Genomic DNA, 56,224 nt, shown 5'->3' with positions numbered 1-56,224 from the left:
TCGCCTCAAGCTTGCCGACGCCCTTGTTCATCTCCTCGATCGCGAAGTCGATCAGCAGGATCGAGTTCTTGGACACGATCCCGAGCAGCAGCAGGATGCCGATATAGACCGGCATTGATTGCGGCTGGCCGAGCAACCAGATCAGCAGCACGCCGCCAAGCGGAGCAAGCAACAGCGAGGTCATGTTGACCAGCGGGCTCATCAACCGCTTGTAGAGCAGCACCAGCACCGCGAACACCAGCAGGAACCCGGCGACGATCGCGATCATCAGGTTGACCTGCAGTTCGGCCTGCCACTCTTCCTCACCCACCACATCGCGGATCACGCCGGTGGGCAGGTTCTGCAGCACCGGCAGCGCGTCGATCTGGGCCTGCGCCTCGCCCTTGAGCACGCCCGCGGCAAGATCGGCGCCCACCAGCACGCGGCGGTTCTGGTTGTAGCGCTGGATTGCAGTCGGCCCCGAACCGAAGCTGATCTCCGCCACCCGGCTCAGCGGCACCGAACCGCCACTGGCGGTTTGCACCGGCAGGTTTTCGATGGTGCGGAAATCGGCGCGGGCTTCCTCCGACAGGCGCACCACGATCGGGATCTGGCGGTCGGACAGCGAGAAGCGTGCAGCGTTCTGCTCGATCTCGCCCAGCGTCGCGATGCGGATCGTCTGCGACAGGGCGGCGGTGGTCACGCCCAGTTCGGCGGCGATCTGGTCGCGCGGGGTGATGATGATTTCCGGGCGGTTGAGATCGGCGCTAATGCGCGGGGCGATCAGCGTTCGCAGGCCCTTCATCTGTTCCACCAGAGTGGTTGCGGTCTGATCGAGAATCTCGGGATCGGATCCCGCCAGCATCACCGTCATGTCGCGGCCCGATCCGAAGCCTGCGCTTTGCGACTGGAACCGCACGCGCGCATCGGGGAATTGCGCCAGCACCGGCGCAAGTTCGCGTTCGAATTGGATCGAACTGCGCGCGCGGTCCTCCTTCAGCTTGATGAAGATCGACGAGGTCTCGCCCAGCCGGATACGTTCGAGCAGACGCTCGACCTCGGGCTCAGCGCGTATCTGGTCGGCGACATCGTTCACGATCCGCTTCGTCTGCGCCAGCGTTGTGCCGGGCACGGTCTCGATTTCGATGCGGCTATTCTCGTCATCGATGGTCGGTTGGAACTGCGCCGGAGACTGGCCGAACAGCAGGATCGTGACCAGAAGCGAAAACCAGCCGATGCCCAGCATCCACACACGGTGATCGTAAAAGCGCGCGGTCATCCAGCGAATGCCATTCGCCAACCGGCTGTTACCGCCAGCGGGCGCTTCGATCAGCTTGAAGGTCAGCAAACCGGCAAGGAAGGTGATCCCCGATACCAGCAGCACCTGAACGACATCGAAAATCTTGTACACCAGCTTGTAGATGAAGCCGTTGCTGTCGCTCGACACGGCGCTGGCCACCGATTTGGGAACTTCCAGCCCGGCAATGCCGCCCCACGGCGGAGCAGCGCCCATGCCTCCGGCAATCGCCGCCGAAACCGAGCCGCCAAAGCTTTCGAACATGGTAACCCCGGTCACCACCAGCAATGCGATGACGGTCAGCAGCAACGAGGGGACGTAGAGGATGCGGCTGCGCGGGCCGTCGATCCCGGCGCGGCGCGCGGCCATCTTTCCGGTGTCGAGCGTCCAGGCGAGCACCTGCATGTAACGGTCGATCATCGCGCCTTCGCCATGTTCGGCGTGGCCCTGGGCCTTGAGGAAATAGGCTGCCATCAACGGCGTGATCATGCGCGCGACCGCAAGGCTCATCAGCACGGCGATGACCACGGTGATCCCGAAGTTCTGGAAGAACTGCCCCGAAACCCCCGGCATCAGACCGACCGGCAGGAACACCGCCACGATGCAGAAGCTGGTGGCGACCACCGGCAGGCCGATCTCGTCGGCGGCGTCGATGCTGGCCTGATAGGCGGATTTGCCCATCCGCATGTGGCGCACGATATTCTCGATCTCCACGATCGCATCATCGACCAGCACGCCTGCCACCAGCGCCAGCGCGAGCAGCGAGAGGAAATTGAGGTTGAAGCCGAGCAGATCCATGAACCAAAAGGTCGGGATCGCGGACAACGGGATGGCGACCGCGCTGATGAAGGTCGCGCGCCAATCGCGCAGGAACAGGAACACCACGACCACCGCCAGCACCGCGCCTTCGATCAGTGCCCACATCGAGGATTCGTATTGTCCGCGGGTATAGGTAGTGCTGGTCGAAAGCTTGATAAATTCGATGCCGGGGTTTTCGGCCTCGATCGCGTCCATTTCGGCGAGAGCTGCGTCATAGACAGTCAGGTCGGACGACCCGCGCGCGCGGCTCATCGCGAAATTGACGACTTCCTTGCCATTCACCTCGCTGATCGAGTTGCGTTCGGAATAGCCGTCGCGCACCTTGGCGACGTCGGCCAGCCGCACCGTCCGCCCGCCGCCCAGCTGAATCTGGGTCTGCGACAGCGCATAGGCATCGTCCGAATTGCCGAGCACGCGGAGCGACTGACGGGTGCCGCCGATTTCGGCGAGACCGCCTGCGGCATCGAGATTGTTCTGGCGCAGCACGGCGTTGATCTGCGAGGCGGTGACGCCCAAAGATTGCATCCGCGCCGGATCGAGGATCACTTCGATTTCGCGGTCGACCCCGCCGAAGCGGCTGACTTCGGCCATGCCTTCGATCTTCAGCAGACGCTTGGCCACGGTATCGTCGATGAACCAGCTCAACTGCTCGATCGTCATGTCGTCGGCTTCGACTGCGGTGTAGCCGATCGGCTCACCGACGACGTTGACCTTGCGCACCTGCGGTTCGAGAATACCGTCGGGCAGGTTGCCGCGCACGCCGTCGATAGCGGTTTCGACTTCGTTCACCGCCTCGATCAGATTGGTGCCGATCTCGAATTCGACGAAGGTCTGCGAACTGCCCTCGCGCGCGGTCGACTGGATCGAATTGACCCCGGCGATCGATCGCAGCGCGCTTTCCACGCGCTGGGTGATCTGGTTCTCGATCTCGGTCGGGGAAGCGCCCGGCTGGGCGATCTGGACGATCACCGCCGGGAACTCGACATCCGGATTATTGGTCACGTCCATGCGCAGAAAGCTGACGATCCCGGCAAACAACAGCCCGGTGAACAGCACCAGGGGGATCACCGGGTTGCGGATCGACCAGGCCGAGATGTTGCGTAAACTCATGATTGTCCTAGCTGCGCCTTCATGTCTTTCGCTTCTCGTCCGTCAGTTACGCAAGTGTTTTGCGCATTGATGCCGGATTACTTCTGCTGGGCTTGCGGGTTGATCGTCTCGCCCGCGTTCAGGAACCCGCCCGCGCGCAGCACCACTTGCTCGGTGCCCGAAAGCCCCTCGGTAATGGCGATGCCCTGCTCGGTCACCGATCCGATCGTGACCGCGCGGCGCACGGTCTTGTTGTCCTCGCCCACGATATACACAAAGCTGCCTTCCTCGTCGGCCAGCACCGCGCTTTCGGGAAGCACGGTTGCGGTCAGGCTGCCGCCGTTGATGCGCGCGGTGGCAAAGCCGCCGGGGCGCAGCGCGGGCGCGAATGGCAGGGCAATGCGGGCCGTGCCCTGGCGTGAGGCCTGATCGATCACCGGCGACAGCTGCCACACCTGTCCGGAAAATTCCTCGTCCGAGCCTGTGGGGATCACCGTCGCCATGGTGCCGACACTCAGTCCGGCGAGCTGTTCCTCGCTCAACTGGGCGAGCATTTCCATCTCGCCGCCGCTGGCGATGGTGAACAATGCGCCCGTGCCGGGGCCGACTGTCTGTCCGGGTTCGACATTGCGTTGCAGCACATAGCCCGAAGCCGGGGCGACCACGTTGAGCCGGTCATTGCGGGCGCGCAGTTCGCGCAGCTGCGCCTCGGCCACCTTGACCCGCGCCGCGGCGGCATCACGCGTCGCGGTCAGCCGGTCGACATCGGCCTTGGAAATGAAGCCGCGCTCCACCAGTTGCAGCGCGCGGTCGAGGTTCGCCTGCGCGATATTGGCGTCTGCGCGCGCGACCTCGATCTGCGCGGCCTGCGCTTCGGCCTGCTGCACCTGCACGCTGCGGTCGATCACCGCCAGCACCTGGCCTTGTTGCACCCAGTCCCCGGCATCGACGGTAACGCGCACCACCTGTCCGCCCTCGCCAACCGAGCCGACCGGCATCGGGCGGCGCGCAGCCAGCGATCCGGGCGCTTCGATCGTGGCGGAAACCGTGGTTTTGCCGGGCGTGATAACCGTCACCACCGGGGCTTGGGAATTGTCGTCGCCGACAGCCACCGGCTCGCCGCCGGCCAGCGCGAAATAGGCGCCGATCGCCAGCAGCAGCCCGAACAGGCCCAGCCCGCCGACGATCAGCCAACGCGGGACGCGCGGCGTGGAAAGCGTCCGTGCGCCGGTGTATTCCGTGGTCACTCCGTCGGCAGCCTCGGCCCGGATGGAGGTTTCGTAGTTCATTGCCATTCCCTCGTCGGAACCTGCAGCCTGCGCGGTTGTCATGGTTCCTGAGTGTATTATCTCGATAAGTCACCGTGCGCAACGACCGATAGGCCGCTTGGTGCCGGCGGGCAATGCCTGCATCGACGGGTGACTTGGGTTCTAGACGAAGGACACTCCGACCGGTTCCCCGGCCGGAGCGTTAGGCACCTTCAGCGCAGACGCCCACGCTGGATCAGATTGACGACCCCGAGCAGGACAACCGCACCCAGCAGGGCGACCAGAAGGCCCCTGATCGAGAATTCCTGAACGCTGCCACCGATGCCGAGCAGCGGGCCGGCAATCAGGTTGCCGACAACCGAGCCGACGCAACCGACCACGATATTCCAGAAAATGCCCATCGAGGCATCGCGATTCATCACCAGACTGGCGAGCCAGCCCGCCACGCCGCCGACGATCAGTGCGATTATCAATCCCATGGCAATACTCCCTGCGCGGCAGAGCCGATCAAAGATGGCCGTCCGCTCGCAAGGGGCTGTTAACAGGTATGGACAGGCTTAGCGAATCGCGGTCGCAGCAGCGCGGCTCAGTATTTGAGCTGGCGCTGGTAGAGATCGCGGTAATGCTGAATCTTGGTGACGCGCAGACCATGCATGCCCGAACGATCGACCGCGCGCTGCCACGAGGCAAATTCCTCGAGCGTCAGGCCATAACGCGCCAGCGCCTCATCGAGCGTCAGCAGGCCGCCATTTACGGCAGCGACCACTTCGGCCTTGCGCCGCACCACCCAGCGCCGGGTGTCGGGCGCGGGAAGATCGGCAAGCGTCAGCGGCTCACCGAGGGGGCCGATTACCTGTGCGGGGCGAATGTCCTGATTTTCAATCATGTTATGTCTCTCGCATCGCCTCCAGGCGCGTCCGTCACAGGCCCGGTATCGTCCAGCGATACCGCGTCGTGCCGGATTGCCGCGCGTGCGCAATTCCTATCGTCCCAGCCTTTAGAGCACTCTAAAGCACCAAGGTTAATACCGGGTTCGTTTTCGTCGATCATGGCGAAATAGCTTGCTGCCGCATCGCCGAAACTGGCCCCGACCGCATCGATCTGGCCACGCGATTCGTCGCGTAGTAACAGGCGCAGATCACGCGCAGCGTTGAGCCGGGCAGTAATTTCGCTCCATTCGACGGCGCGCAGCGCATCGCCCGAACGCCTTGCAGCGCGCGATTCGAATCGCTCGGCCACAGGCGCGCCAGCGCTGCGCCGCAGGCGTGCGCCATCCTCTGCACGCCGGTTGAGCGGGGGGCGAAGCGATGCATAAACGGGGTCGGTCTTTTCGAACATGATGGCCTGTCATAAGGCGATTGCGTCAAGATCGGGTAAAACTGCCATTTACTCCAGCTTAGGAATAGTCCGGGTCGGGCAGGAACCTTGGTAAACGGCGCAGGCGAATTCGGCGCAGCCCTGCGGCACTGGCGAAACCGGGGAGGCGTCGCTATATCGCGCCCGCATTCTCATGGATTTGCCGACTCTCTCGCAGGCCGGCCCGCTGACCGGGCCCGATGCCGCCGCCCTGTTCGACCTGCCACGCGCAGCTTCGGATTGCCGGATCGTCGTGGCGATGAGCGGCGGGGTCGATTCGTCCGTGGTCGCCGCAATCGCCGCCGCGAGCGGAGCCGAAGTGATCGGCATCACGCTCCAGCTGTATGATTACGGCGCGGCGACGGGACGCAAGGGCGCGTGCTGCGCGGGCGACGATATCCGCGATGCCCGCGCCGTGGCCGACCGGCTGGGCATTGCGCATTACGTGTTCGACCATGAAAGCGCGTTTCGCGAAGAGGTGGTCGAACAGTTCGCCGACGAATATCTCGCCGGTCGCACGCCGGTGCCCTGCATACGCTGCAATATGGGGCCCAAGTTCACCGACCTGTTCCGCATGGCGCGCGAGCTTGGCGCGGACTGCCTCGCCACCGGGCATTATGTTCGGCGGGTGATGACCACGGGAGGCACACCGCAACTCCACCGCGCCTTCGATCCGGCGCGCGATCAGTCGTACTTCCTTTATGGCACCACCGAAGCGCAGCTCGATTACCTGCGCTTTCCGCTCGGCGGTATGCCCAAGGTGCAGGTGCGCGAGCTGGCCGACGCGGCGGGGCTGAGGAACGCGGCCAAGCCCGACAGTCAGGACATCTGCTTCGTGCCGGATGGCAACTACGCCAAGATCGTGACCAAGGTGCGGCCCGAAGGCGCAGCGCCCGGCAAGATCGTGCACGCCGCGACCGGCCAGACGCTCGGCCAGCACAAGGGCATCGTCCACTTCACCGTCGGCCAGCGCAAGGGGCTGGAGATCGGCGGCCAGCCCGAACCGCTCTATGTGATCGGCCTCGACGCAGGCCTGCGCGAAGTGCGCGTCGGGCCGAAGCGGATGCTGGCGGTGAACGCCGCACGCCTGACCGAAACCAACCGGATCGGGCCGCTGCCCGACGAACCGCTGACGGCCAAGGTGCGCAGCCTCGCCAAGCCGGTGCCGATCACGCTCGAAGGCCCATTGGGTGACGACGCGGCGGTGACGATCCGGTTTGCCGCGCCCGAATACGGCGTCGCGCCGGGTCAGGCGGCGGTGATCTATGCCGGGGAGCGGGTCATCGGCGGCGGGTGGATCGATTCGACCGAGAAGGTTGCGGGTTAACCCTCCCACGTCTCCAGCACGCAGCCATAGCCTTCGCGGTAGGTCGCAGTCGCCTCGGCCACCAATGGGAAGCGGGCGGTGACGCTTTTGGTCTCGATATCCTCGACCAGCGTGACCGCCTCCATGCCCGCCAGCTTGTCCTTGGTGCAATCCTGCAGGCTGCGCCCGGCGACGAAGCGGCACGAACACCCGACCCGCGCCGAATAGGCCGATGCGACGCTGCCATAACCGGCGATGGGTTCACGGAAGACCCAGACTGTTGCAGCGAATGCGACGATCGACAGGCCGACCACCCACAGCACCAGCCGCCGCCAGTGGATGCCGGACGATTTGGCTGCCGAACGGGCATACGGGTTCGCTTTCACCATTGCCAAGCCTCCATCCATCGGGAATTGGGGGCCGCATGACCCCTTCGCAGACGCCCCCTAGCCGCGCAGTCGTGCTTGCGCCAGCCCTGCTCATGCTCGCCGCCTGCGGCGCTGCGCCGCCTGCCCAGACACCGTTGAGCGATGCGGCGCTGGCCGCTGTCACCGCCGATGCGGGCGCGCCGAAAGACCAGCTCGCACGCCAAATCGACGATCTGTTCACCCAGCCCGGCCTCGGCGAAACGCGCGCCGTGGTGGTGATGGCGGACGGCGATCTCGCCGCCGAACGTTACGCGCCCGGTTATGACGCCGACACGCGGTTCATCAGCTGGTCGATGGCCAAGACGGTCACCGGCGTGCTGATCGGAATGCTGGCGGCCGACGGGTTGCTGGCGCTCGACGAACCGGCGCCGGTTCCCTTGTGGCAGCGCCCCGGCGATCCGCGGGCCGAGATCACCTTGCGCCACCTGCTGCAGATGCGCAGCGGATTGCGCCATACCGAAGCAGGCGATCCGCCCTACGAATCGAGCGAGGTCAGGATGCTGTTCCTCGACGGGCGCGACGACATGGCGCGCTGGGCGGAGGAGCAGCCGCTGGAGGCCGAACCGGGCGAGCGGTTCGAATATTCCTCCAACACCAGCGTGATCCTCGCCGATATCGCTGCGCGCGCGCTGACCGACAGCACCAAGCCCGAAGCGCGGCGCAAGGCGGTGGCCAATTACCTGCAAGAGCGCCTGTTCGAACCGCTCGGCATGACCAGCATGGTGCCCGAATTCGACGCATCGGGCACGCTGATCGGCGGCAGCCTGATGCACGCGACCGCGCGCGACTGGGCGAAGCTGGGCGAGATGCTGCGCCGCAAGGGCCGCGCACCGGGCGGCGAGCAACTGGTGCCGAGCCGCTGGGTCGAAGCGATGGTGACGCCCAGCCCCGCCAGTCCGCATTATGGCTTCCAGACCTGGCTCAACCGTCCGATTCCCGGCGCGGAAGCGGGCCAGCACCCGCTGTTCCCCGACCGCGCGCCCGAAAGCCTGTTCTCGCTGATCGGGCATATGGGGCAGTATGTCCTCGTTTCGCCCAGCCAGCGCGTCACGCTGGTGCGGCTCGGCCATTCGGACAGTGCGCAGCGCCCGCCGATGTTGCAGCAGGCGGCGGATGTGCTGGAATTGTATCCCGTTCGCTGACCTTTGTGCGCTCCCGCGAAGGCGGGAGCCTCCCGATAGTGGGCGCGATCCGACCGAGACCCCCGCCTGCGCGGGGGATCACGCGAACTCACAGATAAAAGCTGCCCTCGACCACGGTGACGCACGGCCCGCCGAGCCATGCCTTGTCGCCCCGCTCGTCTTTGGCCAGCCGCAGCGTCAGGTCTCCGCCGCGCGTGCTTGCCTGATGTCCGGTGAAGCTCTCCCGCCCCAGCCGCTTCGCCCAATAGGGGGTGAGCGCCGCGTGGGCCGATCCGGTGACGCTGTCCTCGTCCACCCCGCCGCCGGGCACGAACACGCGGCTGACGATGTCGGATTTCTCGCCCGGTCCGGTGGCGATGAACTGGTCTTTGCCGAGTGCCTCCAGCCCGCGAATGTCGGGCGAAAGGCCGCGCACTGCCGCTTCATCGGCATAGAGGTAGATATTGTAGCCCAGCTCCGAGCGAACCACCTCCAGCGGCTCCGCCCCCAGCAGCCGGATCGCTTCGGCCTGGTTGTCCGCCGTGTCGGGCGCAGTGACAATCGCGGGAAGCGCCAGTTCATAGGCATCGCCCGCGCGCACCACTTCCAGCACGCCCGATTGGCGCGTGCGGAACGTCACGCGCCCCTGCCCGTTGCCGACGCCATCCCGCGTCAGCAACACATGCCCGCTCGCCAGCGTCGCATGGCCGCACAACGCGATCTCGTAGGTCGGCGTGCACCAGCGCAGCTCCCAATCCGCCTCACCGGTCGCATCGCGCACCACGAAGGCGGTTTCGGCAAACAGGTTCTCGGCCCCGATCGCGACCAGCACATCGTCCGGGAGCCATTCGTCCAGCACCATCACCGCCGCCTGATTGCCACCGAAGGGCCGGGCGCTGAAGGCATCGACGTGCCAGTAGGGAATTCTCTGCGGCATCTTTGGGGTTCCTCAGGGGTAAAGGAGAGTATCCGCCCACGATGCATCCGCGCTTTCACGGAGAAACTCGCGGCGGTCGTGCAGCCGGTTGTCGCGGTCGATCCAGAACTCGATCCGGCGCGGGGAGAGTGTGAAGCCGGTCCAGTGCGGCGGGCGCGGCACCTTGCCTGTCCTCTCGTGCGCACCCCAGATTTCCTGCACACGGTCGAGATAGGTCTGGCGGTCGGGCAGCGGGCGCGACTGGTCGGACGCTGCGCTGCCGACCTGGCTTTTGAACGGGCGCGATTGGAAATAGGCGTCGGCGGCTTCGGGCGTCACTTCGGTCAGCGGGCCTTCGATCCGGATCTGACGGCGCAGCGATTTCCAGTGGAACAGCAGCGCGGCCTGCATATTGGCGCGGATCTGCCCGCCCTTGCGGCTCTCGGCATTGGTGAAGAAGGTGAAACCGCCGCCCGTGATCTGATCGGCGCCGTGGCCCTTTAACAGCACCATCCGCACCGAGGGCGCAGCGTCCGGCGTGGCGGTGGCGAGCGCCATGGCATTGGGATCGTTGATTTCGGCGGCTTGCGCATCGGCGAACCATTCATCGAACAGCGCAAAGGGATCGGCCCTGGCGCGAATCACGCTATCCGCCAGCTGGGCATCATCGAGCGCGCTGGATTCGAGCGGGGCGTGACTGGATTCGTTCATCAAAATGCCCTTCAAACTGAAGTAGGAGACAGATGAGACACTGTCCAGAAGCGCAAAAACCGCCCGCCCCTCAGGATCGTTCCCGCGCCTGCGCTATCTAGGCAGGCAGCCGCCACGGCGCAACGGTGATGCGCCCTCGGCAGCGGGTAGGAAAGCGGGGTGTTTGCCCGCTGTGTCGGTCTGGCCGCAACGCCGGATTCCGCCCGCAGCGCCCTGATGGTGAATTTTGCCTGACGACTCCGCCTGCTCCCCGCTTGCGCAAGGCGACTGTCTCACCTAGCTAATACGCCATGCGCGATCCCTACAGCACGCTCGGCATTGCCCGCACCGCTTCCGAAGCGGACATCAAAAGCGCCTATCGCAAGCTCGCCAAGGAGCTGCACCCGGATCGCAACAAGGATAATCCCAACGCGTCCGAGAAATTCTCCGATGCCACCCGCGCCTATGATCTGTTGTCGGACAAGGCCAAGCGCGCCCAGTTCGACCGGGGCGAGATCGATGCCGAGGGCAATCCCGCCAATCCCTTCGCCGGCATGGGCGCTCGCGGCAGCTATGGCCGGGGCAATTACGGTGCCGGGCCGGGTGCCGGCGGGCCGGGTGGGCCGAACGGCGGCGATTTCGGCGGGTTCAATCCGGACGATGTCGATCTGGGCGATCTGTTCGAAGGCCTGTTCGGCGGCCGAGCGCGCCAGCAGCCGCCGCCAAATGCGCGCCGCGGCTTTGGTCGACAGGCCCCACCGCCGCCGCCCCGGCGCGGCGCGGACATCCAGTACCGGCTCGCCGTGCCCTTCGTCGAGGCTGCTGCGGGCCGCGATCAGCGCATCACGCTGGCTGATGGCAAGGCGATCAGCCTGAAACTGCCCGCCGGGGTCGAGGACGGCACGATGATGCGCCTCAAGGACAAGGGCCATCCGGGCACTGGCGGCCCGGGCGACGGAATAGTGATGGTCGAAGTGGGCGCTCACCCCTTCTTCAGCCGCGAAGGCGACAATATCCGCATGGACCTGCCGATCACGCTGGACGAGGCGGTGCGCGGGGCCAAGGTCAAATGCCCGACGGTGGATGGCCCGGTGATGTTGACGATCAGGCCCGGCACCAGCGGCGGCACGGTGCTGCGGCTGGCGGGCAAGGGGTGGACGAAGAAGACCGGCGGCAAGACCGCCGATGGCAAGCCCGAACGCGGCGATCAGCTGGTGACGCTGGAAATCCAGCTTCCCGCCGATCTGGCCGCGCTTGAAGAACGGCTCGACGGATGGGTTGATACCGCACGCCCGCGGGAGAAGTTCGGCCTGTAGAGTCCGGACGTCAGGAAGCATATCGACCATGAGCGCCAACCAACTTCCGCCTCCAGACGAGCGGGAAGTGCGCTCGCATTCGCCCGAAGCGCGGCGCAAGGCACGGGCGCGCGGCGAGGACCGGAACAAAGGGCTGAAGGCACGGCTGCGGCGGCGGCTGGGGCCGGGCACCAAGGTGTTCGAAGTGGCAGGCCGGGTGGCGGCGGGCACCTATACCGAAGGGTTCATTCATGCCGGGAACCTCGCCTATCTCGCCATGCTGGCGATCTTCCCCTTCTTCATCCTCGGCGCAGCGCTGTTCGAACTGATCGGCGGGCGCGAGAGCGCGGAAGGGATGATCGACGCGATCAGCGTGACCCTTCCGCCGACTGTCTCCGGGGTGATCACGCCGGTCGCCGAGGACGTGATCTATGCGCGGTCGGGCTGGCTGCTGTGGGCGGGCGCGGGTGTGGCGTTATGGACCGTGACCAGCCTGATCGAAACGATCCGCGACATTCTGCGCCGCGCCTACGGCACCAAGGCGACGGCGGCGTTCTGGAAAACCCGGCTCTTGTCGGCGGGGTTGATCCTGGCGGCGGTGCTCGTGCTGATGATCTCGCTGTTCGCGCAGGTAATGATCGGCGCCGCGCAGGAGGTGATCCTGGCGTTCTTCCCGCAACTGGCCGAACTGATCGATACCTTGCGCCTGTCGCGCATTGTCCCGACGCTGGGGCTGGCGGGATCGCTGTGGGTATTGTTCTACACGCTCACCCCGCACACCTATCGCGCGCGCCGCTATCCCAAGTGGCCCGGATCGCTGTTCACCACCGCGTGGTGGCTGGGCGTCACCGCCGCGCTGCCGGCGGTGCTGCGCAGCTTTTTTACCTATGATCTGACCTATGGCAGCCTTGCCGGGATCATGGTGACCTTGTTCTTTTTCTGGCTCGTCGGGCTCGGGCTCGTTATCGGCGCACAATTGAATGCGGCGCTGACCGAGCCAGAGCGCGAGGAACAGCCCCAAGCCGAGGAGATGGCAGGATGAACGACACCACGGGCGATCAGAATCGGGGGCAGGATCGGGGGCAGGATCGGGGCGGCACCCTGATGCAGGGCAAGCGCGGCCTGATCATGGGGCTTGCCAACGACAAGTCGCTCGCTTGGGGCATTGCCAAGAAGCTGGCCGAACACGGCGCACAGCTGGCGTTTTCCTATCAGGGCGAGGCGCTGGCCAAGCGGGTGAAGCCGCTGGCGGAACAGCTGGGCAGCGATTTCACCTTCGAATGCGACGTTTCCAGCATGGAATCGCTCGATGCGGCCTTTGCAACGCTGAAGGAACGCTGGGACAGCATCGATTTTGTCGTCCACGCGATCGGCTATTCGGACAAGAACGAACTGCGCGGGCACTATGTCGACACCAGCCTCGACAACTTCCTGATGACGATGAACATTTCCGCCTATTCGCTGGTGGCGATCACCCAGCGCGCAGCGGCGATGATGCCGGAAAGCGGCGGCACGATCCTGACGCTGAGTTACTACGGCGCGGAAAAGGTGATCCCGCATTACAACGTGATGGGCGTGGCCAAGGCGGCGCTGGAAACCAGCGTCAAATATCTCGCCAACGACCTCGGCCCGCGCAATATCCGCGTCAACGCGATCAGCGCGGGGCCGATCAAGACGTTGGCCGCCAGCGGCATCGGCGACTTCCGCTACATTCTCAAGTGGAACGAACTGAACGCGCCGCTGCGCCGCAATGTCACGATCGACGATGTCGGCGGCGCGGGGCTTTACCTACTGTCCGACCTGTCATCGGGCGTCACCGGGGAAACGCATCATGTCGATGCAGGGTACCACGTGATCGGGATGAAGCAGGAAGACGCGCCCGATATCGCCCTGTCCTAGGCTGAAGCTGGCCTAGGCTGAAGCTGTCCTAGGCTTGTCTGCGGGCGGGCGCACGGGCGCGCACCAGCAGCGCGATCACCGCCATCAGCCAGACGGCGGCGGCGGCGGTAAAAATGGTCAGCGCCGCTGTGACCCATCCCAGCGCAATCGTCACCGCCAGAAACAGGCAGTAGAAATCGCGCATGGTGAGATAGCGCAGCCAGCGGGTAAGCGCGGTTTCGCGGCCCGCCAGCAACGCTTTTGCCCCGTCGAAATTGAGCGGTTCGCCGCGTGCACGCGCATACTGGCCGAGCAGCCCCATGCCGAGCGCGAGGATGCCCAGCCCCGCCAGCCCGATCAGCGCCACAGCGGTCTGTCCGCGCAAGGCAAGATTGGCGATCACTCCGCCCAGAAACCCCAGATTGGTCGCCGCATCCACCGCGCTGTCCCACGCCGCGCCGCTGGGCGAGGTGCGGTAGGTGGCGCGCGCGATCTCCCCGTCGATCCCGTCGGCGATAGAGGCGATCTGGAACAATACCGCGCCCGCCACCAGTCCGGCAAAGGTACCCGTCAGCAGACAGGCCGCCATCGTCAGCGCAATTGCGCCGGTCAGCGCGGTCGCTTGGCCGGGCCGCACCCAGTCGAACCGCAGCAGCAGGGCCGAAACCGCTTGTGAAAGCGGACGGTTGAGGCGGCGTGACACGATCCCGTCCCCCGGCTTGGCGGTGGCGCGGATGATCTTGCGATTCGCCTGCTCCAGCGTCGCATCGGGATCGGCCGGCGACGGCAGAACCGGCGCAGCCTCCGCGATCAGTGCAGCGATGGCCGCCGCATCGGGCAATGTCTCCCCCGGGATTGCATCCTGCCGCGCCCCACTCTCGACCACCGCCGCAACGCTGGGAGCAAGCCGTGCGATTTCGGCGCGGGCAAAGGGGCTGAGGTCGCCGCCATCCTCCAGCACAAGCACCAGTACCGGCATCGGCACCGATGGCGCGCCCGCCCGCACCTCGGCATAGGCGCGCGCGATCCGTGCCGCAGCCGGAACCCCGGCAACCAGACGGTTGGCGGTGCGGGCAGAAACGAAGCGGAATGCGGCGGTATCAATCATGCATCCCCGTACCATCGCGGATTTGCGCTGTAAATCAGTCCTCTATATGGACGATCAAGCCAAGGCAGAGCAAGCCCGCTCGCCTTCCGAACCGGTGATGCGTGATGGACCCCGCCTGCCTTGCTGCCCCGACAAAGCGGCCCACACGCCCGGCGGAGCTGGAAGACACGCTCAACGCCCGCCTCTACCACCCGCTGTCGTGGCGGCTGGCGCGGCGGCTCGCGCCGACTGCGATCACGCCCGACATGGTCTCGGCAGCGGGCGCGCTGGCGATCATTCTGGCGGCGGTCGCCTATAGCCAGCTGGCATGGCCATGGGGCGTCATGCTGGGGCTGGGGCTGCACATGGGCTGGCACGTGCTCGACGGGGCGGACGGCGATCTGGCGCGGCTGACGGGGCGCAGTTCCCCGCATGGCGAGCTGGTTGACGGGATCTGCGATTATGTCGGGCATATCGTGCTGTATGTGACGATGGGCTTCATCGCGGCGAGCCAGATCGGCGGTTGGGGTTGGGCGCTGATGTGGGCGGCGGGCGCCAGTCGGGTGGTGCAGGCCGCGCATTACGAAGGCGCGCGGCGGCAATACCAACTGGCCGTTTACGGCACCCCATGGATGGCGAGCGAAGCGCCGGTTGTCTCGGCATCGGGGCGGCGGCATCCTTTCGTAGTCTATTACCTGTGGCTGACCGGCATTATCGTGCCGCATGGCCCCGCCCTGACCGCCGCCGCGCAGGACCCCGCCCATGCGGAGGCGCTCCGCACGGCGATGCGATCGCGCGGGAGCGAATGGCTCGGCCGCATCAGTCCGCTCAGCGCCAATTACCGCACGCTGGCGGTCGGCGCGGCGATGCTGGCGGGCAGGCCGCACTGGTATTTCCTGTTCGAGGTGCTGCTGCTGGGCGGGGTGCTGGCCGCATCCTTGTGGCGGGTGCGGCGCGTGTTCGGCGGAGTGCTGGATCAGGCCGCGCCTGCCAACACGCGGTCGTAAAGCGACAAATTGGCGGCGGCGAAGGCCCGCCAGTCAAGTTCGGCAGCGCGGGCCAGCCCCCGGGCGCGCAGATCGGCGGCGAGCGCCGGGTCGTCCACCACCCGCTTCAGCGCGGCGGCGATTGCGCCCGGATCGCAGGGATCGGCCAGCAGCGCCGCCCCGCCGGTGACTTCGGGCATGGCCGAACAATCGCTGGTGACCACCGGGCAGCCGCAGGCCATCGCCTCGGCCAGGGGGTTGCCGAAACCTTCGACGAAGGATGGGTGCAGCAACGCTGCAGCCCCCGCATAAAGCTGCACCAGCGCAGGCCGATCGACCGGGCGGAGAAAATGCACCCGCTCCACCATCCCGAGCCTGCGCGCCAGCCGCTCCAGCGCCGGCCCGGTGTCGCCGCGCCGCCGCACCAGCACCAGATCGATATCGGGCACCGCTGCGAAGGCCAGCGCAAAGGCGCGCAACGCGCCCTCGTGGTTCTTGTACGGCGCGCCCTGCCCGACGATCAGGCAATAGCGCCGCCCGGCTGGCACTCCGATAGCCGCGAGCGCGCCCGCATCGCGTGGCACGAGGCGGAAATCCGCGGCCACGCCCGACGGGGTGACGATCACGCGATCCGCCGCTGCGGGCGCGATGCCGAGGATTGCGGCGCGGCTGGCGGCGCTCACCGTGGTCACCAGCGCGGAAGCGGACAGCGCACGGCGGATTCCGTGGCCATAGAAATGCCGCTCGATGCGGCCCCACGGCGAGGGATTGCACCAATGTGGATGCGTCAGCCACATCACGTCGTGCACGGTGGTGATCGCAGGCATTTTCAGCCCACCGGGCAGGATGTTGGCGGGCGCGTGGAACAGGTCGATACCCGCAAGATCGACCGCCAGCGGCAGGTGCAGCATCGTCACCGGGCCATTCGCCGGGCTGCGCACCACGACCTCGCGGACATTGGCGGCATCGCTCAGCGGCTGATCCCGCACCGGATTGCGCAGGAGCGTGAATTCGTATTCGGGCGCCAGCACCGGCAGGTGCCGCACCAGCGCCGCCACCACCTCGCCGATACCACTGGGACGGGCGCCCACGTAGCGGCAATCGATGACTATGCGCGGACGGCGAGGCGGTTGCACTTTATTCATATATGACAGGTTGTTGACACGCCTCGGCTCGCCGCAAAAATGGCGCGGATCGCCGCACCGCCTGCTCGTTCGTCGGCCGCGCTGAAGCTGTTGCGGAACTCCTACGTATCAACCCTGAGAGAGCGTGCGAAACACGGGGAATTCCGAGGGTGCGGGGTGGGCAGATCACAACCATTTTCCAGTCAGTTGCCGTAGCGGGAAGTGAACTCTGCCGATACGCGAAGGGTTTGGGGAAGGATTTCGTTAGACTTGACAAGCGCTTGGTTTGCCGTGATTCGCCATGGGTAATATTGAGGAAATATCGATGAATCGCGTACGGGTCGCAATCGTAGGCGTGGGTAATTGCGCCTGCTCCTTGATACAAGGTGGTGCCTTTTATCGGCGCACGAAGTCAAGTGGCGGACTAATCCACAAGTCAATCGGGCCTTACGAGGTCAGCGATGTCGAATTTGTTCTCGGGATCGATATCGATCAGCGCAAAGTCGGCAAGCCTCTTGTTGAAGCGATTTTCGCTGCCCCAAACAATACTCAGGTGTTCGAGCCTGATGTTGCGCTAACACAGGCTAACGTCATCATGGGCCGATTGCTCGACGGCGTGGCTCCGCACATGCGGGAAGCTGGCGAGCGCGGTTTTCAGCCGTCCTCCGCGCCCGAGCCTTCGCAGCAGGACATTGTCGAGGCGCTGCGGCGCGAGCGGGTCGATGTGCTGGTCAATTTCCTTCCCGTCGGATCACAGCAGGCGAGCGAATTCTACATGGAATGCGCGCTGGAAGCGGGCGTGGGCGTGGTCAACGCGATCCCCGTGTTCATCGCCAGCGACGCCGCATGGGAAGCGCGCTTCCGCCAGCGCGGCCTGCCGATCGTGGGCGACGACATCAAGGCGCAGGTGGGCGCGACCATCATCCACCGCACGCTGTCCAGCCTGTTCTCCACCCGCGGCGTCACGGTGGAGCGGACATACCAGCTCAACACCGGCGGCAATACCGACTTCATGAACATGCTCGATGCCGAGCGCCTGACCCAGAAAAAGCTGTCCAAGACCGAAGCCGTGCAAGCGGCGTTGGCCGAGCGGCTGGATGACGAGAACATCCGCATCGGCCCGTCCGAATATGTGCCGTGGCAAAAGGACAACAAAATCGCCTTCGTCCGGCTCGAAGGCGCGCAATGGGGCGGAGTGCCGATGAACCTCGAACTGCGCCTCTCGGTCGAGGACAGCCCCAATGCTGCCGCCTGCGTGATGGACGCCATCCGGTTCTGCAAGCTCGCCCGCGATCGCGGCGAAGGCGGCGCGCTGACCGCCGAATCCGCCTATTACTGCAAGCACCCCTCGCAGCAGATGGGCGAGGAATCCGCGCTGACCCTGCTCGATGCCCGGGCCGCGCCGCAACTGGACGCCGCCGAATAATTCGCCCGATCATCGCCTTCACGCAACTGCACAAGCTTCCGCCGCCCTTCCTCTCCCTCCCGCCGGTTGATGCCTCCGATGAACGCACTGATCCTCGCCGCTGGATATGGCAGCCGCCTTGCCGCGCTCGGCGCGCCCAAACCGCTGGTGACAGTGGCAGGGGTTTCGCTGCTCGAATGGTCGGTGCGGCAGGCCGCCAGCGTCGGTGTGCGCCATGCCGTGGTGGTCACCGGGCACCGCGCGGCTGATATCGAAGCGCGCCTGCCGGGGATTGCCTACCGCACCGGCGTCACCATCGAAGCCTGCCGCGTCGCGGACTGGTCGCGGCCCAATGGCTATTCGGTGCTGGCCGGAGCTGCCCGGATCGAAGGCAATTATCTCCTGATGATGGCCGATCACCTGTTGTCCGCCGGCCTGCTGGAGGTGCTCGCGCAGGACATGCACCGCCCACATGGCGCGGCGCTGGCGATCGATCGCAACGTCGTCGGGCCAGCCATCGATCCCGGCGATGCCACTTGGGTAAGCCGCCGTGCCGACGGGCATATTGCAGCGATCGGCAAGCAGCTTGCCTGCTATGACGCGGTCGATTGCGGCGCCTTCATCGCCACGCCCGATCTGGCGCGCGCGATTGTCGCCGCCATGGCCGGTGGCGCTGCGGGCAGCCTGTCGCAGGGCATGCAGCGCCTCGCCGATAATGGCATGGCAGCCACCGTCGACGTCACCGGCCACTGGTGGATCGATGTCGACGATCCGCACATGCTGGCGCTGGCCGAACGGATGGCGCCGCTGTTCATGCCCGCGGGCGCGGATAGCTTGCGCAAGGCCGTGGCATGACCAGCGGAAAGCCCATCCTGCTCGATTGCACGCGTCTGGTGGCGCATCGCTGGTCGGGCAGCATGCCGACCGGGATCGACCGCGTGTGCGAAGCATACCGCGCGCACTTCGCGCCGCGCGCGCAGGCGGTGGTGCAGTTGCGCGGGCGGGCGCGGGTGCTGACCCGCACCCAGTCCGACAGCCTGTTCGCGATGCTCGCAGGCCCCCGCACGGCTTTTCGCCGACGGTTCGCAGGCCTGGCGGCGATGGTGGGCGCAGGCCGCGGACGGACCGACGCGGCAGGCGCGATCTACCTCAATGTCTCGCACACCGACTTCGATCTCGACCGGCATCTGGGCTGGGTTCACGACAGCGGGGTGCGCCCGGTCTATCTGGTCCACGATCTGATCCCGATCGAGCATCCGCACTTCACCACCCCGCACAAGGCCCAGCGCCATGCCGGACGGGTGCGCCGCGCGCTGGAGTCGGCAAGCGGTATCATCGCCAATTCGCAGACCACCGCCCGCGCCCTTGGCGCCTTCGCCGCAGCGCAGGGGGTGGAGCCGCCGCCGATCCTGGGCGCACCGCTGGGTAGCCCGGAACTGCCGGTCCCGCCGCAATCCGGGCCACGGCGGCGCGCGACCTTCGTGTGCGTCAGCACCATCGAGCGGCGCAAGAACCACATGCTGCTGCTCGACGTGTGGCAGCGCCTGATCGAACGCCATGGCGATCAGACGCCGCGGCTCGTCCTGATCGGCCGCTGGGGCGTGGGCGCGCAGGACGTGCAGCAACGCTATCGTGCCGATCCGCGGCTGCATCGCTTCGTCACCATCGACAATGATTGTCCGGATGCCGAGATTGCCCGCCACCTTCGCTCGGCCAGTGCGCTGCTCGCGCCCTCGCGCGCCGAAGGGTTCGGCCTGCCGGTGGTCGAGGCGCTGGGAATGGGCGTGCCGGTGATCGCCAGCGACATCCCGGCGTTCCGCGAAGTGGGCGCAGGCATCCCGACCTTCCTTGATCCTTGCGCGACCGAGGCGTGGCTGGCGCACATCGAGGAATTCGCCGCCAACGGTCGGGAGCGCAGGCGCCAGCTTGCCGCGCTGGACGGCTACCGCGCGCCCGAATGGCGCGATCATTTCGCGCTGGTCGACGACTGGCTGACCCGACTGCCCGCAGTCCGGCAGCTGAGCGCATCGTCTAATCTCGTCGGGGGCATTCATGCCGGGCAAGCCGCACAGCAAATGGTTGCGGGAGCATTGCCATGACCCGGATGGATCCGATCGCCGAACCGCTGCAACTGGAGCAGCCCGAACCCGAGCCGCAGCCCGTCCGGCACAGCCTGCTGGCCCGGCTGCGGTCGCTCAATCCGCTGTTCGTGGCCTTCGTGATCGTGCCGACCCTGATCGCCGGCCTCTATTTCGGCATCTTCGCCAGCGACGTCTATGTCTCGGAAAGCCGCTTTATCGTGCGCAGTCCGTCAAAGCCCAACCTGTCGCCGCTGGGCGTGGTGCTGGGCGGCGGCAGCCTGGTGGGTGCGAGCGAGGAAAGCGAGGCGGTGACCGAGTTTCTCGGTTCGCGTCAGGCGCTGGGCGCCATCAATCAGGATGGCTACGCGACCCGCGCATGGGGCAATTCGGAGATTTTCCTGTTCGACCGCTTTGGCGTGCTGGGATCGGATACGGGCGAGGACCTGTTCGAATATTACCTCGACAAGGTCATGGCCGAGGATTCGACGACCACCATGGTAACCGTGCTGACGGTGCAGTCGTTCAATCCACAAAGCGCGCAGGTGATCAACCGGCGGCTGCTCGAACAATCCGAGGTGCTGGTCAACGAATTGTCCGACCGCGCACGCGGCGATGCGATCGGGTTTGCCGAGGCCGAACTGGCGCGCGCGCGTGACCAGGCGCAGGCGGCGGCGCTGGCGCTGGCGACCTTCCGCGACCGCGAAGGCCTGATCGATCCCGAGTTGCAGGCCAGCGCCGGGCTGCAGATGATCGGGAAGTTACAGGACCAGCTGATCGCCGCGCAGACCCAGCTGCTACAGTTGCAGACCTACACCCCGCAGGCTTCGCAGATTCCCTATCTGCGCACGCAGATCCGCAATCTCGAACGTGAAATCGCGAGCCAGACGTCGCAGCTGGCAGGTGGGCGCGGTTCGCTGTCGTCGGCCTCGGTGCGGTTTCAGGAGCTGGCGCTGGCATCCGAATTCGCTGAAAAGCAGCTCGCCATCGCGCTGTCCGCCTATCAGGAGGCGCAGGCCGAGGCGCGCCGCAAGCAGGCCTATGTCGAGCGCATCTCCCAGCCCAGCCTGCCCGACGATCCCGCATTCCCGCGCCGGTTGCGCAACATCCTAGCCACCTTCGTGCTGGGGCTGCTGGCCTGGGGCGTGGTGTCGATGCTGCTGGTCGGCGTCCGCGAGCACCGGGATTGAGCATGGCGAGCGCGGCGCAACCCTCATTGGTCGCCAGCCTCAGGGTGCAGCGCCGAGTGCTGGGCGCGCTGCTGATCCGCGAATTGCTGACGCGCTATGGCCGCCACAATATCGGTTTTCTGTGGCTGTTCGTCGAACCGATGGTCTTCACCCTCGGCGTGACGGCGCTGTGGACCGCAACCAAATCGGTGCACGGCAGCGACCTGCCGATCGTCGCCTTCGCGCTGACCGGCTATTCCAGCGTGCTGCTGTGGCGCAACATGCCGGGGCGCTGCATCGGCGCGCTGGAGGCGAACCTTTCGCTAATGTACCACCGCAATATCAAGGCGCTCGATGTCTATATCGCACGGTTGATGATCGAGTTTTCGGGCGCGACGATCTCGTTTTTCACATTGGCGCTGTTCTTCATCATGATCGGCTGGCTGGAACCGCCCGAGGATTTCCTCAAGGTCGTGGGCGGGTGGTTGCTGATCGCCTGGTTCGGCGCCGCACTGGCGGTCGCGCTCGGGGCGCTGTCGCACGAATATGAAATCATCGACAAGCTGTGGCACCCCGCATCCTACCTGATCTTTCCGCTGTCGGGCTCGGCGTTTCTCGTCGCCGCACTGCCGCCCTTCGCGCAGGAAATCGTGCTCTATATCCCGATGGTGCACGGCGTCGAACTGGTGCGTGACGGGTTTTTCGGCAGCAAGGCGCGGGCGATCTACGATCTGTCCTACGTCATCCCGTGTTCGCTGGTGCTGTCGGTGGTCGCGCTGATGGTGGCACGCTGGGTCGAAGGCCGGGTGGTGCCGCAGTGATGAACGCGATCTTCCGCCCACCGCTCGCAAGGGAGGACAGCGCCGCCCCTTCCGCGTCTGCGTCCATGCCCGCGCCTGCCGGGCTGAGTGTCCGTGCGCTGGACAAGGCCTATGACACCCGCTTCGGCACCAAGCAGGTGCTCAAGGGGGTCAGCTTCGACCTTTCGATGGGCGAACGGCTCGGCATTCTGGGGCGCAACGGGGCCGGCAAATCGACCTTGATCCGGGTGGTCAGCGGCGCTGAACGCGCCAGCAGCGGGACGGTCGAGAGCAACATGTCGATTTCGTGGCCGCTCGCGTTCGGCGGAGCCTTCAACGCGCAACTGACCGGCGCCGACAATGTCCGCTTCATCAGCCGCGTCTACGATCAGGATATCGCGCACAACCTCGCCTTCGTCGAGGAATTCGCCGAGCTTGGCCCCTATCTGCGTGAGCCGGTGCGCAACTATTCGTCAGGGATGCGGGCGCGGCTCGCCTTTGCGATCTCGATGATCATCGAATTCGACTGCTTTCTGATCGATGAAATCGCATCGGTCGGCGATGCGCGCTTTCACGATCGCTGCAACCACGAATTGTTCGAGAAGCGCGGCGACCGGGCGATGGTGATCGTCAGCCACGATGCCGCCTACATCCGCGACAATTGCAACCGCTGGGCGATCCTGCACGAAGGCGAGTTCGTGCCGTACGACGATTTCGAGGTCGCTTACGCCATCTTCAAGGACCTGATCGGCTGGAAGCCGCCGCCGGGCTGGTCCCCGCATGAGCCGACCACGGCGTGAGGACCGGAGCCATGTGGAACCCACTCAAGCGTATCGGCCGTTCCGTCACAGCCGCGCCATCCCTGCGCGATCCGCTGTCGCAGGCATGCACCCAGGCGCAGATGGATGAGCCCGCCTATGCCTATTGGTGCGCAGCGATCGGCGAAGTGCCGCGCACCCACCGCAAGCAGTGGGAGTTCTGCTACATCCTGCAGGCGCTGGCCCGCAACGGGATGCTGGCGCCGGGTCTGCGCGGTCTGGGGTTCGGCGTGGGCGGGGAGCCGCTGGCGGCATTGCTGGCGCAGCGCGGGGCGGCGATAGTCGCGACCGATCTTGACCAGACCGAGGCGCAGGCGCTGGGCTGGGTCGATACCGATCAGCACGCCGCCAGCAAGGCCGCGCTCAACGCCCGCGCCCTGTGCGAACCCGAAGCGTTTGACCGCCTCGTCGATTTCCGCGTGGTCGACATGAACGCCATTCCCGCCGACCTTGCCGGACAATTCGATTTCTGCTGGTCGGCCTGCGCACTGGAACACCTCGGCTCGATTGAGCAGGGACTTGCCTTCATCGAACAGTCGGTCGAATGCCTCGTCCCCGGCGGGGTGGCGGTGCATACCACCGAATTCAACTGCTCCTCCGATGACGACACGCTCGACAACGCCAGTACGGTGCTATTCCGCCAGCGCGATTTTCTGCAGTTGGCCGCGACGCTGCGGGCGCGTGGTCACAGCATCGACATCACCTTCGATCTCGGGGATCAGCCACTCGACCAGCATGTCGACGTCGCCCCCTATTCCGCCGACAAGCACCTGAAACTCCAGATCGAGCAATGGGTGACGACCTCGTTCGGCCTGATCGTTCGCAAGGCGGGGGGCTAACCGATGGAACCTTCTGGGCAAAGCACCGGGACCCCCGCCGGGTGGCCTGGTCACGGAGGTCGACGATGAAGGGGGGCAAGGACATGTTTGCTATGGCGCGGCGCGGGGCAGCGCGGGCAGGGGCAGCGGCGACAACGTTAGGCAGGACCGTGGCACTTTCGCGCGCCAGCCGTCACGACCTGCTCGAAACCTCACATGAGGCGGCGCTGGCTGACCCGCGCTTTCGCGAAGGCATTGAGCGAGGCGACCGCGCGCGCGATCTGAGCAACTGGGCCGAGGCTGAGGCAGCATTCGCTGCAGCCCTCGATATCTACCCCTACGAACGCAGCTACTGGACCCAGTTGGGACACATGGCCAAAGAGCAAGGGCGCTTTGTCGCAGCCGAAATTGCATATCGCACTGCCTGTGCATTCGGCGCGCCGCCGCAGGATGTCCATTCTCATCTGCGGTTCGTACTGGCGCGGCAGGGCCTAGACGAACACCGTCACCCGATCCGATATCACGAAGCAGGCCCGCAGCCGCGACAGGTGCCGGGCGGCCCTGATGTTATTGCCGGTGCCCGCCTGCTGTGGGGAGCGCTGGGCGTGGATGATAATGACCTCGTCGCCTTGCTTCGCCACTGCGCCACACTTGACGCGTTGACCGCGGCGATGATCCGCGACCCCCGCTTCGAAAGGGCTAACCGGCCCTGGCTTGAACTGGTGTGGGAGGATGAATTGTGATTCGCTTCCTCCCGGATGCCCAGTCGCCGCCAATCTCGGTTGTGATCAACACGCTCAACCGTGCCGAACTGCTCGATGATGCGATCACCGGCGTCATGCAACTGGATTATCCGAATTACGAACTGGTGGTGGTCAACGGACCATCTACCGATCATTCAGAGGAGGTGCTGGCCCGCTGGCAGGGCCAGATCAAGCATTTGCGCTGCGACGTGCCCAATCTCTCCGTGTCGCGCAATTTCGGGATTGAAGGCGCGGTGGGGGAGATCGTCGCCTTCCTCGATGACGACGCCGTGCCGCACCCTCATTGGCTGCGCTATCTTGCGCGCAATTTCGCCGACCCCTCGATCGGCGGGGTGGGCGGCTTCACGGTCGACAATACCGGGGTGCGCTGGCAGGTGCGCAAGACGGTGTGCGACCGCTTCGGCAATGCCAATTTCCCGGCGGATTGCTTCGACGAACGGGTGCTGAACTGGCCAGGTACGCCGCTCTATCCTAGCCTGCTCGGCACCAATTCGAGCTTTCGCATGGCGGCACTGCGCGAGATCGGCGGGTTCGATCACACCTTCGCCTATCTGCTCGATGAGACCGACGTCTGCCTGCGGATGGTCGATGCCGGGTGGAACGTCGTCTACGAACCAGCGGCACTCATCTTCCACCAGTTCGCTGCCAGCCATATCCGTTCCAGCACGCGCAAGGCCAAAACGCTCTATCCGTCGGTGGTGAGCAAGACCTACTTCATAAATCACCACGGCCGGACCGAGGGCTATGGCAAGGTCGCGCAGGCGCTGCAGGACTACCGCAGCGAACTGCTGCGGGCCAATGCCTGGCTGGAGGAGCATGGCGAGATCTCACCGCACCATCGCCAGGCGCTCGACAGTGACGTGGAGGCGGGGACTGAGGCGGGAATGGAAGCGAGCAGCCGCGCCCTGCTCGAACGCAAGACCCGCGGCGACATGGTGCCCGAACCCGCACCCGCCCCGTTCCTTGCCCACGAAACGCCGCGCCCGCTGCGGGTCGTGCTGGTCTCGCAGGGACTGCCGCCCGATAACGAAGCGGGGATCGCCCGCTGGACAATGTTGCTGGCCGAAGGGCTGCGCGACTCCGGGATAGCAGTCCACGTCATCACGCGCACCCGCGACCTGCCCAGTCGCCGCTTCCGCGATGGCATCTGGTATCACAAAGTCGCCGCCGCTGGCGAGGATGCCGATGCCCTAGCCGCCGCCTACCGGGTGCCGCGCAGCGGGGTGGCCGACTGGATGGCCGGAGTGATGCGCGAAATCGCCTTTCTCAAGACCTTCGGGATCGATCTGGTGTCCTTCCCAGTCTGGGATCTGGAGGCGCTGCCCGTGCTTGATGATCCCGAGGTGGCGAGCGTGCTGAGCCTGCACACCACCTACAAACTTGCCCGCCCGTTCAAACCGGAGTGGAATTCGCGCATCATTTACGGGCGCAGTTTCGTTGAACCGATGATCGAGGCCGAGCGCGCGGCACTGGCCCGCGCGCCGCATATCCTTGCCAACAGCCGCGCCGTGATTGACCAGATCGAAAGTGAATATGGCGTCACGCTGGGGGAGCGGGCGCGGATTGTGCCGCACGGCACGCCCGATATTCTCGCGCGGCTCGGCGTCACATTGGCGGACAAGCTTGCCCGCCAGCGCAAGGGCGACGCCCTGCACGTGCTGTTCGCCGGACGATTCGAACCGCGCAAGGGCTATGACCTTGCGCTGAGAGTGGCGGCGCAGCTGCGCAGCGACGGACGGCTTTGCTTCGATTTTGCCGGAGCAACGCCAGACGCCGCCCTGCTCGACCGGATCAAGGCAGAACACGGCATCGATCCGGCGCACGATCCGGCTGTCCGCTTCCATGGCGAGGTCGATCGCGCCGCGCTCGAACGGCTCTATTACGATGCCGACGTGGTGCTGATGCCGAGCCGGTTCGAATCTTTCGGTCTTGTCGCGATCGAGGCGATGTCGGCGGCGACTCCAGTGCTCGCGCTGGCGCAGGGCGGGCTGTCCGAAGTGGTCGAAGAGGGTGTCTCGGGCTTCCTGTTCGCCGACGAAAACGCCTTCGTAAAGGGTGCAACGCAGCGTCTCGGCGCACTCGCCGGCGACCGTGCGCTGCTTGGCCGACTGGCGCAATCCAGTCATGCCGCCTTCGCCGCGCGCTTCTCGGATGCGGTGATGGCGCACGACGTGGCGGATTTCTACCGCAGTATTCTTGCAGCTTCAGGAGGCGATTATGATTGATCCCGAATGGGTCGCCCACGCAGCGATGCTGGCCGAAACCCCGCTTGCCGGGGGGGAGGCGGGCGGGCTTGCGCAGGAACTCGGGGACGAGCGCGAACTACTGCCATGGCTGCTGGTAACACGCGGAGGCTTTGCCGACTGGCCGGAAACGCGAGCAGCGCTAGCCGAGGCGGGCAAGGCGGTGATCCGCCCGCGCGCGCTGCTGCAGGCGGCCCGCAGCGGCGCCGCGCAGGAACAGCGCGAAGCATGCCGGGAGGCGTTGATGCGGGCCATCACCAAGAGCGATCAAGGCGAATGCTCGGCGGTGGACGACATGATTCGCGTCCGCCAGCACGTGTCGCGCCGCCCGCAACCCAATGATTTCATTTCAGCGAGTTGAACCCCAAAACCGGAGCGCGGCCGACGTGTCCCGCTTTAGCGAAACGAGTACCGAGAACAGCGTGACCAGCATCATCAACTATCATCGGGTAAACACCAGCAACATCGGCGACCTGATCTGTGCGCCCGCCCTGTGGTTTCCTGAGCTAGCCGAGGTCGGTCGGGAGGAAATCCTCGGCTTCAAGCGCGACGAGAGTCCGTCAATCGAAGCGGTGGCTGCGTGGAAGGAACGGCTGGGCAATGCCGATCTGCTGATCGTCGGCGGGGGCGGCTTGCTCGAAATCGATTTTTTCCGGCGCGGCCTGCAATTTCTAGCTGAGAACCGCAAGTCGACCAGCCGCTTTGTGTTGTGGGGAGCGGGTCATAACAATTGGCAGGTGGGTGATTGGCGCAAGCTCAAACAAAATCTGGAACTTGCGAACTACGGCTTCGACCTCGTTGGCGTGCGTGATTTCGGCTGCGGTTATGAATGGGTGCCGTGCGCGTCATGCATGGCACCCGATCTGGACGAGCCGCCCGAGCCGCTGTTCGATGTAGTAATGTACGCTCACGCAGGCACAATCAGCAATTCGGCGCGCGCCGCAACTCTGCCTGCCGGGATGCCGATGCTCGATAATTCCGCGCCGTTCGAGCAGGTAATCCCATTCCTCGCCAGCGGCGATCTGGTACTGACCGACAGTTTCCACGGTATGTATTGGGCCACGCTGATGGGGCGGCGGGTGATCGCCTTTCCCTCATCCTCCAAGTTCTACAGCATGAAGCATCCTGTGCCCTTGTGCGATCCGGGCGACTGGCAGCGGTTCGAGCCGCTCGCCCGGCGCTATCCTGGGGCGCTGGAAGAATGCCGCGCAAGCAATCGCGCCTTTGCCGACAAGGTGTTGAACTTGCTCCATGGCTAAGCTCCTCATCGACGCCTACAATATTGCGCGCCCGCATGGCACGGGGGTGGCGACCTATGGTCGTAACCTTGCGCGGGCGGCGGCGGGGGTAGGGCATAAGGTGAGCCTGCTGTTCGGCACTCGTGCGGGCCATTCGGCCAAGCAGCCGCTGCTTAACGAGATCGCGCTGGCCGAGGGGGACGAGGGTCAGGCGGATGCCCGCAAACGCCTTGCACCCGTTCTGCCGGGACAGGTCGCCAAGGCCGCAGGCGGTATTCTCGCCACGCGCGAGGCGCGAGAGATCGCGCTGACGGGCGAGGTGATCCTGCCGTCCGCGCTGCGAATCGCCGGGGCGCGGTACTGGAACACGCCGCAGCTTTATTCGCTCGCGCACGGCGCCTTCAAGGTGACGGGGCAGCTGACCAAGGTGGCAGTGCCGGGCACGGATGTGGCCCACTGGACCTATCCGCTGCCGGTGAAGATGCCGGGCGCAGCCAATATCTACACGCTGCACGATCTGGTGCCGCTGCGGCTGCCCTACACCACGGCAGACCGCAAGAAGACCTATCTCGCCCTGTGCCAGCGCATCGCGCGCGAGGCCGACCATATCGTCACCGTATCCGAACATTCGCGCACCGACATCATCCGCATCCTCGGGGTGGAGGAGGCGCGCGTCACCAACCTCTACCAGTCGACCGATATCGCCGCGCTGGTCGACGGCGTCCCGCGCGAACAGATCGCACGCGAAGTCGAAGGGCTGCTGGGGGTCGCGATGCGCGGCTATTACCTGTTTTTCGGCGCGCTTGAACCCAAGAAGAACCTCGCCCGGCTGCTCGAAGCCCATCTGGCGAGCGGATCGCCGCATCCGCTGGTGATCGTCGGCGCGCCCGGCTGGGGGAGCGAGCGCGATGTGGCGCTGCTGAAACAGCTGGCCGATCTCGACCGGCGCAAACGCATCAAATGGCTCGGCTACCTGCCGCGCCAGACGCTGGCGACGGTGATTGCCGGGGCGCGTGCGGTGGTGTTCCCGTCGCTGTATGAAGGTTTCGGTCTGCCGGTGCTGGAGGCGATGTCGCTCGGCACGCCGGTGATCACCGCCGACACGTCCTCGCTGCCCGAAGTGGCGGGCAAGGCGGCGCTGCTGGTCGATCCGATGGACGTGCGCGCCATTGCCCGCGCGATCAATGCAATGGACGATGACGACCGGATGGTGGAAGACCTGTCGCAGCGCGGGCGGGTGCAGGCGGAACGCTTCAGCGCCGCGGCCTATCGCGCGCGATTGACGGAATTCTATGCCAAGCTCGGCATCGCCTCTTCGTCTGCGACGGCGCATCCCGCCCAATTCCCCGATACAGCCCTGCCAAAGGTTCCCGTTTGATGTTCGCTCCGCAATTTTCTCTCACCGCCCTGCCCCGACTCGCACTGGCCGCACTGCTCGCGTCGGTGCTGGCCGGATGCACCACGCTGGGCGCAGCCGGGCCATCCTCCGGGCAGGTGCGCAAGATCGAAGGCGGCGATTATGCCGGCGGGCAGATCGCGCTGGTCGAACTCGATCCGGAAATCTGGCGCCGGGTATCGGCCTTCGAACAATCGCAAAGCCTCGCTCAGCGGCTCGGGCAGAGCGGCGCGGGGGAGATCGTGATCGGGCCGGGCGATGTGCTCGACGTCGCACTGTGGGAAGCGCCCCCTGCGGTGCTGTTCGGCGGCGGCGCGGTGATCCCCGGGCTCGATGCCGGGGCGCAGAACCGCGCGGTGTTGCAGCAGGTGGTCGATGGCACCGGCGCGATCACCATTCCCTTTGCCGGAACGATTCCCGCAGGCGGACGCACGCCTGCCGAAGTCGAACGCATGATCGTGGCGCGGCTGGCGGGCCGGGCCAATGATCCGCAGGTCAGCGTGCGCCTGATCCAGAACGATTCGCGCAATGTGACCGTGCTGGGCGAAGTGACGCAAAGCCGCCGCGTGCCGCTCGGCCCGCGCGGGGAGCGCCTGCTCGATATCATCGCCAGCGCGGGCGGAACCCGCGCCCCGGTGCACCAGACCACCGTGCAGGTGAGCCGCGAGGGCACATCGGCGGTGATGCCACTCGAAGCGATCATCGCCGATCCGGCGCAGAACATCCGGATGCGGCCCGAAGACGTGGTGACGGTACTGCACCAGCCCTACAGCTTCATCGCGCTGGGCGCGGTTGCCACGAGCGCGGAAATCCCGTTCGAGGGGCGCGGCATCTCGCTGGCGCAGGCGCTGGCACGCACCGGGGGTCTGCGCGACAACAAGGCCAATATCCGCGGCGTGTTCGTGTTCCGGCTGGAGGACCCGGCGGCGCTGACTCCGGCGATGCGCGGCGCCACCCCGGCAACCGAGGATGGGCGCATACCGGTGGTCTACCGGCTCGACCTGTCGGACGCGCGCGGGTTCTTCGTGGCGCAGGATTTCATGATCCGCGATCAGGACGTGGTCTATGTCGCGACCGCTCCGGGTGCCGAAATCCGCGAATTCCTCGCCACGGTGACGAGCCTCGCATTCTCTGCCATTGCAATCGGCAACGTCGTTACGTCGAACAACAACTAGGGCGGGCCGCGCAGGCCTGCGGGCAGGGCAGGAAAGCATGCGCACCGTATTCGTCACCGGATCGGCCGGGTTCATCGGCTTTCACCTGGCGCAATTGCTGCTGGACGAAGGTTTCCGCGTGGTCGGCTATGACGGGATGACCGATTACTATGACGTGCGGATCAAGCAGCGGCGCCACCAGATGCTGCTGCAACACCCGCATTTCACCTGTACCGAAGGCATGCTGGAGGATTTCGAGGCGCTTCATTCGCTGGCGCTGGCGGAACAGCCCGACGTGATCGTGCATTTGGCGGCGCAGGCGGGGGTGCGTTACTCGCTGGAAAACCCGCGCGCCTATGTGGATGCCAACCTTATCGGCACCTTCAACGTGATGGAATGCGCGCGCGAATTGGGCGTGGATCACCTGTTGATGGCTTCGACCAGCTCGGTCTACGGCGCGAATACCGATATGCCGTTTGGCGAAGGGCAGAAATGCGACACACCGCTGACCCTGTATGCCGCGACCAAGAAGGCGAACGAGGCGATGGCGCATTCCTATGCCCATCTGTGGAACCTGCCGACCACGATGTTCCGGTTCTTCACGGTTTACGGCCCGTGGGGGCGGCCCGACATGGCGCTGTTCAAATTCACTCGCGGCATCCTCGAAGGGACGCCGATCGACATCTATAATGACGGGGAAATGTACCGCGATTTCACTTATGTGGCCGATCTGGTGCGCGGCATCCGCCTGCTGATCGACGCCGCGCCGGTGCGGCCCGACAGCCCCGAGGACATTGCCGAAGGCGACAGTCTGTCGCCCGCAGCCCCGTTCCGGGTGGTCAATATCGGCAATGGCGAGAAAGTGCGGCTGATGGACTTCATCACCGCGATCGAGTCCGAATGCGGGCGCGAGGCCATCAAGAACTTCATGCCGATGCAGCAGGGCGATGTGCCCGCGACCTGGGCCGATGCGTCCCTGCTCCAATCGCTTACCGGCTACGCTCCGCAGACCTCTTTTCGTGAAGGGGTGGCGCAGTTCGTTGCGTGGTATCGGGATTATTACCGGGTTTAGGTGCCGGGCGGGGACTCGGCCGGTGGAATGGCATCGATCGGCACCTGCTCGTCGTCGCCATCGTCAAACGGGCCGGGCTTCGACGGTGCGACCGGGGGCTGGCGCGCTTCGGTGTCGATCGGCGGCGGGGTGAGCGAAGGATCGCGCGCGGCCGGCAGTTCTCCAGAGCGCTCGCGTTCGAGCCGCTCCATATATTCGCGCTCGATCATCTCGACCCGCTCCTGCTCGGCGGCGGCATCGGCATCGATGGTCGAAAGGCGTTCGGCCCTCGCTTCCTCGATCAACGCGCTGAAGCGCACGTTGTCGGCTTCGGCGCGGTCCTTGTAGGCGGCTTCGATGAACTTCTGGGTGCAGCCGGTGAAGCCGCCGAGACCGGCCGGGCTACAGCTCATCGCGCCGAAATCGCCGACATACTTGATCGACTCGACCCGCTCTGCCCACGCGGTGTTCTCTGGCGAATTGCTCTGGCGCAGGTTCGCCGGGATGCGATAGCGGTCCGCTTCGACCAGAATTTCGCAGATCACCACTTCACCGGGCTGCGCCGCCGGGCATTCATCCTCACTATAGGCGATCACCATGTTGATCTTCTCGTCCGCGCTCTGTGCCGAGACCGGAGCCGCGAAAGCCAGCGCCGCGGTGGCAGCGAGAAAGGTGGAGGCGAGCAGGTGCTTCATCGCGATACGTCCTTTGTCCGGCCCAGCGCCGTTACGGGCACAGCGGTCTGTCCCTGCCATGCCTTCGGGCGGGCATGCTTGTCTAGAGCGCTTGCGCTGAACCGCCCGTGAAGCGGTGCGCTGCGGCGGGCGCGGTTAGCGAAAAATTGAGTCCCGCTAAGCTAGGCGGCGTGCATGGACGGGAATATCGCAGTCGTGGGGCTTGGCTATGTCGGCCTGCCGGTTGCCGTGGCGCTGGCCGAACGGTGCGGCGGGAACGGGCGCAAGGTGGTGGGCTTCGACATTTCGGCCCACCGCATCGCCGCGTTGCATGCCGGGCATGACGCAACCCGAGAGATTTCCGATGACCGGCTGACGTCATGCGGTCTTGAAGTCTCCGACGATCCGGCAGCGATGGAGGGCGCGAGCGTCTTTATCGTCACGGTCCCCACCCCGATCACCGAGGAACGCCGCCCCGATCTCACGCCCTTGTGCAAGGCCTGCGAAACCATCGGCCCGCGCCTGACCAAGGGCGCGCTGGTGGTGTTCGAATCGACCGTCTTCCCCGGCGTGACAGAGGATATCTGCGGTCCTTGGCTCGCCGAACTGTCGGGGCTTCGGCAAGGCCGCGACTTTGCGCTCGGCTATAGTCCCGAACGCATCAATCCCGGCGATCAGGTGCACCGGCTCGAAACCATCACCAAGATCATCGCCGCCGATAGCGAAGCGGCGCTTGCCCGGATGCGCGCGATCTATGGCGCGATTGTCGACGCGGGGCTGCACGAAGCGCCCTCGATCAAGGTGGCCGAGGCGGCGAAAGTGATCGAGAACACCCAGCGCGACCTCAACATCGCGCTGATGAACGAAATCGCGCTGATTTTCGACCGGATGGGCATCGCCACACGTGACGTCCTGGCGGCAGCAGGGACGAAGTGGAACTTCCTGCCCTTTACCCCAGGGCTGGTCGGCGGGCACTGTATCGGGGTCGATCCGTTCTACCTGACGGCGGCGGCAGAAAAGCTCGGCTACCGGCCCGAGGTCATTCTGGCGGGCCGGCGGATCAACGATTCGATGGGGCAGGCGATCGCGCAGAAGCTGGTCAAACTGATGATTGCGAACGGGGTTTCTCCATGCCGCGCGCGGGTTGGCGTCATGGGGCTGACCTTCAAGCAGGACGTGCCCGATATCCGCAATTCCAAGGTGCCCGATATCCTCGCCGAACTGCGCGAATACGGGATCGAAGCGCTGGTGAGCGATCCGCTCGCCGAACCGGCAGCTGCGCTGCACGAATATGGCATCGCACTGAGCCCGCCCGAGGATCTGGTCGGACTCGATGCGCTGGTGCTGGCGGTGAACCACGCCAGCTATCTCGCCGACCCGGCAGACCTGATCGCCCGGGTACGCGAAGGAGGTGTGCTGGTTGACGTGAAAAGCGCGCTCGACCGGACGGGGCTGCCACAGGAACTGGTGTACTGGAGTTTGTAAAGACTGTGCAGTCGGAGAGCCTCGGTCGCGCAGCGACCGCAAGGCCGACCGGCCGCCCGCAGGCGCCCGGAGCGTAGCGGAGGAACAGCGCCGAGGACGCACCGGCGGAGGCCGGTGCGAAGAACTAAAGGCGCTCGCTCACCTTGATCGCAAGACGACAACCGAGCCGGATGGCTCCGGCCAGCAAGGGATAGCCGGGCGCGCGTTCGGCGCCGTTCGCCAGCGCGGCATCGCGATGTTCGCGCTCGTCTTCGCGGAACGCCTCAATCATGTCGGCCAGTTCGGGATCCTCACCGCTCTCGCTCAGTTTATCCAACTGGTCGCTGTAATGCTTGTCGATCTCGGTCTCGACCGCGGCGGTGCAGGCCATCGCGGCTTCCGGGCCGAGCAGCGCGGTGCCTGCGCCGAGCGCATAGCCCGCCGCCGACCAGAACGGATGCAGTATGGTGGGACGCACCCCGCGCCTGACCAGCAGTTCATCGAACTTGGCGCGGTGTTCGCGCTCCTGCTCGGCCATGTGGCGGATTTCCGCGGAATGCGGCGCGCGGTCGCCCATCACCGCCAGCTGGCCTTCGTAGATGCGGGTCGCGCCGAATTCGCCGGCCTGATCGACCCGGATCATGCGGTGGAGTTCATCGCGTTGCATAATCGGCTCCTTTCGCTCCTGCCTACTTCCTATACGCCGCGAGCGCCACAATGGCCGCACCCGCCGTGCAGGAAATCAGGAAATTGAACCCCGCCAGCGAGACACCAAACAGCGTCCAGGGGGCGACATCGCAGCGGATCAACGGCGCGGCGGAGACATTCATCACATCCACGCTTGACGGCAGGGTGGAACAGCCGGTGATCCCCTCCCACCAGCCATATTCGACCCCGGCATGAAAACCACCGATAAACCCCGACGTGATGATCGCAAATCCCGCCAACGCTACCCAGACCCGCGCGGGCTGGATCACGAAAGAAAGCCCCGCAATCCCCAGCGCCGCGAAATGCGGATAGCGCTGCCACCAGCACATTTCGCACGGCGGCAGGCCGAAGCTGTATTGCGCCACATACGCCCCGCCAAGCAGGGCGGCGGGAACCAGCACGGCCAGCAGCCGCGCCTTGCCGAGACTGTCCATGCCTTGCGCCTTAACGCTTGGCCGGTCGCAGCGCTGGCCTCAGGGCGACCGTGCTCTTGGTGGTGCGGCGCAGGGTTTCCAGCGCATAGTGCAGCTGGAAATCCTCGACGCCCTGATCCTTCAGCTCGTCGGCGGTCAGCTGGAAACGCGGATCGGCGATGGTATCGGCCTCCATCTCCTCGTCCTTGATGCCGAGTTCGTTGATCAGGTGCCCGCGCAGATCGCTTTCGCGGGTCTGGTACTTCATCCGCAGCACAAGATCGGGATCGGACAGCTGCGGCACCGCGATATCGGGCTTGATCCCGCCTTCCTGCACCGAATTGCCTGCGGGCGTGAAATAGCGAGCGGTCGTCAGTTTCAGCGCCGCATCCCGGCCCAGCGGCAACAGCGACTGCACCGAACCCTTGCCGAAGCTGCGCTCGCCCATGATCAGCGCGCGGCGGTGATCCTGCAACGCGCCCGCGACGATTTCCGAAGCGGAAGCCGACCCTGCATTGATCAGCACGATCACCGGCACACCTTCGGCCATGTCGCCGCGATAGGCGGTTTCGGCATCGTAGAGAATGGTTTCGCCGCGCGCGCGCCCGCGCTGGCTGACGATCCGGCCATCGGTCAGGAACAGATCGGCCAGCTCCACCGATTCGTCCAGACTGCCGCCCGGATTGTTGCGCAGGTCGAGCACCAGACCGCTGACGCGCCCCGTCGCCTCTTCGCGAATCGCCTGCCAAGCGGCGTACACATCCGCGCCGACATCGGCGGAGAATTCGTTGACGGTGATGACACCAATATTGCCCGCGGACAGCTCATGCTTGACCGGTTCCAGTTCGATCACGCCGCGGGTCACGTCCACTTCCAGCGGCTCGTCGCGGCCGGGGCGGAAGATCGTAAGTTGGATTGTGGTGCCCGAAGGCCCGCGCATCTGCGCCACGGCGTCATCCAGACTGCCGCCATAGATCAGCTTGCCATCGAGATGGGTGATGAAGTCGCCGGCCTTGATCCCGGCATTATCCGCCGGACTGCCATTGAACGGCGAGATCACCTTGACCGCGCCGTCTTCCAGCACGACCGAAAGGCCGAGACCGGCGTAATTGCCCTCGATCATGGTTTCGAGCCGTTGCAGATCGCCGCCGTCGAGATAGGCCGAATGCGGATCGAGCGCCGCCAGCATCCCGTCGATCGCGCCGCGGATCAACACGTCATCCTCGACCGGCTCGACATAGCTGGCCTTCACCCGCTGGAACACCGCGAACAGCTTCGCGAATTCAGGGCCGGCGCGACCATCGACCTGGGCCATGGTGGCGGTGGTGGCGGGGATCAGCGCCACCGCGGTGACAAGCGCGGCGCTGCGCAGGAGAGCGGCGAATTTCATGGGTTGTGCAAGGCTCCTTCGGGAAGCGAATGTATAGGTTCTGCTGGCTTAACGCCAGATGAGAGCGTGCATGTGGGCACCCCGCGTATCCGGACGGGACAGATGCGGCTGCATTCCTGCTGTCCAGATCGGCGCTATCGCAGGTATTGCAAGGGGTTGACCGGTTCGCCGTCGCGGCGCAGTTCGAAGCTTACCGGGTCTTCCCGCCCGCTTGCGACACCGATCGGGCTACCGCCGATCACGCTATCGCCGACCACGGCATCGACCCGCGCAAGGCCGGTGACGAGGCTGGCCCAGCCACCTTCATGTTCGATGATGACGATTCGCCCGAACCCGCGATACGGCCCGGCAAAGGCGATGCGGCCACCGGCAGGAGCGACCACCTGCGCGCCGTCGGCAGGCGCGAGGACCAGCCCGGTGCTGGCGATGCCGCTGTCGCGCTTGGCGCCGAAGCCAATCAGCGTGCGACCGTCGACCGGCAGTTGCAACCCCGGCGGCGGCCGGGTGCTTGTGACAGGGGTCGGAACCGAAGGCGCCGGTAACGGGCCGGACGCCGCCGGACGCACCCCGGCAAGATCGGCGGCAAGATCGGCGGCAAGATCGGCGGGGCGTGGTACCGGGCCGGACAGCGCCGCCAGTTCGCGCCGCAGTGCCGCCACTTCGCCAAGCCGTGCCACCAGTCCATCGAGATCGCGCGCTTCCTCGCCCAGCGCCAGCGCGCGCTCGGCCTCACGCGATGCCGCTCCGCGTGCGGCGCGCGAGGCGATCCGCTGCCGGTTTTCGAGCGCGGCAAGCTGCGTGCGGCGTTCACGCAAGGCCTGCTCACCCGCGCGGACTTCGGCCAGCGTCCGCCCCGCCTCGGCCTCCAACGCGCGCCCGCGATCCAGTTCGGCGCGCAGACCGGCGGTGCGGGCGCGGATCTGCGGCACCGCACTGTCGAGAACGGCGCGGACATAGACGACCTCCTTGAGCGAACCGGGTTGCAGCGCGGACAGGGCGAGCGGACGGCGTGACGCCGTCTGCAGCGCGGCGGCAAGGCGGGCGGTCGGCTCCTGCTTTTCGGCCAGCCGCGCAGTCAGCGCCGCACGTTCGGCCCGGGTCAGGGAATAGCGCGCGCGGGCGACTTCGATATCGGCCTCGGCCTGCTGGATGCGGGCGGCGAGCGCGGCGGCCTCGCGCGCGGTCCGGCTGGCGGCTTCGGTGGCGACCTCGGCCTCGCGGGTCAGGCGCGCGGCGCGGATATCGGCGCGGCGGCTTTCACGGGCCGCGCGGGCAAGCTGGGCCTCGGCCTCGGCAGGCTCCAGCAGCAGCGGCGTTCGCGCCGCGCGCGTTTCGGGCAGGGCCACGGCCATCGCAGCCGTCAGCACGATGGCGAGGCACAGTATCGGGATCGCGGGGCGGTTCATGATCCTATCCTGCCCGATGATAGGGATGCCCTGCAAGGATGGTGACAGCGCGGTAGAGCTGCTCCATCAGCATTGCGCGGGCCAGCATATGCGGCCAGGTGGCGGGGCCGAAGGCGAGCAGCAGGTCGGCAGAGGCGCGTTCGGCATCCGAATGCCCGTCCGCCGCGCCGAGCATGAAGCGGGTTTCGCGCACGCCTTCATCGCGCCAGCGGCCGAGCAGGGCGGCAAAATTCTCCGACGTCATGGCCTTGCCGCGTTCATCGAGCAGCACGGTGCGGCAGGGGGTAAGCGGATCGGCGATTTTGCCCACGCCGGTATCGGGCCACTCGGTCAGCTTCACCGGCCACGTCATCCGCTTGGCATAGCGATCCACCAGCTCGCCCTCAGGCGAGCGGCCGATCTTACCCCGGGCGATGACGTGGAGGAGAATGTTGACCACCTCGAGGAAACGGAGCCAAACGGGCCGCAGCGCGGCCCGCAAGGGCGACCGCCCACCCGCAGCGACGCGGCCTTCAGGCCGCATGAGCGAGGATTTCGCAGCCCGGAGGGGCTGCGGAACTCAAATTACGCGCGCCCGGTTGCTGCCGTATCGCTCCCCTCGAACGACCACATGCGCTCAAGGTTGTAGAAGCTGCGCACTTCGGGGCGGAACAGGTGCACCACCACGTCGCCCGCATCGATCAGCACCCAGTCGGCGGCGGGCAGACCTTCGATCCGCACGTGACCGAATCCGGCCTTCTTGATCGCTTCGCCCAGCTTCTGCGCCATCGCGGCGACCTGCCGGGTGGAGCGGCCGCTGGCGATCACCATGTGATCGGCGATCGAGCTTTTTCCCTCGAGCGGGATCGAGACGATCTCCTGCGCCTGATCGTCGTCAAGCTGGGTCATCACCAACTGGTGCAAGGGATGATCGCTCATCTCAGAGTGCGCCAGCGATTGGGCCGTCTGCGCCGCGGCTTGCGCCGGGGCGAGCGGAATGGATGCAACAAATGCCTCGGTCATCGGCAATCGGGTATCTCCAGAGTTCAGGGCGATGAAGGCTGACAGGACGCAGACGGAAAGCGGGACGAGACGAAACGCGGGACAAGCGCTTCATGCCTCTTCCTCTGTCCGGATGCTGCGAAATGTCAGCCGGTCTCGCAACGGCGTGTCAGGTCCATTATCGCCACGATCCGTGCCGAGGATATCCTCGACCCACCCGGCATTGGCACTGCGAAGTGCCGTGGCCGAGCGGTGATCCGGATCGAAACGCAATAACACCAGAGCCGGTGCGCTCCATTGCCCCCGTTTCCGAAAACTGGCGGCAGGAACACGGTAGCGCCTGAGCCAGGCCATGGCGGGGCTCGTCATGGCGGTTCTATCATAGCCCGGACGGGCGATCACCGCAATCGGCATTGTCCGGGCGATTCTCCGCCAGTCCTTCCAGCGGTGCAACTCGGCGAGGTTATCGGCCCCCATCAGCCACACGAAGCGCCGCTTGGGATAGCGGCGGGTAAGCGCGCGCAGCGTGTCGGCGGTGTAGCGCGTGCCCAGCTGCTGCTCGATCGCGGTCGGCACGATTGGCGCACGGCGGGCCTGTTGCTTGGCGGAATGCAGCCGCGCTGTCAGCGGCGCCATCCCGGCCCGCGGCTTGAGCGGATTGCCGGGCGAAACCAGCCACCACACCTCATCCAGCCCGAGCGCGTCGGCCGCGAACAGGCTGATTCGCCGGTGCCCGCCATGCGCAGGGTTGAAGCTGCCCCCCAGCAGCCCCGTCGTGACCGGGCGTGAGTTCAAGCGCTGTTGTCCCTTGCGCCGTCAGGGCCGGACCGTCACGGGCGCACCTGGCCTGCGCCGCGCACCTGCCACTTGTAGGTGGTAAGCCCTTCGAGCGCGACCGGTCCGCGCGCGTGCAACCGCCCGGTGGCGATGCCGATCTCCGCGCCGAGGCCGAATTCGCCCCCGTCGGCGAATTGCGAGGAGGCGTTGTGCATCACGATGGCGCTGTCGACCTGCGTCAGGAACCGTTCGGCCACGTCCTCATCCGACGTCACGATGGCATCGGTATGGCCCGAGGAGTGGCGCGCAACGTGGGCGAGCGCCGCGTCCAGATCGTCGACCATGGCGACCGACAGCACGGCGTCGAGATATTCGGTGTCCCAGTCATTGGCGCTGGCGGGAGTGACGCGCTGGTCGAGCGCGCGGATGCGATCATCGCCGCGCACTTCGCAGCCCTTGTCGATCAGAGCGGCGACCAGCTTTTCGCTCTCAGGGAAATTGGCGTCGATCAGCAGCGTTTCCATCGCCCCGCAGATGCCGGTGCGGCGCAGCTTGGCATTGAGCGCAATCGCCTGCGCCATCTCGGGATCGGCGGCGGCGTGGACATAGGTGTGGCAGATGCCATCTAGATGCGCGAGCACCGGCACCCGCGCATCGGCCTGCACCCGCGCGACGAGGCTCTTGCCCCCGCGCGGCACGATCATGTCGATCAACCCGCTGGCGGCCAGCATCGCGCCGACGGCGGCGCGGTCCTGCGTCGGCAGCAGCTGCACCGCATCGGCAGGTACACCGCCATCTTCCAGCCCGGCCACCAGCGCGGCGTGGATCGCGCGGTTGGAATGCACCGCCTCGCTCCCCCCGCGCAGCAGCGCCGCATTGCCCGCGCGTACGCACAGCGCGGCGGCATCGGCGGTGACGTTGGGGCGGCTTTCGTAGATGATGCCGATGGTGCCGATCGGCACGCGGATGCGCTGCAGGTGCAGGCCGTTGGGCCGCTCGGCCGTGTCGATCACCTCGCCCACCGGATCGGGCAGATCGGCAACCGCGCGCACGGCTGCGGCAATCCCGGCAAGCCGCGCTTCGTCGAGCGCCAGCCGGTCGAGCATCGCCCTGGCAATGCCGCGCGCCTCGCCTGCGGCGATGTCCTTGGCATTGGCGGTGAGAATCGCCGGGGCCGAGGCTTCGAGCCGGTCAGCGGCAAGATGAAGTGCGGCGGCACGAGCCTCGCTGGTCATGGCGGCAAGCTGGCGCTGCGCCAATCGGGCGGCGCGGGCGAGCGCGCCGATCAGTTCTGCGGGATCGTGGGTTTCGGAGTTCTTTTGTTGTGTCGCTGTCTGGGTCATAGCCGCCCCATAGCAGCCGCGCCGTGCGCTGTCAGGCCCGCGCAGAAAGCGTACGCCGCCGCCAAGGCACGAATCAGGAACAGAAGCATCGCGGGAACGCAACTTTCGGCGAATTGCGCGCAGCATTTGTGGAACATGGCGCGCAGATGAACCACTCGCCGCAATTCCGCTTCGGTTCACCCCTTGCGGCGCGTTGCCAATCGACCCTTAAGGATTGCGCTGATAGCAACATGGGTGTGGGGCATAGATAATAAAATCGGGGCCGCAGTGTCAGACAGTATTTCCACACGTAAGTGGAGCCAGCAGCTTCGGCAGTGGTTCCCCGATCGCGAATTTTTCATGCGCTCCGATGGTCAGGTGCGTTTCATCAAGATCTCGTCGACGCTCCAGATCCGCGCCGCGGCCACGGTGGTCGCGCTTGTGCTGGGCTGGCTGATTGCCCTGGCCATGATGGCCTGGGGCCAGTACCGCGCCGAAGCCGATCTCGCATCGTTCGAACAGCAGCGCGCACGGGTCGCCAAGTCGCAGGAACGGCTCGAAGCCTATGGCGGCGATATCGACCGGGTCGTGGACGACCTCCAGCAGCGGCAGGCATACCTGGAAGACATGGCGCGGATGCTGCCCGAGGATATCGTGGCCGAAGGTGCCGCCGCCGGCACGGTGACCGACTCGACCGCCGAGGCGGCCAAGACAATCGAGAAAGTCAGCCAATCTTTCCCGCAGGCGCGCGGGCTTGCCGAAGTCGAGGCGCGCCAGCTTGCCGTGGTCGAACGCCTGACCCGCTTCGCCGACGCCCGGTCGCGCCGTGCCGAAGCGGCAATGCGCAAACTCAACCTTGATCCCGGTGCGCTCAGCCGGAAGGCACAACAGTCAATGGGGCAGGCGATGGGCGGCCCATTCGAGGCGCTGTCCGGGTCATCGGCAGGCGGGATTGATTCGCGATTCGAACGGCTCGGGCTCAGCCTCGCACGGATGGCGGCTCTCGAGCGCGCTCTCGACGGAATTCCGCAGGTCGTGCCAGCGACGGCCGAGAACATCACTTCTGGCTTCGGCTATCGACGCGACCCGTTCAACGGGCGCGCCGCGATGCATTCGGGGATCGATTTCAAAGGCGCGGTCGGCTCGCCGATCTTCGCGGCCGCCGATGGCCGTGTCACCTTCGCCGGGCGCAAAGGCGGCTACGGCAAAGCGGTCGAGGTCACCCACGCGAATGGGCTGATGACCCGCTACGCCCACTTGTCGCGGGTCGACGTGAAACCGGGCCAACTGGTGGAAGCCGGCGCGACACTCGGTGGGCTCGGCAGTACCGGCCGTTCCACGGGGCCGCATCTGCATTTCGAGGTTCGCATCAATAATCGCGCGATCAATCCGCGCCCCTTCCTGGAGACCGCTCCCGATGTTCTCAAAGAAGTCCGCTCCGGCAGACCGGACCCCGCCCCCGGCGCCGTCGCGGCCAGTAAGTAAAGGCAACGCAATGGCCTCGGGCTCGACCTTCTCGGTGATCGGCGCGGATGTGGTGATCAAGGGCGATATCGCCGCCACCGCCGATCTGCATGTCGACGGCACGATAGAGGGCGACATCAAATGCGCATCGCTCGTTCAGGGCGAATCGAGCAGCATCAGCGGCGCTGTGACCGCCGAAAGTGCGCGCATGGCCGGCACGGTGACGGGTTCTATCACCGCGCGCGATCTGGTGATCCTCAAAACTGCCCGGATCGAAGGCGATGTGCATTATGATGCCCTGACCATCGAACAGGGCGCGCAGGTCGATGGCCGATTCGCGCCAAACGCGCGACCAGCGGTCAAGGCCGTGTCGAGCGTGCCGAGCGTCGAAGCCGCGGAATAAGGTCTGGCTGCCTCGGCCCGTTCGAGCGAACGGTTCCTTCCTACAGCACTTCCGCCCGCAGCGCCTTGCGGTCGAGTTTGCCGATGATGGTGCGCGGCAATTCGCTGCGGATCACCACCTGATCGACGCGTTCGTGCTTGCCGATCTTCGCGTTGAGCCAGCCCGCCAGTTCGTCTGCCGTGGCGGTCGCGCCGTCGTGTAACGTTATGTAGGCGCGCGGAACCTCGCCGCGGTATTCCTCGGGCACGCCGATGACCAGCGCTTCCTTCACCGCCGGATGTTCGAGGATCACGTCCTCGACCACGCTGGGGAACACCTTGAACCCGCCCACCGCGATCATGTCCTTGATCCGGTCGACGATCTCGAGGAACCCGTCCTCGTCCACCCGCGCGACATCGCCGGTGCGCAGGTAACGTTTGCCATCGCGCTCAACAAAGGTGTCGGCGTCGGTCTCGGGCCGGTTCCAGTAGCCGCGCATGACCTGCGGGCCGTGGACGGCAAGCTCGCCCGGCTCGCCTTCAGGGGCGAGCTGTTCGGGATGCTCCTTGTCGAGCAGGATCACTTCGGTGCCGGGGACCAGTTGCCCGATGGTGCCGCGCTTGCGGGTGCTTTCGTAAGGATTGACCGAGACCACGCCCGCGCTTTCGGTGAGGCCGTAACCTTCGACCAGCCGCACCCCGGTCGCCTCCTCGAACCGGACGTGCACCGGGCCGGGCATCGGCGCGCCACCCGAGATGCAGACTTTCAGGCTCGACAGGTCGGTCTTGGCGAGATCGGGATGATCGAGCATCGCCTGAAACATCGTCGGCACGCCGGGAAAGCCGGTGCAGCGATATTTCTGGATCGTTTCCAGCACCTGCTTGGTCTCGAACCGCGGCACCATGGCGATCGAGGCGCCGGTAAAGACCGCGTGATTGAGCAGCGCTGTGTTCGCAAAGACATGGAAGAACGGCAGCGCCCCCATGAACACTTCATCGCTGGCATCACCGAAGGGATTGATCCCGGCGACCTGCTGCGCATTTATGCTCAGCTGGTCGTGGCCTAGCATCGCACCCTTGGGCCGTCCGGTGGTGCCGCCGGTATATTGCAGCAGGGCGAGGTCCTGCGGAGTGACCTCGACCGGCGCGACCGCACGGGCCGGGGTCATTGCGTCCCAGCTCAAGATGTTCGGACCATAGGCGACTTCGGCAATCTGGCTGCGCTTCAGCAGCTTCAGTGCGATGCCCTTGTACCATGGCAGCATCTCGGCGAGGCTGCCCACCACCAGCGTCTCCAGCGCCGATCCGTCCAGCACCTTGCGCGCAGTCTGATAGAGTTCGGGCACATCCAGCGCCACCAGCACGCGAGTGCCGGAATCGTTCACCTGCCAGCTCAGTTCCTCGACCGAATAGAGCGGCGAGAAATTGACCACCACCGCCCCCGCCATCATCGCCCCGTAATAGGCGGCAGCGTAGATCGGGACATTGGGCAGGAACAGGCCGACCCGGTCGCCCTTCTGGATGCCGAGCATATCCTGCAAGCCGGCGGCGAAGCAGCAGGCCTGAACATAAATGTCGCTGTAGCTGTAGGTCCGCCCGAGGAAGTGCAGGAACGGCGCGCTCTTGTTCTTGCGCCAGGTGCGCTCGAACATGTCCGGCAGGCTCAGCGCCTCGAAACTGGTGTCGAGCGGGGTCGGGTGATGGTAGGCAGCGTTACTGACAAGCATGTCAGTAATCTTGGCCGACAATGCGGGCGCGCACAAGTGAAACCCGCGCCGGAACCGCTAATTTCGCGCAACTGCGGCCAGTTGCCGCGGCCGGAGCGTTTGGCGCGCTCCGGCCGGCAGGACTCAGTCCTTGAACCCGCTTTCGGGGTCGATCTTTTCTTCGTTCGCTTCGGCGGCGCGGCGGGCGGCGAGCCAGGCTTCGGCCTCGGCTTCCTGCGCGGCATCGGCAGCGGCCTTGTGGGTGGCGTCGCGTTCGGCGCGCAGTTCCGCAATCAGATTTTCGCGATCATTGCGCTCGGGCTTCACGACCGGCTCGGCGTCCTCGGTGATCCCGGCACGCTTGGCAGCCTTGGCCACCATCGCATCCAGTTCGCGCTGCGAACACAGGCCCAGGGTCACCGGGTCTTTTGGCTGGATGTTCTGGATGTTCCAGTGCGACCGCTCGCGGATCGCGCCGATGGTGTTGCGGGTGGTGCCGATCAGCTTGGAGATCTGCGCATCCGACACTTCGGGATGGCTGCGCAGGATCCACGCGATACCATCGGGCTTGTCCTGCCGCTTCGACACCGGGGTGTAACGCGGGCCCTTGGTGCGCGTGACCTCGACCGGGGCTTTGTGCATCCGCAGCGAATAGCTCGCGTCGGCTTGACCCGCCTCGATCTCGCCCTGGGTCAGCTCACCGGAATGGACCGGATCGCGGCCAGTATACTTGCTGCCTGCCAGATCGTCGGCCATCGCCTGCACTTCGAGAATATGCAGGCCGCAGAATTCGGCAATCTGCTCGAACGACAATGCGGTGTTGTCCACCAGCCAGGTCGCGGTGGCGTGCGGCATCAGCGGCTTGGGCTGATCCTTGATAGCCATGGGAAATCTCCGTTCAAAATAGAAGGGCCGCCCCTCACGGAGCGGCCACCTTGACAGCCTAGATAGGCGATGGCGCATCAAACGGCAAGGAAAAGGGTGCGGGGCGGCGGCCAGTGTTCCGCACGCGGCCGATGCGGCCTATAACGCGGGTATCGCCTGTAGCGAGACTGCTTCGCCCTGCTCCAGCGCGACCAATCCCGATAGGAACTGCCGCGTCGCCGCTTCCCACGAAAAGCTCGCGCCGTAGGCAGCGCAGGCGGTGCGATCGCAATAGCGGGCGGCGTCGATCGCGCGGGTAAGATCCTCGGACAGCGCGCCCACCTGGGGCGTCACGATATCGAGCGGCCCGGCCACCGGAAAAGCGGCCACCGGCGTCCCGCAGGCGAGCGCCTCGATCATCACGAGGCCGAAGGTATCGGTGCGGCTCGGGAACACGAACACATCGGCCCCGGCATAACAGCCTGCCAAATCCGCCCCGGTGCGTTTACCGAGGAACAGCGCGCCCGGAAATTTCGCCGCCAGCGCCGCGCGCGCCGGGCCGTCACCGACCACCACCTTGGTGCCGGGATAATCGCAGGCGAGGAAGGCTTCGATGTTCTTTTCGACCGCGATGCGCCCGACATAAAGCAGGATCGGGCCTTCGATACCGGCATATTCGGGCGGCGCGGGTGCAGTGGGAGAAAAGCACGCGAGATCGACGCCGCGGCTCCAGTGGGTCAATTGCGTCAGCCCCTGTTCGCGCAACTGCGCACGGATCGTTTCGGTCGCCACCATGATCGCCTCCGCCGGGCGGTGGAACCAGCGGATATAGGGCCAGAACACGCTTGCGGGCAGGCCGGTGCGGCGCGCAAGATAATCGGGAAACTGGGTGTGATAGGCGGTGGTGAACGGCACCTTGCGGCGCATGCAATAGGCCCGCGCGGCAAAGCCCAGCGGGCCTTCGGTGGCGATATGCACCGCGTCCGGCGCGACTTTCGCCAGCCGCCGCCCGACTCCACCGGGGGCGGTCAGCGCCAGGCGGATCTCGGGATAGGTCGGGGCGGGCATCGAGGGATATCCCTCGGGCGAGATCACCGTGACGTCATGCCCCCAGCCGCGCAGTACCTCGCAGGTGGTGGACAATGTGCGCACCACGCCGTTGGTCTGCGGGTGCCAGGCATCGGTGACGATTGCAATCGATCCGGGTGCGCCGGGCGCAATCGCTGCGGCGGCGGTGTCCGACAGGATCGTCGTGTGCCTGTTCACGCCGCCTCGCGTGCGGGATCGGCCGGTGCGGGTGCGGGCGCGGGCGCTTCCTCACCGCCTTCTTCCACGATCCGGCGCTTCATTTCATCGGCCCAGTGGAGGATTTCCATCCGGCCATCGTGATGTTCGACCAGCGCATTGCAGCCCTCCACCCAATCGCCATCGTTCCAGTATTCGATGCGCCGCCCGTTGTGATCGAAATGGCGGAACTCGGCGGTGTGGATGTGGCCGCACACCACCCCGTCAACCCCGCGTTCGCCAGCCGCGCGGGCGACGACTTCCTCGTATTTGCCGATGAATTCGACCGCGTTCTTGACCTTGTGCTTGGCCGCCTTGCTCAATGACCAATAGGGTTTGCCCAGCCAGCGCCGCACGGTGTTGACCGTGACGTTCAGCTTCATCATCAGGTGGTAGGCATGATCGCCGACGAAGGCGAGCCAGCGGTGCGACAGCATCACCGCATCGAATTCGTCGCCGTGCAGCACCATCAACCGGCGGCCGTCAGCGGTGTCGTGAAAAGCAGCGCGGCGAATTTCGATCCCGCCGAAATTGAGGCCGGTGAACTGCCGGAACATCTCGTCATGATTGCCGGGGATATAGACCACCCGGGTCCCGCGCCGGGCGCGCTTCATGATGCGCCACACGATGTCGTTGTGGGCAGAGGGCCAGTAGAACTTCTTCTTCAGCCGCCAGCCGTCGATGATGTCGCCGACCAGATACATCACCTCGCTATCGGTGCGGTCGAGGAAGTCGATCAGCATGTCGGCATTGCAGCCCTTGGTGCCCAAGTGCACGTCGCTGATCCAGATGGTGCGAAAGCTGCGCCGCTCGGCCCCCTCGGGCTCGGGAATGCGCGGCGCGCTCAACGGAAAGGTGGCAACGTTGTCGCTGATGATGTCGGTGAGGTCGGCAGCCGTCATGCAAAATCCCCGGATGTCATGTCTCGCTGAAACGACCCCATGGCAGGCAATTGTTACAGGGGACTCACAGGGGAGTGACGGTTTCGGGTCAGTTTCTGGTCAAGCCAGCGTCAATCCATCGGGACAAAGCCGGGGAGCGCCTGCACCCTTGCGATCCAGCTGAGGATATGCGGATAATCGCCGAGGCCGAAACCGCCCTCCTCGGCGACATGGGTGTAGGCGAACAGCGCAATGTCCGCGAGACACACCGCGCCGCCGCAGAAAAACGCATTGTCGACGAGATGCCGGTTCATCAGGTCGAGCGCGCCGCAGCCCGCCATCCGCTTGGGCATGATCTGCGCGCGTTGCTCGGCCGAAAGGTTCGCCTCCCCGACAAACCGCAGCCAGAACCGCAAGGTGGCGACATTTGGTTCGTGGTTGTACTGTTCGAAGAACATCCAGCGCAGCATGTCGGCCTGCGCGAAGCGTTCCTGTGGGATCAGCGCAGAGCCGTGAGCCAGATACCAGCACGCTGCGTTGCTTTCGGGCAGGAACCGCGCAGCCCCGCCCTCACCGATCTGGAGCACCGGGATGCGCCCGTTGGCATTGACGCTGGCGAGGAACTCCGGCGTGCGGGTTTCGCCTTTCATGATGTCATAGGCGCGGGTTGCGAGCGGCACGCCGAGCAGCGCGGCGGTCAGCTTGATCTTGTAGCAATTGCCGCTGCGGGGATCTTCGTGGAGGGTCAGCGGGTCAGCCATTGTCCGCTTCTCCGGCCACCTCCAGCACGATCTTACCGATATGTTCGCCCGCTTCCATGCGCGCATGGGCAGCGGCGGCTTCGGCAAGGGGGAAGGTCATGTCCATCACCGGCGACAGCTCGCCGCTGGCGAACATCGGCCAGGCATTATCGGCGATCTCGTCCGCCAGCGCAGCCTTGAACGCGTCCGAGCGCGGGCGCAAAGTCGATCCGGTCAGGGTCAGCCGCCGCATCATCACCACCGCCATGTTCAGATCGGCCTTGGCCCCGCCCAGCACCGCAATAGTGACGTGGCGGCCATCTTCGGCAAGGCATTTGAGATTGCGCGGCACATAATCGCCCGACACCATGTCCAGCACCACGTGCACGCCCTTGCCCCCGGTGTGGGCCATCACCGCCTCGACGAAATCGTCCTCGCGGTAATTGATCGCCAGATCCGCGCCGATGCGGGTGGCGGCGGCGCATTTGGCATCGTCGCCGCAGGTCACGATGACCTGCATGCCGAACGCCTTGGCGAGCATGATCGCCATCGTCCCGATGCCCGATGTTCCGCCGTGCACCAGCACTGTCTCGTCATCGCGCGCAAGCCCGCGTTCGAACAGGTTGTGCCACACGGTGAACAGCGTTTCGGGCAGAGCGGCGGCATCGGCCAGCATCATGCCTTCGGGAACGGGAAGGCAGTGCTGCCAGTGCGCGGCGCAATATTCGGCGTAGCCCCCGCCCGGCGTGAGCGCGGCGACCATCTGCCCGATCATCTCGCGCGGGACTTCGGTGCCGACCGCCACGATCTCGCCCGAAACTTCCAGCCCGAGCAGCGGCGAAGCCCCCGGCGGCGCCGGATAGGCGCCCGCGCGCTGGAGGCAATCGGGACGGTTGACCCCGGCATAGGCGACGCGGATCAGCACATCATCGGGGCGCAGGCGCGGCAGGGGCGCGCTTTCGGGCCGCAGCACATCCGGCCCGCCGGGCGCATCGAAGCCGATCGCGGCCATGCTTTCGGGAAGGTTTGCTGCGCGCTGTCCAACCATTCTTTACCCCCTGCAAAGGCTTAATTAACTATCCTGCCTAGTCCAATCGACCGGGCAATTACCTGCCTTGCCGATTGACAGCAAGCCGCTTGGCTTGCGATGCTGTGTTCCGATGGAAGAGCCCGATCGACCACGCCCGACAGGAGATGCGGCATCCCGCCTCGCGGCAGAGGATCTCGGCCCCTATTCGCAGGCCGAACTTCAGGCGCGGATCGCGCTGCTCGAAGCAGAGATCGCGCGGGTGAAGGCCCATCACGCGAAGACCGCCGCTCATCGTGCTGCCGCCGAATCGCTGTTCGGAAGGCCGGGTGGGTGAACCGAGGCGGTTTTCCTACGGCGCCTGCGCAAACGGATTCGCAATTTTTGCAGACCATCCCATATACCCCTCGAACGATTCCCGCCGCCTCCCCTGCCGCCCCCTCGTCCGGGGCATTCCCCGCCCTCTCATGGAGATTTCCCATGCCCAGCTTTGCACAGAACCTCGAACGGACCCTGCACAATGCGCTCGGCAATGCCTCCGAACGCAAGCACGAATACGCGACGCTGGAGCACCTGCTGCTGGCGCTGATCGACGATGAGGACGCCGCACAGGTGATGGCGGCCTGCGGAGTCGACCTGGCCGAGCTGGGCGAGGTGGTGAAACAGTATCTCGATCAGGAATATCAATCACTTAAGACCGAAGACGGAGCCGATCCGCAGCCGACCGCCGGTTTCCAGCGGGTGATCCAGCGCGCGATTTTGCACGTCCAGTCTTCTGGCAAGGACACCGTTACCGGTGCCAACGTGCTGGTCGCGCTGTTTTCCGAACGCGATAGCTACGCGGTCTATTTCCTCCAGCAGCAGGACATGAGCCGGCTGGATGCGGTCAGCTATATCAGCCACGGCATCGGCAAGGGCGGCCGCCAGATCGAAAGCAAGACCCCGCAAGGCGCGGACAAGGCCGACGAACCGGCGCAGACTAAGGAAAGCGGCGGCAACAAGAAGGAAACCGCGCTCGACCAATTCACCGTCAACCTCAACGTCAAGGCGGAAAACGGCAAGATCGATCCGCTGATCGGCCGCGGGCCGGAGGTCGACCGGACAATCCAGATCCTGTGCCGCCGGTCGAAGAACAACCCGCTCTACGTGGGCGATCCCGGCGTCGGCAAGACCGCGATTGCCGAAGGGCTGGCGCGCAAGATCATCGAAGGCGACGTGCCCGAAGTGCTGGGCGAAGCGGTGATCTACTCGCTCGACATGGGTGCGCTGCTGGCGGGCACCCGCTATCGCGGCGACTTCGAAGAACGGCTCAAGCAGGTCGTCACCGAATTGGAAGCGATGCCGCACGCGGTGCTGTTCATCGACGAAATCCACACCGTGATCGGCGCAGGCGCAACCAGCGGCGGGGCGATGGATGCCTCCAACCTGCTCAAGCCCGCGCTTTCCAGCGGTGCCATCCGCTGTATCGGCAGCACCACCTACAAGGAATTCCGCAACCACTTCGAAAAGGACCGTGCGCTGCTGCGCCGGTTCCAGAAGATCGACGTGAACGAGCCGACCATCGAGGACACGATCAAGATTCTCAAGGGCCTGCGTTCTGCGTTCGAGGATCACCACAAGGTGAAATACACCCCGGACGCGATCAAGACCGCGGTGGAACTGTCGGCGCGCTACATCAACGACCGCAAGCTGCCCGACAAGGCGATCGACGTGATCGACGAAGTCGGCGCGATGCAGATGCTGGTGCCTCCCAGCCGCCGCAAGAAGACCATCACCGCGCGCGAGATCGAAATGGTGATCGCGACGATGGCACGCATCCCCCCCAAGTCTGTGTCGAAGGACGACAAGAAGGCGCTCGAAAACCTCGAACGCGATCTGAAGCACGTCGTTTTCGGCCAGGACGAGGCGATCCAACGGCTTTCGACTGCGATGAAGCTGAGCCGCGCTGGGCTTCGCGATCCGGACAAGCCCATCGGCAGCTTCCTGTTCTCCGGCCCCACTGGCGTCGGCAAGACCGAAGTAGCGCGCCAGCTCGCCAGCATCATGGGGATCGAGCTGAAGCGGTTCGACATGTCCGAATATATGGAGCGCCACTCTGTTTCGCGTCTGATCGGCGCGCCTCCGGGCTATGTCGGCTACGATCAGGGCGGCTTGTTGACCGATGCGATCGACCAGAACCCGCATTGCGTGCTGCTGCTCGACGAGATCGAGAAGGCCCACCCCGACCTGTTCAACATACTGTTGCAGGTGATGGATAATGGCCGCCTGACCGATCACCACGGCAAGACGGTCGATTTCCGCAACGTGGTGCTGATTATGACCACTAATGCCGGCGCATCCGACATGGCGCGCAGCGGGATCGGGTTCGGCAACGTGTCCAAGGAAGATGCCGGGACCGAGGCGGTGCAGAAGATGTTCACGCCTGAATTCCGCAACCGTCTCGATGCGATCGTGCCGTTTGCCTATCTCGGCAAATCCACGGTTGCCCGCGTTGTCGATAAGTTCATCCTCGAACTCGAACTCCAGCTGGCCGAACAGAACGTCCACATCCAGTTCGACAGCGATGCGCGCAGCTGGCTGGGGGACAAGGGTTACGACAAGCTCTATGGCGCCCGTCCGATGAGCCGCCTGATCCAGGACAAGATCAAGCAGCCGCTCGCCGAAGAACTCCTGTTCGGCAAGCTTTCCGACGGCGGCGAGGTGCACGTCACCGTGAGGGACGGCAAGCCGAGCTTCGAAATGACCCCGGCCCCGCCCAAGGTGAAGCCCAAGCGCAAAGCCCCGCCAAAGAAGAAACCCGCCGCCAAAAAGCCCGCGTCCGAGGCCGGCGAAGGCTGAGGCCGCGGTTCGGATCGGTAGCCATGTCGGGGGCGCGGACGGGAAGACCTGTCCGCGCCCTTCGCTTTTTGTGCCCCTACCGTTCCGCGGACCCGCGCGGTCCACGGCGCGGCCCTTTCGCACATCTGAACAGCGCCACCGTAGTTTCGCGAGATTGTGGAAGACGCCCTCAGCAGCCAATTCTAACCTTAGAATCTGGCAGAGAAACCGCCCGGGATTACGCCAGGCGGTCGGCGCTCTGCCCGCAACGGCCCACGGGGCACGAGGACAAGCCATGCTGGTTTCCAAACTTCAGTATCAGCCGCCGCGCCTCAAGGTCTTCGGCAGCACGCGCGATGTGCTGCTGTCGGATGCGAGCCCGCAGGTCAGGCAGGCGGTGCGCGAGCTGTCCGATGAAGGCCGCAAGATCCTGCGATCCGGGAACACCGAGCAAGTCTAGCCTGCGCGCCGTCGCGGCGGTCTGGACAGCGGCCCGGTCACTGCCCATCTCGCACGGATGACAGCCCCCTTCGCCTGGATCCGGCCCGAACCGTGGGGCATCCACATCGTTCCTGCCGATATCTGGGTTGATCCCTCGCGCCCCGTACCGCGTGCGCTGGTGACACATGGCCACGCCGATCACGCCCGCGGCGGGCACGGCGCAACTTTCGCTACCCCGGCGACCCTTGCGATCATGAAGTTGCGCTACGCGACTTCGGACGGCGCGGTGCCGGTAGAATATGGCGAGAGCATCGCGCTGGGCGGCGGGGTCAGCGCCACCTTCCTGCCCGCCGGTCACGTGCTCGGCAGCGCGCAAATCCTGCTGGAACACGCAGGCGAGCGAGTGATCATAACCGGCGATTACAAGCGCGCGCTCGATCCCACATGCGCACCGTTCGAAGTCACCCCTTGCGATGTCTTCATCACCGAGGCGACCTTCGGCCTGCCGGTCTTTACCCATCCGCCGATCGCCGAGGAAATCGGTAAACTGCTCAGGGCGCGCAGCGACAATCCCGATGCCTGCGTGCTGGTGGGTGCCTATGCGCTGGGCAAGGCGCAGCGGGTGATCGCAGAATTGCGCGCCGCAGGCCATACGAACACGATCTGGCTGCACGGAGCGATGGAGGCGATGTGCCATCTGTACGAGGAGCACGGCATCCCGCTCGGCGATCTGCGACTGGTCAGCGATGCGGGGAAGGACGACATGCGCGGGAGCATCGTCGTCGCCCCGCCGTCTGCACTCAACGACCGCTGGAGCCGCCGCCTGCCCGATCCCGTCACCGCCATGGCAAGCGGGTGGATGCGGGTGCGCGCCCGCGCCAGGCAGCGGGGCGTGGAACTGCCGCTGGTGATCTCCGACCATGCCGACTGGAACGAGCTGACCCGCACCATCGGCGAAGTGAATCCGCAGGAAACCTGGATCACCCACGGCCGCGAAGAGGCGCTGCTGCGCTGGTGCCAGCTGGGCCAGCGCCGCGCCCGCGCGCTGGCGCTGGTCGGCTACGAGGACGAGGACGACTGATGGAGGAATTCGCCGCCCTCCTCGATGCGCTGATCTATACCACCAGCCGCAACCGCAAGCTGGCGCTGATCGCGGATTACCTGCGTGGCCAACCCGATCCCGATCGCGGCTGGGCGCTCGCGGCGCTGACCGGCGGGCTCGAGTTTCCGGCGGTAAAATCGTCCACCATCCGCAACCTGATGATGGAGCGGGTCGATCCGGTGCTGTGGGCGCTCAGCCGCGATTTCGTCGGCGATACGGCCGAAACCGCGAGCCTGCTGTGGCCCGAGCCCGACACGCAAGCTGTTCAAGGTGATCTGTCGTTGGCAGAGGTGGTGGAACACCTCGCCACACTCACCCGTGCCACCGCGCCGAAAGAACTGCCCGGCCTGCTCGACCGGCTCGATGCCAAGGGGCGCTATGCCCTGATCAAGCTCGCCACCGGCGGAATGCGCGTCGGCGTGTCGGCGCGGCTGGCCAAGACTGCCTTCGCGCAGGCCTTCGATGTCGCGGTGGATGCGGTCGAGGAATATTGGCACGCGCTCGCCCCGCCCTACGGCGAACTGTTCGATTGGGCCGCAAAGGGCGGACCCGCCCCGGATCTCGCCGATGTCCCGCATTTTCGCCCCTTCATGCTCGCGCATCCGCTGGAGGACGGCGAAGTGGACCTCGCCGATTATGCCGCGGAGTGGAAATGGGACGGCATCCGGGTGCAACTGGTGCGCGCCGGGGGTCAGACGCGGGTCTATTCACGCTCGGGCGACGATATCTCGGCGACCTTCCCTGAACTGCTCGACGTGCTGCCGTTCGATGGAGTGCTGGACGGCGAGTTGCTGGTGCGAGGGGTCACGCAAGGCGGAGAAGCGGGCGGTGCTGCAAGTTTCAACGCGCTGCAGCAGCGCTTGGGTCGCAAGACGGTATCGGCCAAGATGCTGCGCGAGTTTCCGGCCTTCGTGCGCCTTTATGATGTGCTCATCCTCGAAGGCGAGGACCGGCGCGAACAGCCGTGGGAGTCGCGCCGCGCAACTCTGGAGGCGCTGATGGCGCGCCTGCCCGCCAGCCATTTCGATCTGTCGACGCTGGTCGCCGCCGATGATTTTGCGCAGCTTGCCGCGATCCGCGAAACCGCACGCGACGAGGCGATCGAAGGGCTGATGCTCAAGCACCGGACGAGCCCCTATCTCGCCGGGCGCAAGGTCGGGCTGTGGTACAAGTGGAAGCGCGATCCGCTGCTGATCGACTGCGTGCTGATGTATGCCCAGCGCGGCAGCGGCAAGCGGTCGAGCTTTTATTCGGACTACACCTTTGGCTGCTGGGCCGGGGATCCCGATGCGGGCGCGGACTTGTTACCGGTGGGCAAGGCCTATTCGGGCTTCACCGACGCTGAGCTGAAGGCCATCGACCGCTTCGTACGGCAGAACACGCTCAACCGCTTCGGCCCGGTGCGCGAGGTGGAACGCAAGCTGGTGTTCGAGGTTGCCTTCGACTCCGTCCACAGCTCGAAGCGCCACAAGAGCGGCCTCGCCATGCGCTTTCCCCGCATCCACCGCATCCGCTGGGACAAGCCCGCGCACGAGGCCGACCTGATCGCCAGCCTGCGGGCTTTGGCGCAAGACTAATTTGATTGATTCAAGCAGTTAAGCGCCAATCTGCGCGCGTTCCGAGCCGTCGCGGGGAACCCACAGCTGGGCGCGAAACCGGAACATGGGCACGGCGGTGTCCGTTGATCTCATATATATGAGCAATCGGAGACCGACCATGAAAACCAGCACAATACTCGCCGCCGCCGTCGCGGCCACGACCCTCGGCGCAGCCCCCGCCTTTGCGCAGACCGATATGCGCGCGGCGCAGGCCGATTACGACCGTGCGATGAGCGAAAACGCCAGCGCCGAACGGATGTTGAGCGGCGATGTCACGCACGCGTTTCGCCAGATGGGCGAGGTGACAGACCTCATTCTCGATCCCTACGGACGACGGGTCGAGTATATCCTCTACGAGACCCCTACCATCGCTAGGATCTACGGCGACGATGATGGTTTCGTGCGGTGGGACAATATTGAGATCGAGCGCGGTGTCGGAGCCGGTCTCGACCTCAGGATCGACGACCCGGCCAGTGCCGAGGGTAAGGACAGACTGCAGCTCACCAGAGCCGAGGCCAACGACCGGATGGTTAGCAGGATCATCGGCGGCAACATGATGTTCGCGGATGGGCAGATGCGCGAGATTGACGACATCCTGTTCGATCCGGACACCGGCATGGTGAAGCATTTCGTCATCGAGTTCGACACCGACAGCGTCTACACCGAGGATACTCGGCTGATCCCGGCCGCGATGGTGAGCCTCGACGAGCAGCGCGGCTACTGGATGGCCTCCCAGCCGGTAAACTACACCTACGAAAGCTGGATTTACTGATCCAGCGACCGGCCAAGGCACGGTGGGCTGCATTCCGCAGGATGCGGCCCTTTCGGTCTTGCGCCGCGCACCGAGGTGAAGGCGACGCCGCCCTGATCCGCGCACAGTGCGGACTGTAGCGAAAGCTTGCGGGCTAATATCTCATTTTAGGGTGCTTCAACAAAAAACCCGCAGGCTCCGCAGAATGTCCGCGCAGTGCCGGACAATTCAGATGGCTGGAAACGGCCATGAGACGAAGAGGATTCCTTATGACACCCCCAAAATGGACGATGATCGCTCTGGCCGCAGCCGGGCTTGGTATGGTTGCTCCGGCAATGGCCCAGAACAATGACTGGGCCATGCAACGCGAACAGCAGCGGCAGGCCAACATGGCCGAACGCGTGAGCGCGGAGGAAATGCTCGATGGCGATATCTCGAACGGCTTCAACCCGATCGCCTC

Annotated in this window: 55 protein-coding genes (2 of these 55 cut by a window edge); 30 read left to right on the top strand and 25 right to left on the bottom strand. The window is 65.5% G+C overall.

Translation table 11 applies throughout. From position 1 onward, the window contains the following. The 5 genes from J3454_RS09990 to J3454_RS09970 form a co-directional block, all read right to left on the bottom strand. Positions 1–3,205: the 5' portion of an efflux RND transporter permease subunit gene (locus J3454_RS09990; protein WP_349513613.1), read on the bottom strand. 377 nt of this gene lie to the left of the window's left edge; only the first 3,205 of its 3,582 coding nucleotides appear in the window; its start codon is at positions 3,203–3,205; the stop codon falls past the left edge of the window. A gap of 77 nt (positions 3,206–3,282) precedes the next feature. Further along, the gene (locus J3454_RS09985) at positions 3,283–4,473 is read right to left on the bottom strand and encodes an efflux RND transporter periplasmic adaptor subunit (protein ID WP_349513612.1); all 1,191 of its coding nucleotides are present in this window, start codon (positions 4,471–4,473) and stop codon (positions 3,283–3,285) included. Positions 4,474–4,664: 191 nt separating this feature from the next. Further along, on the bottom strand, positions 4,665–4,931 hold the full coding sequence (locus tag J3454_RS09980) for a GlsB/YeaQ/YmgE family stress response membrane protein (RefSeq protein ID WP_349513611.1): 267 nt from the start codon (positions 4,929–4,931) through the stop codon (positions 4,665–4,667). Positions 4,932–5,038: 107 nt separating this feature from the next. Further along, positions 5,039–5,338 (bottom strand): CtrA inhibitor SciP, encoded by a 300-nt coding sequence (gene sciP, locus J3454_RS09975; RefSeq protein ID WP_349513610.1) that lies wholly within the window; start codon positions 5,336–5,338, stop codon positions 5,039–5,041. Continuing rightward, positions 5,335–5,790 (bottom strand): hypothetical protein, encoded by a 456-nt coding sequence (locus tag J3454_RS09970; RefSeq protein ID WP_349513609.1) that lies wholly within the window; start codon positions 5,788–5,790, stop codon positions 5,335–5,337. The genes sciP and J3454_RS09970 overlap by 4 nt, the downstream gene beginning before the upstream one ends. Before the next feature lie 172 nt (positions 5,791–5,962). Between J3454_RS09970 and mnmA the strand changes: the two genes are divergently transcribed. After that, positions 5,963–7,135 carry a tRNA 2-thiouridine(34) synthase MnmA gene (mnmA, locus tag J3454_RS09965; protein ID WP_349513608.1) on the top strand — a complete coding sequence of 391 codons (1,173 nt, stop codon included), beginning with the start codon at positions 5,963–5,965 and terminating at the stop codon, positions 7,133–7,135. Here mnmA and J3454_RS09960 read toward each other — a convergent pair. Next, positions 7,132–7,503, bottom strand: coding sequence for a hypothetical protein (locus J3454_RS09960; RefSeq protein ID WP_349513607.1), 372 nt, complete (start codon positions 7,501–7,503; stop codon positions 7,132–7,134). The two genes, mnmA and J3454_RS09960, sit on opposite strands and share 4 nt — an antisense overlap. Positions 7,504–7,538: 35 nt before the next feature. Here J3454_RS09960 and J3454_RS09955 point away from each other — a divergent pair, with 35 nt between their 5' ends. Next, on the top strand, positions 7,539–8,684 hold the full coding sequence (locus tag J3454_RS09955; RefSeq protein WP_349513606.1) for a serine hydrolase domain-containing protein: 1,146 nt from the start codon (positions 7,539–7,541) through the stop codon (positions 8,682–8,684). 88 nt (positions 8,685–8,772) lie between these two features. Here J3454_RS09955 and J3454_RS09950 read toward each other — a convergent pair whose 3' ends face one another. Next, positions 8,773–9,600 (bottom strand): PhzF family phenazine biosynthesis protein, encoded by an 828-nt coding sequence (locus tag J3454_RS09950; protein WP_349513605.1) that lies wholly within the window; start codon positions 9,598–9,600, stop codon positions 8,773–8,775. Between the two features lie 12 nt (positions 9,601–9,612). Then, positions 9,613–10,290 carry a pyridoxamine 5'-phosphate oxidase gene (gene pdxH / locus J3454_RS09945; RefSeq protein WP_349513604.1) on the bottom strand — a complete coding sequence of 226 codons (678 nt, stop codon included), beginning with the start codon at positions 10,288–10,290 and terminating at the stop codon, positions 9,613–9,615. Positions 10,291–10,580: 290 nt separating this feature from the next. Between pdxH and J3454_RS09940 the strand changes: the two genes are divergently transcribed. The 3 genes from J3454_RS09940 to fabI all read left to right on the top strand — a co-directional run bounded on the left by J3454_RS09940 (position 10,581) and on the right by fabI (position 13,463). Then, a complete protein-coding gene (locus J3454_RS09940) occupies positions 10,581–11,585 on the top strand; it encodes a DnaJ C-terminal domain-containing protein (RefSeq protein ID WP_349513603.1) in 1,005 nt (334 codons plus the stop codon). A gap of 28 nt (positions 11,586–11,613) precedes the next feature. After that, positions 11,614–12,606, top strand: a complete 993-nt coding sequence (locus J3454_RS09935) for a YihY/virulence factor BrkB family protein (protein ID WP_349513602.1) — start codon at positions 11,614–11,616, stop codon at positions 12,604–12,606. Positions 12,607–12,668: 62 nt separating this feature from the next. Then, positions 12,669–13,463, top strand: coding sequence for an enoyl-ACP reductase FabI (gene fabI, locus J3454_RS09930; protein WP_349513934.1), 795 nt, complete (start codon positions 12,669–12,671; stop codon positions 13,461–13,463). 28 nt (positions 13,464–13,491) lie between these two features. Here fabI and J3454_RS09925 read toward each other — a convergent pair whose 3' ends face one another. Next, the gene (locus tag J3454_RS09925; protein WP_349513601.1) at positions 13,492–14,550 is read right to left on the bottom strand and encodes a CDP-alcohol phosphatidyltransferase family protein; all 1,059 of its coding nucleotides are present in this window, start codon (positions 14,548–14,550) and stop codon (positions 13,492–13,494) included. 104 nt (positions 14,551–14,654) lie between these two features. Between J3454_RS09925 and J3454_RS09920 the strand changes: the two genes are divergently transcribed. After that, positions 14,655–15,536 (top strand): CDP-alcohol phosphatidyltransferase family protein, encoded by an 882-nt coding sequence (locus J3454_RS09920; RefSeq protein WP_349513600.1) that lies wholly within the window; start codon positions 14,655–14,657, stop codon positions 15,534–15,536. Here J3454_RS09920 and J3454_RS09915 read toward each other — a convergent pair. Then, complete coding sequence (locus tag J3454_RS09915) at positions 15,506–16,606, bottom strand: glycosyltransferase family 4 protein (protein ID WP_349513599.1); 1,101 nt, start codon at positions 16,604–16,606, stop codon at positions 15,506–15,508. The genes J3454_RS09920 and J3454_RS09915 overlap by 31 nt on opposite strands. A 358-nt stretch (positions 16,607–16,964) precedes the next feature. On the opposite strand from J3454_RS09915, the gene J3454_RS09910 reads away from it, so the two are divergent. From J3454_RS09910 to J3454_RS09845, 14 genes are all read left to right on the top strand, one after another. Beyond that, positions 16,965–18,065, top strand: a complete 1,101-nt coding sequence (locus tag J3454_RS09910) for an inositol-3-phosphate synthase (protein WP_349513598.1) — start codon at positions 16,965–16,967, stop codon at positions 18,063–18,065. Positions 18,066–18,143: 78 nt separating this feature from the next. Next, positions 18,144–18,899, top strand: coding sequence for a phosphocholine cytidylyltransferase family protein (locus tag J3454_RS09905; RefSeq protein ID WP_349513597.1), 756 nt, complete (start codon positions 18,144–18,146; stop codon positions 18,897–18,899). After that, positions 18,896–20,143: a glycosyltransferase gene (locus J3454_RS09900; RefSeq protein ID WP_349513596.1), complete on the top strand. Its 1,248-nt coding sequence runs from the start codon at positions 18,896–18,898 to the stop codon at positions 20,141–20,143. Before J3454_RS09905 ends, J3454_RS09900 begins: the two co-directional genes overlap by 4 nt. After that, positions 20,140–21,312, top strand: a complete 1,173-nt coding sequence (locus J3454_RS09895) for a KpsE/RkpR family capsule polysaccharide export protein (protein ID WP_349513595.1) — start codon at positions 20,140–20,142, stop codon at positions 21,310–21,312. The genes J3454_RS09900 and J3454_RS09895 overlap by 4 nt, the downstream gene beginning before the upstream one ends. Before the next feature lie 2 nt (positions 21,313–21,314). Further along, positions 21,315–22,112, top strand: coding sequence for an ABC transporter permease (locus tag J3454_RS09890; protein WP_349513594.1), 798 nt, complete (start codon positions 21,315–21,317; stop codon positions 22,110–22,112). 65 nt (positions 22,113–22,177) lie between these two features. After that, a complete protein-coding gene (locus J3454_RS09885; protein WP_502878588.1) occupies positions 22,178–22,891 on the top strand; it encodes an ABC transporter ATP-binding protein in 714 nt (237 codons plus the stop codon). An 11-nt stretch (positions 22,892–22,902) separates the two neighbouring features. Then, complete coding sequence (locus J3454_RS09880) at positions 22,903–23,748, top strand: SAM-dependent methyltransferase (RefSeq protein ID WP_349513592.1); 846 nt, start codon at positions 22,903–22,905, stop codon at positions 23,746–23,748. 149 nt (positions 23,749–23,897) lie between these two features. After that, complete coding sequence (locus J3454_RS09875) at positions 23,898–24,470, top strand: hypothetical protein (RefSeq protein ID WP_349513591.1); 573 nt, start codon at positions 23,898–23,900, stop codon at positions 24,468–24,470. After that, entirely contained in the window at positions 24,467–26,716 is a 2,250-nt protein-coding gene (locus J3454_RS09870; RefSeq protein ID WP_349513590.1) for a glycosyltransferase, read from the top strand. Before J3454_RS09875 ends, J3454_RS09870 begins: the two co-directional genes overlap by 4 nt. Then, positions 26,709–27,095 carry a hypothetical protein gene (locus J3454_RS09865; protein ID WP_349513589.1) on the top strand — a complete coding sequence of 129 codons (387 nt, stop codon included), beginning with the start codon at positions 26,709–26,711 and terminating at the stop codon, positions 27,093–27,095. Before J3454_RS09870 ends, J3454_RS09865 begins: the two co-directional genes overlap by 8 nt. Positions 27,096–27,120: 25 nt before the next feature. Continuing rightward, the gene (locus J3454_RS09860; RefSeq protein ID WP_349513588.1) at positions 27,121–27,993 is read left to right on the top strand and encodes a polysaccharide pyruvyl transferase family protein; all 873 of its coding nucleotides are present in this window, start codon (positions 27,121–27,123) and stop codon (positions 27,991–27,993) included. After that, on the top strand, positions 27,986–29,350 hold the full coding sequence (locus J3454_RS09855) for a glycosyltransferase family 4 protein (protein WP_349513587.1): 1,365 nt from the start codon (positions 27,986–27,988) through the stop codon (positions 29,348–29,350). The genes J3454_RS09860 and J3454_RS09855 overlap by 8 nt, the downstream gene beginning before the upstream one ends. Further along, positions 29,350–30,543: a polysaccharide biosynthesis/export family protein gene (locus tag J3454_RS09850; RefSeq protein ID WP_349513586.1), complete on the top strand. Its 1,194-nt coding sequence runs from the start codon at positions 29,350–29,352 to the stop codon at positions 30,541–30,543. The genes J3454_RS09855 and J3454_RS09850 overlap by 1 nt, the downstream gene beginning before the upstream one ends. A 37-nt stretch (positions 30,544–30,580) precedes the next feature. After that, complete coding sequence (locus J3454_RS09845; RefSeq protein ID WP_349513585.1) at positions 30,581–31,594, top strand: NAD-dependent epimerase/dehydratase family protein; 1,014 nt, start codon at positions 30,581–30,583, stop codon at positions 31,592–31,594. On the opposite strand, the gene J3454_RS09840 is transcribed toward J3454_RS09845, so the two are convergent. Beyond that, positions 31,591–32,268 (bottom strand): hypothetical protein, encoded by a 678-nt coding sequence (locus J3454_RS09840; RefSeq protein WP_349513584.1) that lies wholly within the window; start codon positions 32,266–32,268, stop codon positions 31,591–31,593. The two genes, J3454_RS09845 and J3454_RS09840, sit on opposite strands and share 4 nt — an antisense overlap. Positions 32,269–32,442: 174 nt before the next feature. Here J3454_RS09840 and J3454_RS09835 point away from each other — a divergent pair, with 174 nt between their 5' ends. Beyond that, the gene (locus tag J3454_RS09835) at positions 32,443–33,732 is read left to right on the top strand and encodes a nucleotide sugar dehydrogenase (protein WP_349513583.1); all 1,290 of its coding nucleotides are present in this window, start codon (positions 32,443–32,445) and stop codon (positions 33,730–33,732) included. A 124-nt stretch (positions 33,733–33,856) separates the two neighbouring features. Here J3454_RS09835 and J3454_RS09830 read toward each other — a convergent pair whose 3' ends face one another. The 8 genes from J3454_RS09830 to J3454_RS09795 form a co-directional block, all read right to left on the bottom strand. Beyond that, positions 33,857–34,378, bottom strand: a complete 522-nt coding sequence (locus J3454_RS09830) for a demethoxyubiquinone hydroxylase family protein (protein WP_349513582.1) — start codon at positions 34,376–34,378, stop codon at positions 33,857–33,859. A 22-nt stretch (positions 34,379–34,400) separates the two neighbouring features. Continuing rightward, positions 34,401–34,853 (bottom strand): disulfide bond formation protein B, encoded by a 453-nt coding sequence (locus J3454_RS09825; protein ID WP_349513581.1) that lies wholly within the window; start codon positions 34,851–34,853, stop codon positions 34,401–34,403. A 10-nt stretch (positions 34,854–34,863) separates the two neighbouring features. Continuing rightward, positions 34,864–36,222: a S41 family peptidase gene (locus tag J3454_RS09820; protein WP_349513580.1), complete on the bottom strand. Its 1,359-nt coding sequence runs from the start codon at positions 36,220–36,222 to the stop codon at positions 34,864–34,866. A gap of 134 nt (positions 36,223–36,356) precedes the next feature. Beyond that, on the bottom strand, positions 36,357–37,628 hold the full coding sequence (locus J3454_RS09815; RefSeq protein WP_349513579.1) for a murein hydrolase activator EnvC family protein: 1,272 nt from the start codon (positions 37,626–37,628) through the stop codon (positions 36,357–36,359). A gap of 4 nt (positions 37,629–37,632) precedes the next feature. Next, positions 37,633–38,058 (bottom strand): 23S rRNA (pseudouridine(1915)-N(3))-methyltransferase RlmH, encoded by a 426-nt coding sequence (locus J3454_RS09810; RefSeq protein ID WP_349513933.1) that lies wholly within the window; start codon positions 38,056–38,058, stop codon positions 37,633–37,635. Positions 38,059–38,192: 134 nt separating this feature from the next. Further along, positions 38,193–38,546, bottom strand: a complete 354-nt coding sequence (gene rsfS, locus J3454_RS09805; RefSeq protein WP_349513932.1) for a ribosome silencing factor — start codon at positions 38,544–38,546, stop codon at positions 38,193–38,195. Positions 38,547–38,720: 174 nt separating this feature from the next. Continuing rightward, complete coding sequence (locus J3454_RS09800; RefSeq protein WP_349513578.1) at positions 38,721–39,404, bottom strand: nicotinate-nucleotide adenylyltransferase; 684 nt, start codon at positions 39,402–39,404, stop codon at positions 38,721–38,723. Between the two features lie 35 nt (positions 39,405–39,439). Then, positions 39,440–40,729, bottom strand: coding sequence for a glutamate-5-semialdehyde dehydrogenase (locus tag J3454_RS09795; RefSeq protein WP_349513577.1), 1,290 nt, complete (start codon positions 40,727–40,729; stop codon positions 39,440–39,442). 267 nt (positions 40,730–40,996) lie between these two features. Between J3454_RS09795 and J3454_RS09790 the strand changes: the two genes are divergently transcribed. Continuing rightward, entirely contained in the window at positions 40,997–42,193 is a 1,197-nt protein-coding gene (locus J3454_RS09790; protein ID WP_349513576.1) for a peptidoglycan DD-metalloendopeptidase family protein, read from the top strand. Between the two features lie 10 nt (positions 42,194–42,203). Next, a complete protein-coding gene (locus J3454_RS09785; protein WP_349513575.1) occupies positions 42,204–42,575 on the top strand; it encodes a bactofilin family protein in 372 nt (123 codons plus the stop codon). Positions 42,576–42,615: 40 nt separating this feature from the next. Here the strand turns inward: J3454_RS09785 and J3454_RS09780 are convergent, their stop codons facing one another. From J3454_RS09780 to J3454_RS09755, 6 genes are all read right to left on the bottom strand, one after another. Further along, positions 42,616–44,280, bottom strand: a complete 1,665-nt coding sequence (locus tag J3454_RS09780) for an AMP-binding protein (RefSeq protein WP_349513574.1) — start codon at positions 44,278–44,280, stop codon at positions 42,616–42,618. A 123-nt stretch (positions 44,281–44,403) separates the two neighbouring features. Beyond that, positions 44,404–45,144: a DUF1013 domain-containing protein gene (locus tag J3454_RS09775; protein ID WP_349513573.1), complete on the bottom strand. Its 741-nt coding sequence runs from the start codon at positions 45,142–45,144 to the stop codon at positions 44,404–44,406. Between the two features lie 138 nt (positions 45,145–45,282). Continuing rightward, complete coding sequence (locus J3454_RS09770) at positions 45,283–46,389, bottom strand: glycosyltransferase family 4 protein (RefSeq protein WP_502878577.1); 1,107 nt, start codon at positions 46,387–46,389, stop codon at positions 45,283–45,285. Beyond that, the gene (locus J3454_RS09765; RefSeq protein ID WP_349513572.1) at positions 46,386–47,309 is read right to left on the bottom strand and encodes a UDP-2,3-diacylglucosamine diphosphatase; all 924 of its coding nucleotides are present in this window, start codon (positions 47,307–47,309) and stop codon (positions 46,386–46,388) included. Before J3454_RS09765 ends, J3454_RS09770 begins: the two co-directional genes overlap by 4 nt. A gap of 110 nt (positions 47,310–47,419) precedes the next feature. Next, a complete protein-coding gene (locus J3454_RS09760) occupies positions 47,420–48,049 on the bottom strand; it encodes a glutathione S-transferase family protein (protein ID WP_349513571.1) in 630 nt (209 codons plus the stop codon). Then, positions 48,042–49,076 (bottom strand): NAD(P)H-quinone oxidoreductase, encoded by a 1,035-nt coding sequence (locus tag J3454_RS09755; RefSeq protein WP_349513570.1) that lies wholly within the window; start codon positions 49,074–49,076, stop codon positions 48,042–48,044. Before J3454_RS09755 ends, J3454_RS09760 begins: the two co-directional genes overlap by 8 nt. Positions 49,077–49,188: 112 nt before the next feature. Here J3454_RS09755 and J3454_RS09750 point away from each other — a divergent pair, with 112 nt between their 5' ends. The 7 genes from J3454_RS09750 to J3454_RS09720 all read left to right on the top strand — a co-directional run. Continuing rightward, the gene (locus J3454_RS09750) at positions 49,189–49,392 is read left to right on the top strand and encodes a DUF1192 family protein (RefSeq protein WP_349513569.1); all 204 of its coding nucleotides are present in this window, start codon (positions 49,189–49,191) and stop codon (positions 49,390–49,392) included. A 143-nt stretch (positions 49,393–49,535) separates the two neighbouring features. Continuing rightward, positions 49,536–51,893, top strand: a complete 2,358-nt coding sequence (gene clpA, locus J3454_RS09745) for an ATP-dependent Clp protease ATP-binding subunit ClpA (protein WP_349513568.1) — start codon at positions 49,536–49,538, stop codon at positions 51,891–51,893. 274 nt (positions 51,894–52,167) lie between these two features. After that, on the top strand, positions 52,168–52,332 hold the full coding sequence (locus J3454_RS09740; RefSeq protein ID WP_349513567.1) for a hypothetical protein: 165 nt from the start codon (positions 52,168–52,170) through the stop codon (positions 52,330–52,332). A gap of 57 nt (positions 52,333–52,389) precedes the next feature. Continuing rightward, entirely contained in the window at positions 52,390–53,394 is a 1,005-nt protein-coding gene (locus J3454_RS09735) for a ligase-associated DNA damage response exonuclease (protein WP_349513566.1), read from the top strand. Beyond that, on the top strand, positions 53,394–54,992 hold the full coding sequence (locus tag J3454_RS09730; RefSeq protein ID WP_349513565.1) for a cisplatin damage response ATP-dependent DNA ligase: 1,599 nt from the start codon (positions 53,394–53,396) through the stop codon (positions 54,990–54,992). The genes J3454_RS09735 and J3454_RS09730 overlap by 1 nt, the downstream gene beginning before the upstream one ends. 139 nt (positions 54,993–55,131) lie before the next feature. Next, positions 55,132–55,785 carry a hypothetical protein gene (locus J3454_RS09725; RefSeq protein WP_349513564.1) on the top strand — a complete coding sequence of 218 codons (654 nt, stop codon included), beginning with the start codon at positions 55,132–55,134 and terminating at the stop codon, positions 55,783–55,785. Positions 55,786–56,033: 248 nt separating this feature from the next. Then, positions 56,034–56,224, top strand: the 5' end (the start) of a protein-coding gene (locus J3454_RS09720; protein ID WP_349513563.1) for a hypothetical protein. Its footprint extends 469 nt past the window's final position; 191 of the gene's 660 nt are visible here — the first part of the coding sequence; its start codon is at positions 56,034–56,036; its stop codon lies beyond the right edge, outside the window.

It is taken from the genome of Erythrobacter sp. NFXS35, assembly GCF_040148725.1.
Taxonomy (GTDB): domain Bacteria; phylum Pseudomonadota; class Alphaproteobacteria; order Sphingomonadales; family Sphingomonadaceae; genus Erythrobacter.
Note: the sequence above shows the minus strand (reverse complement) of the source record. Positions and strands in the feature narration are given on the sequence as shown.

Excerpts from the sequence above, each read along its gene's own strand:
- J3454_RS09985 (WP_349513612.1), bottom strand. The coding sequence starts at position 4,473 with ATGAACTACGAAACCTCCATCCGGGCCGAGGCTGCCGACGGAGTGACC.
- J3454_RS09980 (WP_349513611.1), bottom strand. The coding sequence starts at position 4,931 with ATGGGATTGATAATCGCACTGATCGTCGGCGGCGTGGCGGGCTGGCTC.
- sciP (WP_349513610.1), bottom strand. The coding sequence starts at position 5,338 with ATGATTGAAAATCAGGACATTCGCCCCGCACAGGTAATCGGCCCCCTC.
- J3454_RS09970 (WP_349513609.1), bottom strand. The coding sequence starts at position 5,790 with ATGTTCGAAAAGACCGACCCCGTTTATGCATCGCTTCGCCCCCCGCTC.
- mnmA (WP_349513608.1), top strand. The coding sequence starts at position 5,963 with ATGGATTTGCCGACTCTCTCGCAGGCCGGCCCGCTGACCGGGCCCGAT.
- J3454_RS09960 (WP_349513607.1), bottom strand. The coding sequence starts at position 7,503 with ATGGTGAAAGCGAACCCGTATGCCCGTTCGGCAGCCAAATCGTCCGGC.
- J3454_RS09955 (WP_349513606.1), top strand. The coding sequence starts at position 7,539 with ATGACCCCTTCGCAGACGCCCCCTAGCCGCGCAGTCGTGCTTGCGCCA.
- J3454_RS09950 (WP_349513605.1), bottom strand. The coding sequence starts at position 9,600 with ATGCCGCAGAGAATTCCCTACTGGCACGTCGATGCCTTCAGCGCCCGG.
- pdxH (WP_349513604.1), bottom strand. The coding sequence starts at position 10,290 with ATGAACGAATCCAGTCACGCCCCGCTCGAATCCAGCGCGCTCGATGAT.
- J3454_RS09940 (WP_349513603.1), top strand. The coding sequence starts at position 10,581 with ATGCGCGATCCCTACAGCACGCTCGGCATTGCCCGCACCGCTTCCGAA.
- J3454_RS09935 (WP_349513602.1), top strand. The coding sequence starts at position 11,614 with ATGAGCGCCAACCAACTTCCGCCTCCAGACGAGCGGGAAGTGCGCTCG.
- fabI (WP_349513934.1), top strand. The coding sequence starts at position 12,669 with ATGCAGGGCAAGCGCGGCCTGATCATGGGGCTTGCCAACGACAAGTCG.
- J3454_RS09925 (WP_349513601.1), bottom strand. The coding sequence starts at position 14,550 with ATGATTGATACCGCCGCATTCCGCTTCGTTTCTGCCCGCACCGCCAAC.
- J3454_RS09920 (WP_349513600.1), top strand. The coding sequence starts at position 14,655 with ATGGACCCCGCCTGCCTTGCTGCCCCGACAAAGCGGCCCACACGCCCG.
- J3454_RS09910 (WP_349513598.1), top strand. The coding sequence starts at position 16,965 with ATGAATCGCGTACGGGTCGCAATCGTAGGCGTGGGTAATTGCGCCTGC.
- J3454_RS09905 (WP_349513597.1), top strand. The coding sequence starts at position 18,144 with ATGAACGCACTGATCCTCGCCGCTGGATATGGCAGCCGCCTTGCCGCG.
- J3454_RS09900 (WP_349513596.1), top strand. The coding sequence starts at position 18,896 with ATGACCAGCGGAAAGCCCATCCTGCTCGATTGCACGCGTCTGGTGGCG.
- J3454_RS09895 (WP_349513595.1), top strand. The coding sequence starts at position 20,140 with ATGACCCGGATGGATCCGATCGCCGAACCGCTGCAACTGGAGCAGCCC.
- J3454_RS09890 (WP_349513594.1), top strand. The coding sequence starts at position 21,315 with ATGGCGAGCGCGGCGCAACCCTCATTGGTCGCCAGCCTCAGGGTGCAG.
- J3454_RS09885 (WP_502878588.1), top strand. The coding sequence starts at position 22,178 with ATGCCCGCGCCTGCCGGGCTGAGTGTCCGTGCGCTGGACAAGGCCTAT.
- J3454_RS09880 (WP_349513592.1), top strand. The coding sequence starts at position 22,903 with ATGTGGAACCCACTCAAGCGTATCGGCCGTTCCGTCACAGCCGCGCCA.
- J3454_RS09865 (WP_349513589.1), top strand. The coding sequence starts at position 26,709 with ATGATTGATCCCGAATGGGTCGCCCACGCAGCGATGCTGGCCGAAACC.
- J3454_RS09855 (WP_349513587.1), top strand. The coding sequence starts at position 27,986 with ATGGCTAAGCTCCTCATCGACGCCTACAATATTGCGCGCCCGCATGGC.
- J3454_RS09850 (WP_349513586.1), top strand. The coding sequence starts at position 29,350 with ATGTTCGCTCCGCAATTTTCTCTCACCGCCCTGCCCCGACTCGCACTG.
- J3454_RS09845 (WP_349513585.1), top strand. The coding sequence starts at position 30,581 with ATGCGCACCGTATTCGTCACCGGATCGGCCGGGTTCATCGGCTTTCAC.
- J3454_RS09840 (WP_349513584.1), bottom strand. The coding sequence starts at position 32,268 with ATGAAGCACCTGCTCGCCTCCACCTTTCTCGCTGCCACCGCGGCGCTG.
- J3454_RS09835 (WP_349513583.1), top strand. The coding sequence starts at position 32,443 with ATGGACGGGAATATCGCAGTCGTGGGGCTTGGCTATGTCGGCCTGCCG.
- J3454_RS09830 (WP_349513582.1), bottom strand. The coding sequence starts at position 34,378 with ATGCAACGCGATGAACTCCACCGCATGATCCGGGTCGATCAGGCCGGC.
- J3454_RS09825 (WP_349513581.1), bottom strand. The coding sequence starts at position 34,853 with ATGGACAGTCTCGGCAAGGCGCGGCTGCTGGCCGTGCTGGTTCCCGCC.
- J3454_RS09820 (WP_349513580.1), bottom strand. The coding sequence starts at position 36,222 with ATGAAATTCGCCGCTCTCCTGCGCAGCGCCGCGCTTGTCACCGCGGTG.
- J3454_RS09815 (WP_349513579.1), bottom strand. The coding sequence starts at position 37,628 with ATGAACCGCCCCGCGATCCCGATACTGTGCCTCGCCATCGTGCTGACG.
- rsfS (WP_349513932.1), bottom strand. The coding sequence starts at position 38,546 with ATGAGCGATCATCCCTTGCACCAGTTGGTGATGACCCAGCTTGACGAC.
- J3454_RS09795 (WP_349513577.1), bottom strand. The coding sequence starts at position 40,729 with ATGACCCAGACAGCGACACAACAAAAGAACTCCGAAACCCACGATCCC.
- J3454_RS09785 (WP_349513575.1), top strand. The coding sequence starts at position 42,204 with ATGGCCTCGGGCTCGACCTTCTCGGTGATCGGCGCGGATGTGGTGATC.
- J3454_RS09780 (WP_349513574.1), bottom strand. The coding sequence starts at position 44,280 with ATGCTTGTCAGTAACGCTGCCTACCATCACCCGACCCCGCTCGACACC.
- J3454_RS09775 (WP_349513573.1), bottom strand. The coding sequence starts at position 45,144 with ATGGCTATCAAGGATCAGCCCAAGCCGCTGATGCCGCACGCCACCGCG.
- J3454_RS09765 (WP_349513572.1), bottom strand. The coding sequence starts at position 47,309 with ATGACGGCTGCCGACCTCACCGACATCATCAGCGACAACGTTGCCACC.
- J3454_RS09760 (WP_349513571.1), bottom strand. The coding sequence starts at position 48,049 with ATGGCTGACCCGCTGACCCTCCACGAAGATCCCCGCAGCGGCAATTGC.
- J3454_RS09755 (WP_349513570.1), bottom strand. The coding sequence starts at position 49,076 with ATGGTTGGACAGCGCGCAGCAAACCTTCCCGAAAGCATGGCCGCGATC.
- J3454_RS09750 (WP_349513569.1), top strand. The coding sequence starts at position 49,189 with ATGGAAGAGCCCGATCGACCACGCCCGACAGGAGATGCGGCATCCCGC.
- clpA (WP_349513568.1), top strand. The coding sequence starts at position 49,536 with ATGCCCAGCTTTGCACAGAACCTCGAACGGACCCTGCACAATGCGCTC.
- J3454_RS09740 (WP_349513567.1), top strand. The coding sequence starts at position 52,168 with ATGCTGGTTTCCAAACTTCAGTATCAGCCGCCGCGCCTCAAGGTCTTC.
- J3454_RS09735 (WP_349513566.1), top strand. The coding sequence starts at position 52,390 with ATGACAGCCCCCTTCGCCTGGATCCGGCCCGAACCGTGGGGCATCCAC.
- J3454_RS09730 (WP_349513565.1), top strand. The coding sequence starts at position 53,394 with ATGGAGGAATTCGCCGCCCTCCTCGATGCGCTGATCTATACCACCAGC.
- J3454_RS09725 (WP_349513564.1), top strand. The coding sequence starts at position 55,132 with ATGAAAACCAGCACAATACTCGCCGCCGCCGTCGCGGCCACGACCCTC.